This window comes from Curvibacter sp. GW821-FHT09D12 (assembly GCF_059416245.1).
The window spans coordinates 1-56,596 of record NZ_JBWKOU010000010.1; the positions used below are offsets into that span (position 1 = coordinate 1).

Genomic DNA, 56,596 nt, shown 5'->3' on the forward strand with positions numbered 1-56,596 from the left:
ATGTCCGCGCTGATTGGCGTGGACATGAATACCTTATGGCGAGGGCTCTGGATAGATGACTTGGCCGGTTGCTTACTGAAGATCGACCACATCGACCAGACCGGCGAAAGCGACCTGCACTTTTTGACCCGGCTGGCCACCCAGCATGACGCCGTGGCCACCGTGAAGAAAGAGCGCCTGGTGTTCTTGCCCATCAACGGCACGCGCAGCAGCTCAGGCCAGCCCCTGGCCAAGGTCACGATCACCCGGGAGGACGGTGACCAGCACCGCTTCCACATCAGCGACCGCGACAGCTACAGCGGTGTGCGCGCCTACTGGCACGACGCAGGCCGCGCCCGCCGGCGTGGGGTGCTGGTGGGCAAGCAAGGCCATGAAAAGCGGTTGAAGGATACCTACGGCAGCGAGGCCGACGCCCTGGCTGCGGCGCGGGCCGAGATGAATCGCATTGCGCGCGGCGCCGCCAACCTGGAGCTGAACCTGGCCGTGGGGCGGCCTGAGTTGATGCCTCAGACGCCTGTCACCGTGAAAGGGTTCAAGGGCGATATTGATGCGACGGATTGGCTGGTGGTGCGGCTTGCGCATCACCTGGGGGATGGGGGACTTTCCACACGGGTGGAATTAGAGACAGGAGCCAAATCTAACGACACTGTGGGACTGGAGGATGACGAGAGTTTCTGATGGTTCTAAACATCGGGCGTCCGTTCCTTTCGCAAAACTACTGTAACCTTCGACTCTGGAATGTCGAGAGGGAGAATTGAATATGAAGTTGGTGACAGAGGAATTCGAGGGATGGCTGATTTCCGAGCGATGCCTCGCGAAGATGAATTCGATGCAGAGCGACTTTGCAGTCAGAAAAGCAGCAGACTTGCGCCAACTTGAAATTGATCAGACCTTGAAAATCTGGCGCGAATTTATTGAGTGCAGCAACGCTTCAAATGCATTCTTAGAAGCTGCAGGCATGTCAAATCCTGATTCTTGAATCCATCATCTCGCTGAATCATCAACAGTGAGCCAATTTCTGGCTTGCAAGTCATAACCAGGCACTTCATGATCCATTCAATTAGAATCGCCAACATCCGCATCAGAATTAAAATTTATGAGAACAGAAGCGGTTTCGGCCCATTGCTTTAGCTTGATAAAGCATATCGTCTGCCTGCTTGATAAGGTCACGCTGAGATACATCTGTCTGGCCGCGGTAGACGGCAACCCCGACGCTGGTGGTGATCGCAATGGTATGTTGCTCCAGAATGAAGGGGTCGAGCATGGACTCGACTATCTTGTCTGCGATGGTGTTGGCGTCGCCGTCTCCTGCCAAGCTCTCTAGGATCACCAGAAACTCGTCTCCGCCCTGTCGAGCCACCACGTCAGCACTCCTGAGCGTGCGTGACAGCCGCCCTGCAAAGGCCCGCAACAACATGTCTCCGTTCAGGTGCCCATACTGGTCATTGACCTGCTTAAATCCGTCAACATCCAGGAAAAGAACTGCCATGGGCGTTTGAGTGGCTCGGCTGCGATCCATGGCCTCTTGGCAGCGTTGCTCGAATCCTGCGCGATTCAAAAGGCCCGTTAGAGGGTCAATCTGAGCCAATTCGATCAGGCGGCGCTCCTCCAACTTCTGGGCGGTTGTGTCGACCACGATGGACACGAAGCCAAGCACCTGTTTACCATCGTCAGCAAACTGTGGAACGTAGTTCGCTCGATAGCAGCGGTAGCCCTCACGAGTGGTGATTTCGCTCTCGAAGGTCTGGGTTTCGCCCTGTAGCGTGCGCCGTATGTACTGCGATGCCTGTTGATAGGCGCCATCCCCAAGCACCTCACGAACCGTCAAACCATATAAAAGTTCCCGCTGCCGACCAAAGCTCTGTTCATATGCGCGATTGACAAACCGGTAACGCTCATGCTCATCGATATAGGACACCCGCATAGGCAGGTGATCCGTGACGATACGCAGACGCTGCTCGCTGAGTCGCAGTTCTTTCTCCGCCTTTCGATAGTCGGTGATATCGCTTCCAACGGCATAAATTCCGACAATTTCGCCAGATAAACATCGTTTTGGCACCAGCGAGATATTTAGCCAACGAAAACCTGTAGGCGTGCTCACCTTTCGCTCATAGCTGGTTGGCAAGCCCCGGAGCGCGTCTTCCAGCTTTGGCCTGACCTTTTCAAATACCACTGCGCCGAAAACTTCGGAGACGCTACGTCCTAGCATTTCAGAAGGCTCAATTTCGAGCCACTGCTTGTATGTTCTATTGGCGAAGAGAAATCGCAGGTCTCTATCAAACTCGGCCATTAAGGTCGGTGCGTTATCAGTGATTGCGCGCAGACGTTCTTCGCTGGCAGCAAGTCGCGCCTGCGCATCACGACGCTCAGTCACGTCACGTAAGATGAGTTGTGTCGTCTCCCGCCCCCGAGCATCCACATGAAGCGCGTGCTGGACTTCGACGTCCAGGTAGACACCGCCAGCTTGATACAAGCGGACATACTCCGGAGAATCCTTTGGTGACTGAGTGCTGGCCCCGATATGCCAAACCTTCAGAAGCACGCCATTGTCATGCGGGAGGTTCTGAAGCGTGAGGTGTCCCAAGGCTTCCGGCTTCACGTCGAGCATGGATCTGGCCGAGGGGTTAATTGCCTGAATAGAACCGTCAGATTCCACTTCCAGAATACCCTCGTGGGCACGCCTGAAGGATGCAGTCTGCTGACGTCGACTGGCCAGCAATTCGGCAGTGAGCCCGCACAACAACACTGTGGTGCAAGCCTGGGCAGTTAAGTAACTCCACAGAGACAACAGCCCTGCATTGGTATCTTGCTCAGCAAAAGGGCCGACACCCCGTGCGGTACCCCATGCGGCCGTCATGGACAATAACAAAACAGATATCGACGCGGCCATGATGCCGGCCCGCAATGCCAGAAGTGCGATCACGAACAAAGGCAGCGCGATCAGCGGAAACATCAACGACGGAGAAGGTAAGCCCCAGGGAGAAAATCCGAGCACGCCACAGCCCGCGACGATCAACACCAGCACCAGGTTGACGATGCCTGCCTTGCCGCTGAATGCGGTCTTGTAGTTGATCCTGTTGAGACTCAGCAGAGGGATCCCCCCCAATAAGGCCCCTACAGCATCACCGATCCACCAAATTGCCCACACATTGGTCATATTGGTGCTACCGAGCTGCTTCCCCAGGGCTAACCAGACCGCTCCATTGGATGCCGTCACCGACATGCCCAAAGCAACCGCTGCCAAGTAGAGGCAGAGGTCATAACGCCGGGTGAACACGGGATCAAATTCGAAGCGTCGCAGCAGCCGCGCTGCCAGCCAGGGCCCCAGTGCGTTGCCGCAGGCAATGCCCAATGCCATCCAGATTGGACCCCCCAGGCTAGTGTTGACCATAAAGGCCGCCAGGAAGGTGGCCAGGGCCATACCCCCGCCCCAACGGTAGCAAGCCGCAATGGCGATCCCCGTGGGTAGCCAGACCAGGGACACATGCGAACCAACGTACGGAATTTGCAGGCCAAGCTTCGCAGCTAAGTAATAGAGAAAACCGACCCCTAAAAACTTGCCGAAGAAATCGGCGACGCGATGAATTCGGGGGCGTGTATCTGTTTTTATCACTTTGAAAATCAATCAAAAACTCGCAGAGTCGCTACGCAGGACTCGACCGACGGGCAACGTTGGAGAGAGGTGCGTGGCGGACCTCTGCGGCAATTGAGACACGTCAAATAGACCTATGTGATACCACGCCATCCTGACCACTACCCGACCAGATGACAAATCGGAGCCGAAAACCGGCATCTACCTAATGATCCCAAACGGGTACACCATCTACCAAACGGCACGACCGCGTCACTTCATCAACCATCTCGATGACACTACCCATTGAGTAGGCCTCGCCTTGGTAGTGACACAGCCAAGGATCCGCTCCGCTATCTCGCTCAGCCACCAGATGCCATCCAAAGCCGCCTACAGACAACAGCAATCCAACGCTCAGCGCGCCTAAAAAAAAGCATGCGCGGTGCCCTGGCCCGAGGACGACATTGGTATCACCAACTTTTGAATGTTGGTGACAGCATCCCCCGTCACCACCTGGCCGGCATCCCGGCGAATCTCAACGCTCCGACTCAAAATCATCTCCTGGCTCGAAGCGAGCGCCGTTGGCTCGCTGCATCGGGGGATCATCTGTTCATTTGCGTTTCTTTGCAGAGCCGAAACTGAAGCTCACGGGTGCGCTGAAGGTGGCGCCGCCTTCGATCTGTTGGTGCACGTCACCACCGACGTGAATCTTTGGAATTTCAGACTTCTCTGCATTAACAAGAGGCTGGCCGCCAGGCAAAGGCGGGGCAGTCGCACAGGCAAGACTTACCTCTCGAAGACTCGCCTGACGTAGGGGACTTGAGCGCCTATAGCTGTCGAGCAAATCTGCCTCGTCAGCAGTCAAGAGACTCTCTGGGGGCTTTGAGTGCTCGCCTGTCAACACATAAAGGACGTCAACCCCGTGCTGCGCCATGCGAGCAAGGAATTCGGCGTTCGGGACCAGCGAGCCCTTCTCCCAGTCGATCTGGGACCGCTTCGAAGCGCCACCCAAAGCAGCAAAGTCGGATTGGCTCAATCTGAGGCGATCGCGCTCAGTCTTGAGACGCTCGCCCAGCAAGGTGCGCAGTTCATCACTCATCGGTATTGACAGGTGCGATATATCGCACTACATTTCTCATCACAGTGCAATTTTGAGTTTCATAAACAGGATACCGCACACCATGACCTCCCAAGTCCAAGCAGCACGCCGCGCGCCGCGAGGCGTCGTCACCGAAAAGCCCATCCCCATCCGCCTGCTGCCCGCAGAGCGTGCTGAGGTTGAGGCCTTCGCCCAAAGTGAGTCGCGGTCGCTGGCCTCGTTCTCGCGCCTGATGTTGCTGCGCGGCCTGGCCGACTTTCGCAACAAGAACGCCGCAACCTCGAACTGACCAAAGGTTTCGCGTGCCCAACGACTGGTTCACCCTTAACTCTGCGCCGATGCTTTCGGTTGACTGGGTTTTACCTCTTGTGGAGATGGCCTCATGAGGATGCGTTGCCCCCATTGCAAAAGCACGGCGCACTCGCGCACCAGCGCGCAGGTGACCGACATCACCCGCCAGGGCATTTTTGTGTGCAGCAACTACGAGTGCGGGCACACGTTCTCGGTGATCTCTACCGTGGCTCACACGATCAGCCCCAGCGCCACGCCTGACCCTGCTGTGTCGCTGCCCATCAGCAGCCATGCGCGGCGCGCGCTGATCCAGCGCCAGTTGGAGCGCATGCCCCTGGCCGACTACACGCCCACCCTCACCCCGCCGACCACGCGCGACTTGTTCGAGCTGGATCCGAGCCCCGGCTAAGCCCTAGCCGCCCTCCCCCTTCCTGTTGTTTCACCCCTGCGGTGCCTGTTCGGAGGCCCTGCGGGACTTGCTCACCCTGAAGAAAGGAAAAGTCATGTCCATCGCCCCCATCGAGGCCCCATGCGCCTCGCCAGGCGCCCAGTCTTTTGGCCGCGCCGTGGCCCACGGGTCCGTCTTGCGCCCCCATGAGAAGCCCGCAGAGAAGAGCCTGCTGCAGGTGGCCGCGTTCAAGAGCAGCCTGCCCAATGTGCCGGCCAGCGTGCAGCTGAATGCCTGGGGTGGTGCGTTCTCGGCCATTTACGTGGTGACGGCCGAAGAGGCTGAAGAGATCGCCTCGCAATTGCGGGCCGCCGCCGGCCGGGTGCGCGGCATGAATGCCGGGCTGGGTGTGCGGAGGGCTGCATGAATACCTCTGCACAAGATCCGTTGGCGGCCCTCGATCGGCTGTGGGCAACAGCCCAGGGATTCCATGGGGGCGCGAAGGTGTGCGCGGCCCTGTTGCTGGGCCTGTACAACGGCCAGCGCTTCCGCTTCGATCTGACCGACCTGCGGCTGCTGGACGAGCGCCACCTGAATGACTGCCTGGCGGTGCTGCGCATGGACGCGTGCCCGAGGGCCGAGGTGCACGACCTGCTGAACCGCCTGCATGGCGTGAGCGACATGGGCGCCCGCTTTGAGCACCTGGCCTACGACTGGTGCATGAAGGGTGCCGTGAAGAAGGCGGACCTGCCCCCACTGGTGCGGAGGCCGTCATGACCTTTCGCGTGACCCACTTCGACATGCACCACCGTCGGCGGCGCCTGGTGGTGCGCGGTGCCGGCAACCGGCTGCAGGCCCTGGCCTGGGTGGAGCAGCTTTACGGTGACGCCTGGTATCTGGCGGCAGTTCGGGTGCTGGGGGCCGCCTGATGGGCACTGTGGCTTCATCCTCGGCGGAAAGCGCCGGCGCGACGCCGACGCCCAGGGCGCTGCCCCACCGCCGCCGCTTGAACGAACTGCGCGACGAGTTTGTGCGCCGGGCCAGCCAGCAGCGCTGGTCGGATGCCGAGTCGCGGGAGTGGGCTCGGCTGGAGCATGGCCTGCGCATGTCGCTGCTGTTGCTGGCCGGGGTGGATGGCGAGCTGGCCGACCTGTCGCACCGCGACTGGCGTGAGCTGCCCGAGGCCGAGCGCATGGCGATCAAGCGCGAAGCGCGGGCCGCCCGGCAGGGCTTTCAGGCGCTGCATGCGCTGACGGGGCTTTGGTAATGGCACGGCATGTGTATATGGACTGGTATGCCGTGGAGCAGCAGCAGGCTCGGCATCTGTCCGCACGCATCAAGGCCGAGGTGCCGGCCCAGTGGGGCCGCAGCATCGACGCGATGGCCATCCGCCCGGCGTCAGACCCGGTTTGGCAGCGCTACTCGGGCTGGCTGGATCGCCTGCAGAAGTTCCGCACCGATCACCGCGAGGTCATCACCTGGAACATGCCCGACGTGGAGGTGTGCCAGCGCGCCGAGACCGTGGCCAATGAAATCGGCGAGCTGCTGAGCCTGTGGCCCACGCCGCTGAGCATGCCCGAGCAGGCCCAGTTGGTGCGCCAGGTGTGCAAGGCGCTGGGCGTGGAGCCGCCTGCAGGCGACACAGCGGCCAGCCTGGTGGAGCGCGGTAAGTCGCTGTTCTGGTGGCGGCAGGTGTTGCGCAAGAAAGTGGCGCGGCTGCTGGAGCACGGCTTTATCAAGCAGGGCCTGGTCAACTTCCGCGACGGGGCCTATGTGTCGAACGAGGCGGTGGAGCGCCGGCTGCTGCAACTCAAGCGCAATGAGGCGCTGTTGGCCAAGTGCCTGGTGCGCAATGAGGCCGGCCAGGTGTACACGCTGAAAGAGCTGGCGGCCGTGTCGGTGGCCAACCCCGAGGTGCGGCGCGGCGAGCTGATGGCGCGCATCCGGGGCTGCGAAGAGTTTGCCGATGCAGCGAGCCACGTGGGCACGTTTGCCACGCTTACCTGCCCGAGCCGGTTTCACTCGGCGCTGTTCCCGGCCAAGGGCAGCCGTCAGCCGCCGCGGCGCAACCCGAAATACGAAGGGGCCAGCCCCCGGGATGCCCAGCTTTGGCTGCGCACAATGTGGGCACGGTCGCGGGCGGAGTTTCAGCGCGAGGGGCTGCAGGTGTATGGCTTCAGGGTGGCGGAGCCGCACCACGACGGGTGCCCGCACTGGCATGCCCTGCTGTGGACAGACAGCCCCCAAGCCATGGAGCGGGTGCAGTTCATCTTGCGCAAGCACTGGCTGAGCGAAGACGGCACCCAGCCAGGCGCCCGAAAGAACCGAGCCCACTTCAAGCCCATGACCAAAGGCGGCGCGGCCGGCTACATGGTCAAGTACGTGGCCAAGAACGTGGTGGGCGGCCAGCTTGGCGAAGACGGCCAGCACCTGGATGCCCCCGGCGGCGACCAGCTCGACATGTTCAACGTGGACTCTGGCGCCGTGACCGGTGCGCAGCGGGTGGAGGCCTGGGCCTCGCTGTGGCGCATTCGGCAGTTTCAGGCCATTGGCCAGCCCCCGGTGACGGTGTGGCGCGAGATGCGCCGGGTGACGAAGGACCAGGTGGAGCACGCCCGCATGACGGGTGAGCCGCTGGCCTGGCGCACCTGGGGCGCCGTGCACCGCCATGGCGAAGAACAGGCCAGTTGGAGCCGCTACATGCAGTGCATGGGTGGCGTGTGCCGAAAGCGCACCGAGTGGACCCTGCAGGTGGCCAAGCGCTGCACCGAGGCCGTCAACCAGTACGGCGAGACCGTGCCCAAGAAGGTGGCCGTGGGGGTTGAGATGCCCTCGGGCCGCTGGCTGGTGTCTCGCAGGCAGCTGTGGAAGCGCGTGGTGGAGGGGCGTCAAAACCCCGAAAGCCGCGCCAGCATGGCGCGGCCTTGGACTGGTTTCAATAACTGTACGGCCCGCCTCACGGGCGAACTGCGCCGGGCCTTTTTAGGCCGCGGGCGCCACGAAATCGAGGACTGGACCACCCCCGCGGTGCCGATCCAGCCCGCCACCGGCCTCGGCCGGGCCCCTTCCCTGAGTTTCTGAACGACGAATCCATCACAGGAGGTATGACCATGCCCACAAAACCGACCCTGCCCCGCCTGGGCATTGCCGACAAGGCCTTCCGGTACCGCCCCGCCGTGGCGACTGACATCCGCAAGACCTTTGCCCGCCTGAAGCGCGAAGCGGCCGAGGCCCAGCGCCTGGCCACGACGGGCCAGCAGGCCCTGGCGCTGGAGCTGCCCGACACGGTGGTGGCCCTGCCCGCACGCGCCGGCCGAGGTGCCGCATGAGCCGTGCCCCCCACATCCCCCGCCCCCTTTCAACCCAACGCTCTGTGGAGAAGAACATGAGCCCACAAACTGCGACGGCCACCAGGCCGCTGATCATTGCCCTGACGGGCCGCCCCGACGTGGGCAAAGACACGGTGGCCGATGTGCTGGCCCCGGCGCATGGCTTTGCTCGCATCGCCTTTGCCGACGCCCTGCGCCGCGAGGTGGCCGAGGCCTGGCGCATCGACGCCCGGCTGCTGACGCACCGCCCCACCAAAGAAACCCCGCTGCCCGCCCTGGCCGCCGGCATGTGCAGCGACCCTGCCTTCATGCGCTGGGTGGCCGATGGCGGCGACAGCCTGACCGAGCCACGCAGCCCCCGCTGGGTGATGCAACGCTGGGCCAGCTACAAGCGCCGGTTTGTGCCCTGCTACTACGCCACCATCGTGAAGCGCTGGATCGAGCGCCAGGTGGGCACAGGCTGGACCCGCATCGTGGTGACCGACCTGCGCGACGCGGTTGAGGAGCACATGCTGCGCAACCTGGGCGCCAAGGTGGTTCGTATGCACCGCCCGCAGGTGGCCACGCTGGCGGCCGACACGGCCAGCCATGTGAGCGAGCGGCACTACACCATTCCGGCGGATGCGGACATCGTGAACGATGGGTCGTTGCAGGCGCTGGCGGAGAGCGCGCTGGAGTTGGTCAAGACCCTGACCGAATTCAAAACACCCGCAGCTCAGGGGGAGTTCTGATGTGGCTCCATACCCCCTTCACTCAATCGAGCTCTGTGCAGGCGTCGGCATGCTCGGAGAAGGCGTCCGCGCCGCATTCGCTCATCTTGGGATCGAGCACCGAACCGTTTGCTACGTGGAGCGGGAAGCCCCTGCCGCCAGCCAGCTTGTCACGCTTATGGAAGCGGGAGCCCTTGATCCGGCGCCTGTCTGGTCTGACCTGCTCACCTTCGACGGCGCAGCTTGGCGCGACTGCGTGGATCTCGTCATTGCGGGCTTCCCGTGCCAGGACCTCTCCATTGCTGGCCGCCGGGCTGGCCTGGACGGGAAGCGCTCAGGGCTCTTCTTCCGGGTTCTCGACATCGCCGACGCTTGCGGTGCGCGGGGCCTCGTTCTGGAGAACGTCGCAGGCATCGCTACTGCCACCGCCTCCGTTGTGGACGAAGCCGAAGGGGCTCTCGAAGAACGCGCCGCCGCCCGCGTCCTGGGAGAACTGGCCGACCGCGGGTGGCATGCGGAATGGATCACTTTGTCAGCAGCCGATGTGGGTGCCAGCCATGGGCGGGCCCGGTGGTTCTGCTTTGCCTGGCGCATGGAGCACCCCTTGTGCGCACGATGGGCGCAGACCCGGGCCGGATCTGAGGTCCACCCAGGGTGCCAATCTGAACCGGGAGGCGTCGACCTGGATGACGCCCAGTGTTTCAAATTCTCAAGGGAACCAGTACACGCGAGACCAGGGGGCTGCAGGTGCCGAGCGGCTGACGCTGACGGGCCAGGCAATGAACTGGACCACGCCTTCAGCGTCGGACGGCGATCGAGGCGGCCGGATGACGCCGGCCATGACGGGCAGCTCGCTGACCCAGCAGGTGGGGTCATGGCCCACGCCAACGGCGCAGGACTGCGAGCAATCCGGCGGGGCGATGTGCACGGCAACCGGGAGACGGGGGCAGTCACTGTGGCACGCCGCGACCGCAGAATGGCCGACCCCGGCCAGCAGGGATTTCCGGACGCCAAACAGCCAGGAAAGCCAGGCGCGCCGCCAGCACTCCGGCGGCGAGCAGCTTCCGAACTTCGTGGAGCACCACTTTTCGCACCCGGTCCTATCGACCCTCGATGGCCGTCCATTGTCGCCAACAGGCCGGACCTTGCCCCGGCGGTTGAACCCGGCGTTCGCATGCTGGCTGATGGGATGGCCTATCTGGTGGACGAATCCCGCACTCACCAGCTCCGTCAGGTCGGAAATGGCGTTGTACCGCTGCAGGCTGCAGCAGCACTTGTGCAGCTTCTTCGGCGAGCCGGCCAGGCTTGAGGGTTTGAAATCCGCCACCTCGGTATCAAACAGCAAGGACAGCGCCGCAGCACCACTGCGGGCCCCAGAGCAACAGACAGGTGGTATCGCATGAGCACATCCATTTTTCTAACACCAGCAGAAATCGCTGAGCTGACAGGTATCCGCCAGGGAAGCGCTGGAAAGACCAAGACCCAGCGGCAGGCCATCGCGCTGAAAAGCATGGGCGTGCCCCACTACGTCAACGCAGCCGGGCTTCCAATTGTTGCAAGAGCAACTATTGAGGGGGTGGGCGCTGCGATGAACAAGACCGCAATCCAGGCGTTGGACACCTGGGAACCAGCAACCCATTGAGACAAACGAATGCCCAAACTCACAGCAACACCAGGCCTGCGAGCCCGCAAGCAACGCTCGGGCAAGGTCTATTACTACTTTGGCACGGCGGGGGAGAAAGAAATTCCTCTCGGCGCCGACTACCTCACAGCAGTACAGAAGTGGGCTGACATCACGAAGGCCAACGTCAAGATCGGCGCGACCTTCATTGATGTGATCGATCGCTACGAGCGCGAGGTACTGCCTACCCTGGCGAAAACCACCCAGGCCACCCAGAAGTACGACATTCGTCATCTGAGAGAGTTTTTCAGCAAACCGCGGCCTGCCCCGCTGGACGCGATCAAGCCGGCCCACATTGCCCGATTACTGGACTGGAAGAAATCACAGCCCCAGACCGCCAATCGGCTCAAGCGGCTGTTCAGCAGCATGTTCAATCGCGCCAGAGGCTGGGGATACACCGAGCGGCCAAACCCTGTCACCGGGATCAGGGGGCTTCCGGTGGGCAGAAGAGAGGTCTACGTGACCGACGCGGTCTTTCGCGCGATCTGGGAGCAAGCCAGCCCGCCCATCCGCGATGCCATGGATCTGGCCTACCTGACCGGGCAACGGCCTGCCGACACTCGCAACATGACTGACGAGGACATCGCCGACGGAACGATCCCCACCCGACAGGGAAAGACAGGGGCCATGGTTCGCGTACGGATCGAGGGCGAGCTGGCCGAGTTGGTCAAGCGCATTCAGGCGCGCAAGGAGGGCTACAAAATCTGGACGTCCTACCTGCTGGTGTCGGAGCGCGGCAGACCCATGTCCAAGCAGATGGTGCGCGACGGGTTCGACGCAGCTCGTGAAGCAGCCGCATTGGCCAACCCCGACTTGACCAACGCAATCCGGGAAGCTTGGCTGTACGACCTACGGGCAAAAGCCGCTGACGACACAGCGGACCTGCGCGGCGAGCAAGGTGCTGCAGACCTGCTGGGCCACGCCAGCGTGGCCACCACGAAGAGGCACTATCTGCGCCGGGGTAAGATCGTGCCCCCTACGAGGTGACAAATTGCGCCAGTTCGTGGGGCATAATCGCGCAGCCTCTCGCGGCTATTATGAAGCGCTTCAAAACGCGCTCACAAAAAGATAGCATCAAACGCAGTGTTCATGCGGCTGCCCGTAGCTCAGTTGGATAGAGCAACAGCCTTCTAAGCTGTGGGTCACAGGTTCGATTCCTGTCGGGCAGGCCAATCATCCAAAGACCAGGCCAACGGGTTCAGGCTTTGAGCCTCGACGCGGCGTGTACACCAGGCCAGTGCGAAGTCTCGCGGCGGCGGCCGCCTTACATTTCTTATCAAAGAGACACTTGAAGTTGGCGCCTGGCGGACCAGAATGACGCATGGACTCATCAGATGCTCAGTTGCGCCAATTGCGTCTGGCCGTGCACGATGCGCTCGCCGGGCTGGACGAATTGATCTTGCTGCTCAAGATTGCCCAACGCACGCCCGAAGCCCAGGAGGCCGAAGCCCTTACCCGCCAGGCACTCGCCCTGACTCTGTCTGACGGCCGTCAAAAAAATAATAAAACATAATCAATTCAGTATTGAATTAACAGCCTGCCCCTCTGCAACGGGCGGTCTTTACTGAACTTTCGCCTGCCTCAAAAATTTCTCAAAAAAACTGTCAACCAAGTCTGCGGGCCTTTCGTTGTAGCTCCATCCACGGAGATTTCAAATGAATTCCAGCTTCGCCAAACAACCTGTCAACGCCTGGCCCCACGACGATCGCGATCGCAAGCGCAGCCCTCAGCGTTGACCCCTGGCCAGGGGAGCCCTCTTCCCCCAATGGCCCAATCCCCACGACACCTCCCAAAAGCGCCTTGATAGGCGCTTTTTGTCGTTGATTCATTGACCTTGCTGCACTGCAACAGTGTCTTCCCGCAACCATCGCTCACCGGCATTCGCGATGGCTGCCGCCCCCAAGCGCGAGGGCTGGGGTGTCCCCGCTCCGTCACGCCCCTGATGTAGGAATTGCTACATTGACGCAAAATGCCGGGATGCAACTCAACTTCATCGCCAACGCATCGGTGCCCAGTTCTTCGGGCAAAACCCTGCCAGTGATCGATCCCTCGGACGGGCAGGTCTTTGATCATCTTCAGCGCAGCAACGCCCAGGACATCGACGACGCCGTCCGGGCCGCACGCCAGTGCTACGACACGGTCTGGGGCAAGCTGAGTGCCGCTGAGCGTGGCCGCCTGCTGATGCGCCTGTCGGTCAAGGTGGGAGAACATGCCGATGAACTGGCAGCCCTGGAACAACGCGATTGCGGCAAGCCCACCAAGCAGGCACGGGCCGATGCCCTGGCCCTGGTGCGCTATTTCGAGTTCTACGCCGGCGCAGCCGACAAGTTTCACGGCGAAACCATTCCCTACCAAGATGGTTACAGCGTGCTCACCTGGCGTGAGCCACACGGCGTGACCGGCCACGTGATTCCCTGGAACTACCCGATGCAGATCTTTGGCCGCAGCGTGGGCGGTGCTCTGGCGGCGGGCAATGTGTGCGTGGTCAAGCCGGCCGAAGACGCTTGTCTGTCGCTGATCCGGGTGGCCCAATTGGCCGCCGAGGTGGGGTTTCCGGCCGGCGCTCTGAACATCGTCACGGGCTACGGCCACGAGGTGGGTGACGCCCTGGCGCGCCACCCGGGTATCGACCACATCAGCTTCACAGGCAGTCCCAAGGTGGGCACGCTGATCCAGCAGGTGGCCGCCGAGCGCCATTGCCCGGTCACCCTGGAACTGGGCGGCAAGAGCCCTCAGATCATTTTTGAAGATGCCGACCTGGACGCCGCCGTGCCGGTGATCATCAATGCGATCGTTCAGAACGCGGGTCAGACCTGCTCGGCGGGCTCGCGCGTGCTGATCCAGGACAGCATCTACGAGCCCCTGCTGGAACGCCTGGGCCACGCCTTTGAGGCCCTGCGCGTGGGTCCGGCCCACCTGGATCTGGATGTCGGTCCCTTGATTCGCCAGACCCAGCAGCAGCGGGTCTGGGATTTTCTGTCCGATGCCCAGGTGGCCGGCATCTCGATGGTGGCCCAGGGCCGGGTGGTTGAAGAAGCACCTGAAACCGGCTACTACCAGGCCCCCACCCTGTTGCGTGATGTGCCGGTGGATCACCGCCTGGCCCAGGAAGAGGTCTTCGGCCCCGTGCTGGCCGCCATGCGCTTTCGCGATGAAGACCATGCCGTGGAACTGGCCAACGCCACCCACTTCGGGCTGGTGGCCGGGGTCTGGACACGCGATGGCGGGCGCCAGTTCCGCATGGCCAAGCGCCTGCGCTGTGGCCAGGTGTTCATCAACAACTATGGTGCCGGCGGAGGTGTCGAGCTGCCCTTCGGCGGGGTCAAGTCCTCGGGTTACGGCCGTGAAAAAGGCTTCGAGGCCCTCTATGGCTTCACCACCCTGAAGACCGTCGCCATTCGCCACGGTTAAGGCCCCTCAGTTCATTTCATCTCAGGTTTTCTTCGCCCAGCGGCGGTAGACCGGCCCATCCGGCCGATCCCGCCGCAGCAGACCCCTCTGGAGACTTTTCATGCGTGTGAATCAAAAATCGATCATCGTGACAGGCGCCGGCAACGGCATCGGTGAAGGCATTGCCAAGCGCCTGGCCGCTGAAGGCGCCCGAGTGCTGGTCAACGACGTCAACGAGGCCGGCGGCCAACGGGTGGTGGCCGAAATCACCGCTGCAGGCGGCACCGCCGCATTCTTCAAGGCGGACGTCACACGCTCGGACGAGGTCAAGGCCCTGGTGGACGAAGCAGTTCGCCTCTACGGCAAGCTGGACGCCATGGTGAACAACGCCGGCTGGACCCACCGCAATCGCCCCGCCCTGGAAGTGACTGAGGAAGAATTCGACCGCTGCTTCTCCATCAACGTGAAGAGCATCTACCTGGCCACCTTGCACGCCACGCCTGTGTTCCGCGCCCATGGGGGTGGCAGCTTCATCAACATCGCCTCGACCGCGGGTGTGCGTCCCCGCCCAGGGCTGACCTGGTACAACGGCTCCAAGGGTGCCGTCATCACCATCAGCAAGTCGCTCGCCGCGGAGTTGGGGCCGGACAACATCCGGGTGAACTGCATCAACCCCGTGTTCAACCCCGATACCGGGCTGGCCGCCGAATTCGCCGGTGGCCCGGTCGATGACGCCCGGCGCGCCAAATTTCTGGCCACCATCCCGCTGGGCCGGTTCTCGACGGCACTCGACGTCGCCAACGCCGCCCTGTACCTGGCCTCGGACGACGCTGCATTCATCTCCGGCGTCTGTATCGAAGTGGACGGCGCCCGCTGCGTCTGATCTGCCAGCCGGCCCAACCGGCCTCATGGATTTCCCCCATGAGGCCCGTCGGGGCTCTGCTTCTGGTGTACCGTTGCGCGCATGACCGGGGTGCTTGATCAAAGAGCACCCGACCGCTCCCCCTGCCCGCATGACAGAACGATCCCCCTCCCCGTCCGTACCTCGCATCATCCCTGTGGCCGACTGGCGCCAGCCAGGACCGCGGGGCGCCGAAACCCAGCCGCTGATCCCGGCGCAGGGTCAGCTTCATGATCGCCTGCACCGCCCCTTGCGGGATTTGCGCATCAGCGTGACCGATCGGTGCAACTTCCGTTGCAGCTACTGCATGCCCAAGGAAGTGTTCGACAAAAACTACCCCTACCTGCCCCATGCCTCCCTGCTGAGCTTCGAGGAGATCACGCGCGTGGCCGAGCAATTCCTGGCCCACGGCGTGCGCAAGATCCGGCTGACCGGCGGTGAGCCCCTGCTGCGCAAGAACCTCGAACACCTGATCGAGATGCTCGCCGCGCTGCGCACCCCCGATGGGCTGCCCCCCGACCTCACCCTGACCACCAATGGCTCGCTTCTGGCGCGCAAGGCCCAGGCGCTGCGCCAGGCCGGCCTGCAGCGTGTCACCGTCAGCCTCGATGGCCTGGACGACGCGGTGTTCCGCCGCATGAACGATGTGGATTTCCCGGTGGCCGATGTGCTGGCGGGCATTGAAGCCGCCCGTGATGCCGGCCTGGGTGTGCAAGGCGGATTGAAAGTGAACATGGTGGTCAAACGTGGCACCAACGAGCACGAGATCCTGCCCATGGCGCGCTACTTCCGTGGCCGAGGCGTGACCCTGCGCTTCATTGAGTACATGGACGTGGGTGCAACCAACGGCTGGTGCATGGACGAAGTGCTGCCCTCGGCCCAGGTGATCGACCTGCTGAAGACCGAGTTCCCTCTGGTGCCGCTCGAAGCAGCTGCCCCAGGCGAAACCGCCCAACGCTGGGGCCATGCCAACCCGGCGGGCGAGTGGGATCCCGCCCTGGGCGAGGTCGGCGTGATCAGCAGCGTCACCCAGGCCTTTTGCCACGACTGCAACCGAGCCCGCCTGTCCACCGAAGGCCAAATCTACCTGTGCCTGTTTGCCACCCAGGGTCACGATCTGCGGGGCCTGCTGCGCAACGGTGCCAGTGATGCCGAGCTGGCCTCAGCCATTGGCCACATCTGGCAAGGCCGCAGTGATCGCTACTCTGAACTGCGCGCCAGTCTGCCTGCCGAAGCCTCGGCACCGGCCAACGTCAGTCGCCGCGTCGAGATGAGTTACATCGGCGGTTGACGCCGCCCTGTCATGGCTTTCCATTCAAGCGACATTCAGGCCCCGATCGGGCCAGAGCAAATCACTGGACTGGTCCTGGCCGGGGGTCTGGGCCAGCGCATGGGCCAAGAAAAAGGCCTGGTGTCACTGCAAGGCCAGGCCCTGGCCTGGCATGCCCTGCAGCGCCTGCGCCCCCAGGTAGGCCCGTTGGCCCTCAACGCCAACCGCCAGTTGGCGCAATACCAGGCCCTGGGTGTTCCTGTCTGGGCCGATGCACCAGCCGATGAGCCGCAAGGCCCGCTGGCTGGCATGCTCTGCGGTCTGCGCCATTGCCAGACCGATTGGCTGCTGACAGTACCCTGCGATGTGCCCAATTTTCCGCACGATCTCGCTGATCGGCTGGTGCAGGCCCTGGGCTCACCGCCCAAAGCCTTGGCCACGGTGCGGGCCTTTACCCCTGATGAAGGCGCTGCCGGCACACCGCCAGCGACATCCCAGGGCCGCCCTGGCCCCTGGCGTCAGCCGGTGTTCTGTCTGCTGCATCGCAGTCTGGAAGGCGATCTGGCCCAGTGGTTGCATGAAGGCGGGCGCAAGGTGGGTGCCTGGCTGGGGCGACACACCCCAGGCGAGGCCGTGTTTGATCGGCCGCAGGATCAGCCGCGCGACTTCACCAACGTCAACACCCCGGCAGAGCTGGCCCGCCTGGCCTGAACCAGCCGGCCGCACGGTCAAGCCTGAGGCGTCTGACGGGCCAGGGCGGCCACCAGCGGCTTGTCAACACGCCCCAGCAATCCCTCATCACGCAAACCCGCGCGGTTGAGCAGCAGCACGCTCACCGCCTGCAAACGCGGGTACACGCGCCACTCGCCGTAATGCCCCACACCCCCGCCTGCGTGCCCACACCAGTGCTGCCCTTCCAGCCAGCCAGTGAAACCGCCCAGGCTTCGCGCCGGCCCCACCATGGGCACCGAATCAAACAAACCTGAGGGGCAGCCGCTGCTGGCCAGCGCTTGACGCCCCAGCAGACCTTGCAAGCTGGCCGCCACACCAGCGGCATTGCCGATCAAACCGCTGCAGGCTTGGGCATCGGCCTGATGGTGCTCCAATCGCACCCAGGCGCTGCTCACCCCTGCCACAAAACGGTCCCGGTCGAGCACCCAGGCCAACACGGGGTTCAACCACCCCCAGCGAGGCAAGGTGCCCCGGGCGTGGTGGGCAGGATCGGGGCGATCAAAGCTCAGATGGCCGCTCGCCAAGGCCTCGCCGCCCAGCAAGCCCTGCGCCTGCAGATAGCCCGGCAAGGTCTGCCGGCTGACCGCGCGAAGCACCTGCCCCAACCACAGATGGCCGATCGGCGAGTAACGGTACGCACCGCCCGGCGAACGCACCGGTCGCCCGTGCTCCAACAGCAAGGCTTCGGCCACCTTGGGCGGATCAAAACTGTCGCGGCCCAGGTGAATCCAGGCCAGGGGATTGGGGTTGGCAAACCCCGCCGTGTGCAACAAGGCCTGGCGAACGGTCGCGCCGCCCAACTCAACGTGCTCGGGCAGGTAGGCTTGCAAGGGTTCGTCCAGAGCCAGCAGCCCGGTCTGCACGCCACGCAACACCGCAGCGGCTGTCCACAGCTGGGTGGCCGAATGCAAGTTGAAGCGGTGGCTCGCCTGCAAGACCTCGCCCGTGCCGGGATCGGCCAGGCCCGCCTGAAAGGACAACAAGGCCTGGGGCCCCTGCATGAACAGGTACTGCACGCCCGGGCTGTTGCCCGCCGTCAACAGCGTCTGCAATGAATGGCGCGCGGCCTCAACCGCCGGCGCCTGCGGATCGACATCCATCTCCCTCACTCCCAAAGCATCGGGCCAGGCCCGTGGGCCACAGGATACGGCGCCTCATGGGCCGCTGGCCATACACCTCCGAGGGCGTTGCTGCCAGACGACGCCGTCAAACCACTGTCACCCGGCATGCAGGGCACTCAGCGCCGGCCCAGGGCCTTTTCGACCCCCATGTTGGCCAGTGCGTCGGCGCGCTCATTGCCCGGATCGCCGGCATGCCCTTTCACCCAACGCCACTCGATCTGGTGACCACCGGTGGACACCAGCGCGTCCAGACGCTGCCACAACTCTGCGTTCTTCACAGGCTGCTTGGCAGCGGTCTTCCAGCCCTTGGCTTTCCAGCCGTGGATCCATTCGGTGATGCCCTTGCGCACATATTCGCTGTCCAGGAACAAGGTGACCTGGCAGGGCCGCTTGAGCGCCGTCAGCGCCTCGATCACAGCCATCATCTCCATGCGGTTGTTGGTGGTGCCCAATTCACCACCGAACAATTCTTTTTCGAAGCTGCCCGATTTCAGCAACACGCCCCAGCCACCGGGGCCAGGGTTGCCCTTGCAGGCGCCATCGGTATAGATCACAACATGGTTCAAAACTCAAAATCCTTCTGATTCAAAACGAGACACCGACGGCTGGCCAGCCGCCTGGGTGGGTTGGTGATGCTGGCGGTTCACGGCGGGCACTGACACGCCCGCCGGGCGACGTGAGGTCTTCCAGGCTGGCCCCAGCAGGCGCATGCCCCGTACGCGTTTGACGGCCACCAAGCAATAGGCCGCGCCGAAAATCGGCCACCAGCGCGGGCCGGCTCGGTCCATCCATTCAAACCGACGCAGCCACTGGTCGCTGTCGACCGCAGGCCGGTAACAGCCGAAGTCGGCCTCTTCGACCTCAAAACTCAACAGCCGCAGCCAATCCCGCAGCCGAAGGTAGCCCAGAAAATCCCCCGCGCCTGGCAGGTACAACTGCCCGCAGCCAAAGCGTTGATACAGGTGCTCGCGCCGTTGCCGCGCCCCCCACAGGCTGGTCGGGTTGAAGCAGCAGATCACGACCCGCCCCTCCGGTACCAGCACCCGGGCCACCTCGCGCAAAGTGGTGTGCGGGTCGTGCGACACCTCCAGTGTGTGGGGCAATACCACCAGATCAAGACTGGCCTCCGGAAAAGGCAGCGCTGCAAAATCTGTCACCAGGGCTGCGCGCAGGCCACCCGGGGCGGCTTGTACCGCGGCGCTGTCAACGGCCAGCCACTGGTGCGGCATGCGGTTGCGCCGCAGGGCGTCCAGCTCGGGCAGACCCAGCTGCAAGCTGTGGTAGCCAAAAATATCAGCCACCGCCGCATCGATGCGCGCCTGCTCCCAGGCCATCAGGTAGCGCCCGGGCGGGGTCTGAAACCATTCGTGAAGCGACTGCATGAGCGGGCTGAAAATGCGAAACTCGGCGGCTTGGGCACGCGGGTCGGTGCCGTGAAACCCGGAACAGACGCACCGGGGACAAGCCCCAGAGCATAGCGCCTGCCATCCCCCTGCCAGCCCCTCAACTTTCTATAATCCGCCCGTCCATGACCACACATCTCATTCCCCTGCCGGCTTTTGCGGACAACTACATCTGGCTGCTGCACGACGGTCGGCGGGCACTGGTGGTCGATCCGGGCGATGCCCAGCCCGTGTTGGACGCCCTGGCTGGTCACCCCGGCCTCCAGCTGGAGGCCATTTTGCTGACCCACCACCATGCCGATCACACCGGCGGTGTGTCCGCCTTGCAGGCCCAGACCGGCGCCCGCGTGCTGGGCCCCGCAGGCGAAAAATTACCCGAGCCCGTCACCCGGCTGAACGCGGGTGACCGCCTGGAGGCCGCCGGCTATGATTTTCAGGTGATTGGCGTACCCGGCCACACGGCGGGGCACATTGCCTACTACCTGGAGCGCCCTGGCAGCGAACCGTCAGGCCCCCTGCTCTTTTGTGGCGACACCCTGTTCTCGGGCGGCTGCGGTCGCCTGTTTGAAGGCACCCCGGCCCAGATGCTGGCGTCGCTGGACCGTCTGAGCGCCCTGCCAGGCGACACCCGAGTGTGCTGCGCCCACGAGTACACCCTGTCGAACCTGCGTTTTGCGCTGGCCGTCGAACCCCACAACCAGGCCCTGGTCGATCACCAGGCCCAATGCATCGCACGGCGTGCTCGGCACGAACCCACCCTGCCGTCCACCATCGCTCTGGAGCAATCCATCAACCCCTTCCTGCGCTCGCGCCTGCCCTCGGTGATCGAGGCCGTGCAAGCTCAGGCCCCAGACACCTCCGGCGCCGACGACGCCGCCGTGTTCGCGCAACTGCGCGAATGGAAAAACGACTTCAAATGAAATTGCTCACCGCGGCCTGCCTGGCCGCCCTGTTGTGGCTGACCGGCTGTGCCAGCGCACCCAACCCCAACCCGGCCAGCCCGGAGGCAACCGCCTCCAGCACGACCAGCGCTGCCACCCGACCGTCCGCGCCCCGCTCCCCCATGACCATGACGCTGGGGGGAGCCAACCCCTTGCAACCGATTGCTGCGGCCGAAGCGTACTCGCGCCCCGTAGCCCAGCTGGCGGCACCATCCGACATCTGGGAGCGCATCCGGGCCGGCTTTGCCATGCCCGACCTCGAGACCGACCTCGTGCACGACCGGGAGCAGTGGTATACCGCACGGCCCGACTACCTCAACCGCATGACCGAGCGTTCGCGCAAGTACCTCTTCCACATCGTCGAAGAACTTGAGCGCCGTGGCATGCCCACCGAACTGGCCCTGCTGCCCTACATCGAAAGTGCCTTCAACCCGCAGGCAGTCTCATCGGCGAAGGCTGCCGGCATGTGGCAGTTCATGCCCGCCACCGGAACCACCTTCGACCTCAAGCAAAACGTTTTTCGCGATGACCGGCGCGACGTGCTGGCCTCCACCCGGGCTGCGCTCGATTACCTGCAAAAGCTCTACAACATGTTTGGCGACTGGCACCTCGCCCTGGCTGCCTACAACTGGGGCGAAGGCAGCGTGGCACGGGCCATCGCGCGCAACCAGAAGCAAGGCCTGGGCACCCGCTACGTCGACCTGAGCATGCCCAACGAAACCCGTTATTACGTGCCCAAGCTGCAGGCCGTGAAAAACATCGTGGCCAACCCGGAGCTGTTCCGCGCCGAACTGGCCCTGATCCCCAACCACCCTTATTTCGAAACGGTGGACATCCCGGGCGATATCGACGTCGCCCTGGCCGCCAAGCTGGCCGAGGTGCCGCTGGACGACTTCAAGGCGCTCAACCCTTCGGTGCACCGCCCTGTGATTCTCGCGGCTGGCACGCCGCAGATTCTGCTGCCCTGGGACAACGCCACCATCTTCAAGCGCAACCTTGAGACCTACCACGAGCGCCTGGCCACCTGGACAGCCTGGACGGCCCCCAGCACCATGTCGGTGGCTTCGGCCGCCCAACGCGTGGGCATGAGCGAGTACGACCTGCGCAACGTGAACAACATCCCGCCCCGCATGTTGATCAAGGCGGGTTCAGCGCTGATCGTGCCGCGGCTGGGCGCACTCGACAACGACGTGGGCAGCCTCGTTGCCGATGCCGGCCAACTGGCACTGGCGCCCGAAATCACCACCCGCCGCACGGTCGTCAAGGCCGGCCGCAAAGACACCGTGCTCAGCATCGCCCAGCGCTACAAGCTCACCGTCGGGCAAGTGGCCGATTGGAACGACACCAAGACCTCGGCGGCCTTCAAGGTGGGCCAGTCGGTGATCGTGTACCTGCCCTACCAGCCACGCACCACGAGCTTCGCCAGCCACAGTGGCTCGGCCAGCCATGCGAAGAGCCCGCCCTCGCGCGCCGCGGTGTCCAACACCAGCAGCCGACCCACACGCCAGCCAGCACGCAGTGCGGCGGCACCCAGCCGGGGCACGCCAGCAGCAGCCTCATCCCGCCACAAGCGCTGAGCCACTTGCCGCCTTCAGCACGGCGCCAACGGCGCCAGGCAGCCTGTTGCTTGAATGCCTTGGCGACCGCCTTCAGGCCTTGAGCAGGTCTTTGGCCCGCCGGGCAAATTCGTTGGTGTAGAGGCGTGTGAGTTCCGTGCGTTCAGGGCGGATCGAGGGATCCACCGCCGCCAGGGCTCGCAACGCGGTGCGAGGGCCGTCGTCCGGCACCAGCCCATCGGGCGAGATGGCCTCACGCATCTTGCCAAAAGCCGCGAGATACAGCGCCCGGTCGCCCAGCAGGTAGCTCTCGGGCACCGCTTGCAACAGGTCGGACGGGCCGGCCGTCTGCAACCACTTCAGCGCCCGGACCATCGCATAGGTCATGGCTTGCACCGTGCGCGGGTTCTTCTGGATGAAGGCCACAGGGGCAAACAGACACCCGGCCGGCATGGGGCCACCAAACACCTCGGCGCTGCCACGCAGGGTGCGGGTGTCGGCCACCACCTGCACCTCGTTCTTCTGGGTCAGCATCGTCATCACGGGGTCCACGCTGCTCAGCGCGTCAATGCTGCCCGAGCGCAAGGCGGCGAGCGCGCTGCTGCCCACCCCCACCGCCACCGTGTTGATGTCGGCCATGGGCAGGCCGGCACGGGCCAACAGCAGGCGGCAGACCGTGTCGGTGGACGAGCCAGGGGTGGACACCCCGATGCGACGCCCACGCAGATCCGCCAGGCCCTTGTAGCGCGGCAAGGTGCGGTGCGACACCCCCACCACCACCTGTGGGGCCCGCCCCTGCAGCACAAAGGCCTTGACGGGCAGGCCACGGCTTTGCAGGCGCAACGTGTGCTCGAAGGCGCCTGAGCAAATGTCGGCTCCGCCATCGACAAAGGCCTGCAAGGCCCGGGCACCGCCCTGGAAATCAAGAATCTGTACGTCCAGGCCTTCGGCCTTGAAATACCCCAGTTGCTCAGCGATGGTCAGCGGCAGGTAATAGAACGTGGCCTTGCCACCCACCGCAATCGACACCGTGCTGCGCTCCGGCGCGGCCTGGGCCCGCAACAGCGGGGTGGCCAAAGCCGTGGCCGCCAGCGTCAGAACGCCGCCGAACACACGGCGGTTCAGCCCCAGGGGCGGCCTCATCCTGAAATCTCCTCACGGGGCTGGTAACGCTTCAACATACGACGGAATGAAAAAAATACCCGCATCGGATTCACGCCGTGCGGGTTGGGACCACAGTGTGCCATCTGCCTGTGTCACGGCCATTTCAAGACCGTAGCAAGTGCTCTGTTCTGCCAGGGCATTCAGTGGTAACCGATGAAAAGAATCACCAGGTTCAACAACATCCCCACAGCCCAGGCCGCGCTGCGGGCACTGGAAAGACCACCGACATACATCGTGATGTAGAGGACGCGGGTCAGCACGTACAGAAAGGCCAGGATGTCGAGCAAGGTCTGTGCCGCGCCAAGCTGGTGCGCAATGATGACCGCCGCCATGAAAAACGGCAGGCCCTCGAAGCTGTTGGCCTGGGCTGCATTGGCCCGCGCCCGCCAGTCGGTCTGCCGGGCCATCCATTGACGAGGGTGGTCGTTGTCGTAACCGCCCTGGTTGCGAGGCTTGCCCAGCAAGCCCGACTTGGCAATGCCGGCACACACATAGGGAAGCAGCGCGGCCGCCAGCAGGCACCAGTAGGCGACCGTGAAACGGACGAAATGAAGAGTGTTCATGACAGAAATCTGATCTCGCGGGGCTGTCCCGTGGGCGCAAGGGCCTGCCATGGCCCAGGCATGGCGTGGCTCGGTAGAGCCTAACCCCTCATTACATCACGGGTCGACAGGTGCCGAAGGCAGAAAGGACGCACTGGCGACTCCGGGGACCCTCAACGACGATCCGCCAGCGCGTGGGCAATGGTGCCCAGGTCCACGTATTCCAACTCGCTGCCCACCGGCACCCCGCGGGCCAGGCGTGTCACCCGCAGTCCGCGGGTGCGCAGGCCCTCGCCCACCACATGGGCGGTGGCTTCACCTTCCGCAGTGAAATTGGTGGCCAGGATCACCTCTTGCACCACGCCATCACAGGCCCGCTGAAACAACAGATCGATCCCGATCTCATGGGGCCCGATGCCATCCAGCGGGCTGATGCGGCCCAACAGCACAAAGTACAGGCCCTTGTAGGCCCCGGTGCGCTCCAGCGCAGCCTGGTCTGCCGGCGACTCGACCACGCACAGGCGTGTGGCATCGCGTGCCGGATCGAGGCAAGTGGCACACACCGGCTGCTGGGTGAAGGTGTGACAGCGCTCGCAATGGCGCATGCTGGCACTGGCCTCAAGCAGGGCATGGGCCAGCATCTGAGCGCCCTCACGGTCGTTTTGCAACAGGTGATAGGCCATGCGTGAGGCCGACTTGACGCCCACCCCCGGCAAGCGTCGCAACGCCTGCACCAGCGCGTCCAGCGAGTGCGTGTCCGAACTCATGGCCTCAGTGCCGCAATGCGGCCCAGCAAAGACAAGGCGGTGGATCTCAGAACGGGAACTTCATGCCGCCTGGCAGGCCAGGCATGCCGGCCGTGAGCTTGGACATCTTCTGCTCCGAGGTTTCCTCGGCCTTGCGCACGGCCGCATTGAAAGCCGCCGCCACCAGGTCTTCAAGCATGTCCTTGTCATCGGCCAGCAGGCTGGGGTCGATGGTGACGCGCTTGACGTCGTGCTTGCAGGTCATCAGCACCTTCACCAGGCCCGCGCCCGACTCACCTTCGACTTCGATGTGGGCGAGTTCTTCCTGGGCCTTCTTGAGGTTGTCCTGCATGGCCTGGGCCTGCTTCATGAGGCCGGCGAGTTGTCCCTTGTTGAACATGATCGGAAGTCTTTCTAGGAAAGTGATTGAAGAAAAGAACAGAAAAATTCAAGGCCTCAGCAACTGTCGGCCCCATCAGGCCGACTTGATGCTGCCGGGCACGATTTTCGCGCCAAAGTCGCGCATGACCGATTGCACAAAAGGATCACCCAGGATGATCTCCTCGGCCAGCTTATGCCGCGCCGCCGCCGCCGCCGCATTGCGCCGCGCCGGGCTGTCGATCACCACCCCCAACTCGACCGTGATCTGACTGGCCAGGCCGGCTTGTTGCAAGGCCTGGCGCAGGCGCTCACGGCTGTTGGGTTGGTTGAGCGACTCGCGCTCGACCCGCAACATCCAGTGCTGGCCATCCCGCGCCACCAGTTGGGACTGCAGCGCCAGCTCACGCACCAGGGCGGTGATGGCCTCGGCCGCCGCCAGCTGCTGCACCGTGGTGTGCCAGAACTCGCCGTCTTCGGTCGGGGTGAAGGTGGGGGCCACCCTGGAAGCTGCATGCACGTCGTAACGGGCCTGCGTGCGCTCACCCGGCTCGGGTTGCACGCGCACCGGCACGGCCATCAGCTCGGGAGGCGGTAAACCGGCCCCTGCGCCGGACGGCGAATCGCCGGGTTCACGGACGGGCAAGGACACGCCGCGGGTCGGCACCGGGGTCACGGCCACCGAGCCATCGTCGGGCCACTCATCGGCCCACGGCGGCGGCCCGCCGGCATCGCCGTCGTCGGACGACTCGCTCCAACGGCCGTCCTGAGCCGTGGGCTCGGGGCTCGGCGCCGGCGCTGCGGCTTGCGCGGGCGGTGGCGACGGGGCCACTGGGGCTGCTGGGGCAATCGGGGCAATCGGGGCGCCAGGGGTTACAGACCTCACAGAGACCGGCGTCATGCTCACCGGGGCCGGCCTGGGCAAAGACGGTGCCTCAGCCGCGGCGGTGCGAACGACAGGCTCGGACGATGGGGCTGGCGTGCTGGCCTGCACGGGGGCTGGCGCGACCACCCGCGGAGCCACAGCAGCGGCAGCCGGTGGTGCCGAAACAGGCGCAGCGAAAGGCACGGAGTCGGGTGAAGAAGCAGGCTTGGAAGCCACCACTGCGGGCGTCTGAACCGCCGCTGCAGCAGGCTCAGGGGCTGCTGACGCCGGTTTCAGAGTTTTTTTTTCAGCCAAGCCGGTTTCGCTGCGTGGGTGGCCTGTCTTGAAGGCCAGCAAACGCAGCAACACCATGGTCAAGGCCGCGTATTCATCGGGGGCCAGCCCCAGCTCGGCGCGGCCATGCAGACACATGCTGTAAAGCAACTGGGTCTCGTCAGGGGGCAGCAGCTCGGCCAGACGCGCGATCTCGCCCGCCTCAGGGTCGGTCGGGTCCAAGGCGGCAGCCATCTGCGGCACCGCCTGAAACACCGCCATGCGTTGCAGCACAGCGCTCATCTCTTCCAGCGTGGAGGCTGCCGACAAGCCATTGAGGCGCAGGGCATCGGTGGTCTCGACAACGCTGCGGCCATCGCTGGCCGCCAGGGCTGCAATCACGCGAAACACATGGCTGCGGTCCACACTGCCCAGCATCTGCCGCACGCCGGTTTCCAGCAATTCGCCACTGCCAAAGGCGATGGCCTGGTCCGTCAAGGACAGCGCGTCACGCATCGAGCCCCGGGCGGCCCTGGCCAGCAATCGCAAGGCGCCTTCTTCGGCAGGCACCGACTCCAGGGCCAACACCCGGGTGAGGTGCTCCAGCACCGTCTCGGGCGCCATGGGCCGCAGATTGAACTGCAGGCAACGCGAAAGCACCGTGACCGGCACCTTCTGTGGATCGGTGGTGGCCAGCACGAACTTGAGATACTCGGGCGGCTCTTCAAGCGTCTTCAACATCGCGTTGAACGCGGTGTTGGTCAGCATGTGCACCTCGTCGATCATGAAGACCTTGAAGCGCCCCTGCACAGGTTTGTAGACCGCCTGCTCCAGCAGGGACTGAACCTCATCCACCCCCCGGTTGGAGGCCGCATCAAGCTCGGTGTAATCCACAAAGCGACCGCTGTCGATGTCGGTGCAAGCCTGACACACCCCGCAAGGCGTGTTGGTGATGCCCCCCTGCCCATCGGGGCCCACACAGTTGAGCGACTTGGCCAGGATGCGCGACACCGTGGTCTTGCCCACCCCACGGGTTCCCGTGAACAAGTAGGCATGGTGCAGGCGCTGGGTCTGCAAGGCGTTGCCCAGGGCTTGCACCACGTGCTCTTGCCCCACCATTTCCGTGAAATTGCGGGGGCGGTACTTTCGGGCGAGCACAAGATAGGACATGGGGTGAGATTCTATGTGCCCCGGCCAGCCCCTTGGCACCAGCCTCTTCACATTGGCTTCAGGCCTCTGGCTCAAAATAACCCTTTTTGAAGCGAGGGAGTTCCTCCATGCGTTCCTTGACACCCAAAAACAGATACGGCATGCCCAGCTTGGCACTGCATTGGTTCATGGCCTTCCTGCTGGTCGCCCTGGTGATCTGCGTCGAGCTGCACGAGCTGTTCCCCAAGGGTGATCCGCTCAGGGCAGGCCTGGTGGCCTGGCACTTCCGCCTCGGCCTGGCCGTGTTCGTGCTTGTTTGGTTGCGCCTGGTGCTGCGCTGGGTCGACCGCACCCCCGCCATCACCCCAGCACCGCCCCGCTGGCAAACCGGCCTGAGCCACGCCGTGCAGGGCCTGCTCTACCTGCTGATGATCGCCATGCCCCTGCTGGGCTGGGCCGTACTCAGCGCCAAGGGCCGCACCATCCCCTTCTTCTGGGGCATCGAATTGCCGCCCCTGGTGGCCCCGGACAAGGCATTGGCCCACACCCTGATGGAACTGCACGAAACCGGCGCCACCATCGGCTACCTGCTGGTCGGCCTGCACACCGCCGCTGCACTGCTGCATCACTATGTCGTGCGCGACAACACCTTGCTGCGCATGCTGCCCTGGCAACACACGACCAAACATTGACGCCAACCTGAGCGGCCATTGCCCGGAACACCCTTCGCCATCGCATATACTCGTCGCTGACGGGCCTCCCCGCATGGTGAAGCGGCCAACCGGGTCAGGTGGGGAACCAAGCAGCCCTAACTGTGGAGCCAGTGCCGGGGGTAAGGCTCGTCAACTTTCAACCAAAAAGTGTTTGCAGATCAATAACTTAAGGTCTGACAAGCACTTACAAGCCCCCTCCTGTATCACTTCGCTGTGTCACTTTCCCAACGTTTTGCCCCGGGAACTGACATGGCATAAGTCGAAGGACTCCACCTTCGGGAGTCTCGCTGGTACGTCCGCATCATCGTCCCCAAGGACCTCAAAGAGGCCTTCGGCAAGGACCGCCTTACCCTCGCCCTGAACACCTCGGACCGGAAAGAAGCCGTCCGCCTCGCCACCCTGAAGCGGGCCGAATGGGTCTCAGTGTTTGAGGCCAAGCGCCGGGAACTCTCCCCCAGCAAGCTGGACAGCATCTCCCCCGAGTTGGCCCAGCATCTGGCCGAACGGGTCTATGCACGGGTGCTCATGGAGGATGACACCATGCGCCAAGAGCCCGAGGTCTTGAACGAGATTGCCTACGTCCTGGGCATCGACAAGAGCGCCCCGCGCATCTTCGACCCGCCCGAGAAGCGCCCACCCAGAAACGCCCTGGATGGCCTCAATGACACGGAGTTCCAGGCCCTGGTCCGCCTCAGCGAAGGCTTCGCCCAAGGGGCCGCCGCAGCAGCCGCACGGCAACGCCTGAGCGTGATGATTCCCATGATGGAGAAGGAGGCCCGGGAACTGGGTCTGACCTACTCCCTGCATACCCCCGGAGTGAAGGAGGCGCTGGCGCTGTGCTTACAAGCCCGGCAAAAGGCCTGGGATGACATCCTCGAACGGAACAAGGGCAAAGCCATCCCCACCCCGACACCCTCGCCTGCCACCATCGTGACCCCGAGGCCAGCTCAGGACGCACCCAAGACCCTCAGAGCCGTTTTCGAGCGCTGGAAAGCATCGGGGGCTACCCCTCGCTCCGAGGACTCCATAGCGGCCTATGGGCGGGCTATGAGCCAGTTTGAGAGCCAGCACCCGAACAAGCCCCTGACGGAGTTCAATGGCGACCTGGGGGATCAGTACCGGGCATGGCTCCTGGAGAACTGCAACACCCCGAAGACCGCCCACGACCGCCTCACGGCCATCAAGTCCCTGCTGAAGTACGCCACCGAGACCCTGGAGTGGCTGCCCAAGCAACCGTGGCGAGGGCTGGACATCAAGGCCACCACCACGAACAAGCGCCGCCCGTGGTCTTCAGCGGAGCTTCAACTGTTCTTTGGCTCCCCCCTGTATCAGCAAGACACCCTGCCCGACCACAACTTCTCGGGCCGAGAGGCGGCCTACTGGGTGCCCCTGCTGGGGCTGTTCACGGGTGCCCGCCTGGGTGAGCTGTGTCAGTTGCGAACCGGGGACATCCAGTCCATGGAAGGCATCCCCATCCTGGTCTTGACCGACGAGGGCGAAGGCCAGAGCATCAAGAGCGAGGCAGGCCATCGCAGCGTCCCGATTCACAGCGAACTCATCCGCCTCGGGTTCCTGGACTATGTGGAGACTGTCCAGGCCTCGGGCAGTCACTCACTTTGGCCCGCGATGCGGATACGTGAAGGTAAACCCAGTGACTTCTTCGGACGGTGGTTCAAGGACCATCGGCACTCACTGGGTCTCACAGAGTCACGCCCCGACTTCCATTGCTTCAGGCATACAGTCCGCCCCCTGATGCGTCAGGCAGGGTTCTCGGAGGAGACCCAGGACAAGGTGACCGGGCACAAAGCGCGGGGAAGCGTGGGCACCGTGGTCTATGGTCACTGGACCCCGAAAGAGATTCAGGCCGCTGTGGAAGCGATCCAGTACCCGCACCTACAGCTTCCGAAACTGAGCTAAACCTCTGCGACTACAGGGTCTCTGTGGCCGTAATGCCCACGTAAACCTTGTGTGAAGAATTTGGGAAAATTGACACAAATGATGCACACTTTTCAGTAGCAAAACAAACTTCCCCGCCCAAAAATAGGAGCAATGCGATGGGTCTTCTTCGTCAATTCAAGATCGGAACTCGACTGTCTGCGGTCTTTGGTCTGTTGGTTGCTTTACTCATCGGCCTGGGGGCATTGGGGATCTACCAGGGTCAACAAGCCCACTTCTACACAAACGACCTCGCCACCAACTGGCTGCCCAGTGTCAAAGTTCTTGGCGAAATCCGGAATGAATTCACGGCAGTCCGTCGCTACTCGCTAAACCATGTTTTGGCCTCGACTCCACAGGAGAAGAAGGAGTATCACGACCAGATTCAGGAGATCATCGACAAGCACGTGCCTGCTCTGCTCAAAGAATACGAGCCGATGATCGCCACGCCGGAGGAGCGCAAAGCCTACGAAAAGGACATGGAACTCTGGGCCACCTACAAAGAGTTGCTTGCCAAGCAGTACGCACTTTCCGACGCAGGAGAGGGCTCATTGAACGAGGCTCGGCAGTTTGCCAATGGCCCCATCAAGAACGACTTCACCAATCTCATGACAGCAGTGAACCGCTCGATTGACATCAATCTTGAGGGAGCAGCCAACTCAACAAGGGAATCCGAGGTTTCGTTCACGCGCACTATTTGGATATCGGTCGGAGTCATCATTTTTGCCGTCGTCCTAGGGGTCTTGCTTTCCATCGTGACAACCCGCTCCATTGTTCAACCACTCGCCGAAAGCGTGGTCATCGCAGAGGCCGTGGCACATGGTGACCTGACCTCTGAAATTCATGTTGAAGGCAAGGACGAACCAGCGGAACTTCTGCTGTCGCTCAAGCACATGAACGACCGCTTGGTTGAGGTGGTGACCCAAGTTCGCAACAGTAGCGACAGCATCGCAACGGGCTCATCCGAGATTGCAACCGGGAACGCGGACTTGAGCCAGCGTACCGAGTCACAAGCCAGTAACCTCCAGCAAACAGCCGCCTCGATGGAGCAGTTGACCAGCACAGTGAAGACGAATGCGGACACCGCGCAGCAGGCCAACCGGCTGGCAACGGATGCATCCCATGCTGCTGAGAAGGGTGGCGAGGTCGTGGGTCAAGTCGTCAAGACGATGCAGGAAATCTCTGCGGCCTCCAACAAGATCAGCGACATCATCGGCACCATCGACGGAATCGCTTTCCAAACCAACATCCTGGCTCTGAATGCAGCCGTTGAAGCCGCCCGTGCAGGCGAACAGGGCCGGGGCTTCGCCGTGGTCGCGAGTGAGGTTCGCTCCTTGGCCCAGCGTTCAGCCGAAGCAGCCAAGGAAATCAAGACCCTCATTGGCGGCAGTGTCGAGAAGGTCGAAGCCGGAACCCAGTTGGTTGACGAAGCAGGCCACAGCATGATCGAGATCGTGGAGCAGGTGAAGCGGGTGGGTTTGTTGATCAACGAAATCTCGAACGCCTCCCATGAGCAATCGAGCGGCATCGCCCAAGTGGGTGACGCGGTGAATCAGCTCGATCAGGTCACCCAGCAGAACGCGGCCTTGGTCGAGGAGAGTGCTGCCGCAGCCGCCAGCTTGCGCAGTCAAGCAGCCGCTTTGGCTGAGGTCGTGGCAACCTTCAAGCTCGCCGGGCACCTGCCAACTCGTTCTCAAGGGGCTCTTGGCTACGCACGGGCATTGCCTGCCTGAGCGCCAGTGCGATCGTGGGGCAGGGTAGCGACCGCCTCATGCCCTCCCAGCGGGTTGAAGACCACTGGACGCATAGGTCACCCCCTACCTGAGGACCACGTACTGGACCCTGCTGAGGTGGTCTCAAGGTGGCACCAGTAGCCCATCTTCAGGCCCATCTCAGGGAGCCTCATTGATGAGGAGGAACTTAGATTCCCCCTCCCCCGGGTAGCACCTGAAGGCCATCTGCTGGCCCCCTCTCATGTGGTCTTACCGTGGCCCCAGCAGGCCACCTTCAGGCAGGCCTCAAGGTAGGTCTTGACAGGTCCAAAAACACTTGATCCACCTGATGCAGGTCTCCTAATACATGGGGAGACAAATTCCCCCTCACCCTGGATCAGACCAATCCCAGGTCCTAGACTTCACGGAGGTACGCCGAATCGGCAACCACAGCAACCTCCCACTCAGGGTGCCTGTCCAGAAGCCCAGCAATGGCCCTGGAAGCCACCCTCTCGAACCCCAGAACGGGTGCCGTTGCATCCCGCTGAACATGCAACCCGAAGCGGGGGAAGTTCAGGTAGAGGGAGCCCCAAGAGATTTCGATGGTGCGGGTAGCGGTGGTCAGTGTCATGTGAATTGATCCGGTTGAGGTTGATGACTGCGCCAAGCGGCGCGGGCCGGATCATCTGGGTGAAGGAGGTCTGAAGCGCTCAAGCCCCCATGCTCAACTCAGCGTGGTTGACACTCCCGGATGCGGGAATAATGGAGCTTCGCAGTGACCCCGAGGTGTATCACTTGAGGGAAAATAATATCACCTAAGTTGTTGATTTAATTGAAATATTCTGAATTTTTGGCAGCGGTAAGGCTCGTCAACTTCTTCTCACAAATCGTTGGCTTTCAAGCACTTGGTCCGGGCCACCGGCGCAAGATGACGATTTGCAGCACTCTTGCCTGGCATCAAACCCTGAACCTCAGGGTGGCTCATGGGACCCAGCATGCAGCAGATGCCAAGCCATTGAAACCCGCCTGAGCACCTCACACGCTGGGCAATCTGGTTTTGGCTCTCCGGCTGGTTCAAGGTCTCATCGACAAGCCTGCGCACAGGCAGTGTCACGACTTGCGCGATCCAACACTGCCTGAGCCCTGCCGACGAACGCGAAAACCCCATGCGCCGAGCAGCGCCAGACAACAGGCTGTCCCCATCAAACCGAGGGGGGACATTGCCGGTATGGAGGTTGACGGAGGGATCACCGGAACAACCGGATCAGCGATCAGGCCTAAAGTCGGATCGCTGTCGCCAACGCCGTTGTCAGTGACGCTGAAACTGACACTTTGGCCGTTGTTGCTGAACACCACCCCGGGCACCTGGAACCAGGTCGAACTGGACGCCCCGGCCGTGGCAGGGCCATATTTGTATAAAACGGTACCCGAGGGCAGTGCCTGCGCGAAATTGAGCGTGATGGTGATGGTGGCCCCAGATCCACAGTTGTTGGTGGTGAACTGAAAACCCGCCCCAGCCACCTGAACCCCTGCCGGTGGACCACTGCCCCCCACACTGGATGGGATGACGAATTGCTGAGTATTGAAGGCGCAACCACCATTGCCACCGCTGAGCGAGGCACCTGTGCCACTGACATAGGTCGCTACATTGGAGTTCTGTTGGTTGTTTTGATTGAATGAGTTGAAGGACAGAACACCGCCCTGCGCATTGTTGGAGGCCACGCCCGCCGTGCTGTTGAAGAATATGCTGGTTTGCCCCAGATTCAGCAGGGCAGCGGCTTGGTTGGCAACGCCTACCGCGCAATTTGAAAAGGTTGAATCCGAGACATCAACCAGGGCCCCCGCTGCGCCGGCCTCCACGAGCAAGCAATTTTGGGCGTAGCCGAACACATCGACATGTTCCAGCACCAGGTTGGTGGCTGATTTCAGTCGAATGCCATTGTTGCCTGTACCTCCATAGCCGTTGAAGCTGAGATTGCGCAGAATCACCGCGCCTGCCGCCGGGTTGCTCAGGTTGATGACCAGTGAGTCGGCCGCGGCGATGCCGCCCAGGGCAGCCACTTGACCACCACCACCATCAATGGTGACGGGCTGCGTGATGGTGACTGTGGCCGGTGTCGCGGCGCTGCCGCCGATTTGGCTCCCATCAAAAACCCCGGGGTCCAGAAAATCAACCTCGCCACCGCTTGCTGTTTTCAAAAGGGCGCCCGCAAGTGTTGCGCATGGGGCAGTTCTGCTGCAGGGGTTGACATCATCGCCAACTCCCGAAACCCAGGTTCGGCTTGCCTGAGCCCACGCAGGACTGCCAAAAAACATGCAACACACGCCAAGCACAATCGCCTGGCACCACAACAACTGCCGCAGCTTGTTCATGATGCTGCCCTTCTTTATGAGCCATCAGTTGTTGGACACGGTGCCTGAGAAGCTACCGTTGCTTGTATTTCCTTGAACCTGGTTGTTCCCGAAGCTGTTGATGACACCGCCGCCGCTGGGGTTGATACCCACAGGATTGCCGAAAACCACGGAGTTCGATAGTTGCACCGAGGCACCCGAGCCAGCAGCCAACACCCCATTGCCGCAAGGTGTCACAGGATTGCAAGTGGTCAGGCTCATGATGAACCTGGAGCGCTCCACAGAAACCGTGGCCGTTCCTCCAGTCACGTTTACCGCCAAACCATTGCCAGAGTTACTCACGGTGGTGTCCAGAATTTCAACCAATGGCGCCCCGCTTGAGACGCTGATGGAAATCCCATTCGAGCCGAAGCGGTCGACCTGGACGTTTTGAATGCGCAGGCTGGCACCGCTCGTGAACAAAATGCCCGACAAGCCCGGCGATCCAGTCCCGGCCAGGCCGTTGAAGCGAAGGTTTCGCAGAATCACAGCGTCATTGACACCCGCAGCAACAACGATCCCGTTGGTTCCCGCCACCAGTACGCTAGCCACCTGTCCGCCACCGCCATCCAATGTGATGGCCTTGGTGATGGTCAGCGCACCAAAGCCGGCAGGGTCGAGCGCATCAATTTCGCCACCTGCTGCCGTCTTGGAAATGGCACCAGCCCAGGTTTTGCACGGCGCCGTCCGCGAGCAGGGGTTGGCATCGTCCCCAACGCCCGAAACCCAGGTTCGAGTGGCCTGCGCATGGCCCAGCAGCGGAAACGCCAGTACCAACGCAGCCACCCAGAGGCTCCCGCGGACCAAACCTCTGAACCAAAAAACTCGAATCACAGGTGTAAACATGTCAGATCCGTTTCGTTGAAGGGGGCCACCGGCGTCAAGCCGTAGAACCGGCGTCGATCAGAGTACCCTCATAACTGGGTAATCCGACGCAACCTTGATGCTCAAGCATCATGATCAATGTTGTTACGAATTTTTGCAATAAGGTTGGTTTGAATGGTTCCGCAACGTGGCCCCACCGTTCTCGCCGTCTTTGCGTCTTTGATCAACTCAAGCGACTGAAAGCACGGGTGCCCAAGCAGCGCCTTCAGCCCACATCCCGGCCCGCCGCCCTGAACAGCATCCGTTGAAACGCATCAAATGCCTTTTGCATCACCGCCGACTTGTAAGGGAAGAGGCCGGCAGGGTCGGTGTCGTGAATCCAGCTCTGGTTGTCCGCTTCGAACAGAAGCAGTTGACCGTCTTGGGTTTCAGTGCAGTCCAGCACGAGGTAGTCCAGTCCCATGCGCCGGGCGATTTCGGTCAGGGCGCCGGCGTGCCGACGCCCGAAGCCCGCCTCGAAACCTTGCATGAAATCAGCTTCTTCGACGCGAAGTGCGGCTTGTTGAGTCATCGGTGCCGAGTAGTAATGCACCATCCAATGGGACGAGATCGCCATGTGGCAGGCATAGGCCTGCCCCTCGATGAGCGCGATGCGGCATTTGCGATAGAGGCCGTCCGGGCCCGAACTGTCGATGAACTGCGACACGTAGAACTCGGCTTCGGCGTGTTGGGCGAGGTAGTGCTGCAGGTCGCTGAGATACCCGATCCGGGCCAGCCCCTGGCCGCCCTGGGTGCCCAGCGGCCGGACGGTGCAAGGCAGTTCCGTCCATCGCAGCAGATCGGCACGAGAAAGCCGCCGCGTCCGCGGCAGCAGCAGCCCAGGAATGCCGCCGAGCAGACGGCCTAGCTGGTCGCGCAAGCAGTTTCGAAGGTGCTCGGGCCGATTCAAGACCGGACGAGGCCAATGCAGAAGCAACTGCTCGATGCGGTGCAGGCTTGCGTCGTTGCGGCCCGACGAGGCCAGCGCCACAAAGGCCACATCGTGCTCAGGCAGGGCATCAGGCCATGGGGCCTCGGGCAGGACATACAGCAGGGTCAACTCGATGTCGCTGTCCTCCAGAAGGAAGTCAACTGGCGTGTTGTCCATCATGCCTCCGGGCCCCATCAGCACCAACAAACGCAAGCGCGGCTCTGCGCAGCCTTCGATGCGAAAGACCGTGCGGTTCTGCAAGGCCTGTTGCTGCATTTCCATCGCCAATTCGGTGTCGCCAAGGCCCAACATCTGATAGTGCAGGCGCATGTAGAAATTGGCCAGATCAGGCTCGGCACCGGTCTGCTGAAGCAGTTGGGGCCATTGCTGCGCTGTGCAGCGGCTCAGGCCCAACGCCCCCGGGATGGCGGGGAGGTTCATGGGCACCAAACGAGGCATGTGCATACCGTTCGTGCCTTCACCTGTTCGATTCAGGCGGGCTGGCTGAAACGCCGTTCCAGCGCCTCGCGCCCCTGGGGGCTCGTCATCAGCACCAGGGTATTGCCCGGCTGCAGCCAATGGCTTTCATCGGGATTGAAAATCCAAGCCCCGCCTTCGTGGGCGGCCAGCACCACATAGTCGCGCGAGCGAGGCACGGCCTCGCTCAGCGCGCAAGGCACAAAGCCCGCTGGCAGCACCAGTTCCTCCACCCGCATGGCCTCGTCGCTGTGCAACATCTGATCCATGAAATTGACCACATGCGGCCTCACCATGGCCGAGGCGATGCGCATGCCGCCGGTGAAGTCGGGTGACACGATCTCGTCCGCGCCCGCCCGACGGGCTTTTTTCTCGTTGCGGATGTCGTGCAGCCGCACCACCACCCGCACCGCCGGGTTGATCAGCTTGACCGACAGCGACACCATCAGGTTGTGACTGTCGTCGCCCGTGACGGCAAACACCCCGGCCGCACGGCTGAGGCCGGCGCGCAGCAGGGCTTCATCGTCTGCCGCGTCCTCGTGCAGGTACAGCGCGTCGGGGTGGTGCTCCAGCCACGAATCCAGCACCTGGCGATCGGTTTCAACCACCACGTAGCGGCGCCGGGTCAGGTCCAGTTCGTCGGCCACATTGGAGCCCACCCGCCCGATGCCGCACACAATGTAATGACCGCTGAGGCGGTCCAGTTCCTTTTGCATCCGCCGTCTCCTGATGGCCGCATTGAGGTCGTAGTCCACCAGCAAGGCCACCATGGTGGAAAACAGGTAACTCATGGTGCCGATGCCCACCACCGCAATCAGCACGGTGAACAAGCGCCCCATGGGGTGAGTGGACAGGTCAACCGTCTCTCCATAGCCAATCGTGGCGATGGTGATGAAGGTCATGTAGAAGCTGTCAATCCAGGTGGCCGTGGGTCTTCCGATGTAGTGGTAGCCCAGCGTGCCGGCGATCTGAATCAGCAGCAACAGCACCAAACCTCGGGCCAAGCCTGAGAAATGTCTGCCGGGAAAGCGTTTGGACAAAGGTGCACCACCGAATTGAATCGGCCGGATTGTGCCACTCACCCGGCCAATCAAGCCGCTTGGACTGACTTCGACCCGTTCAACGGAGACGATGCAGGATCCCAAATCGGTTTAGAGTGGTTTGCCATCATCCTTGATGGTCTGCTTTTTGCTCCGCTTCAACATGTCAACCCTCCTGCTCGACAGACCGGCCCTGAAGTTCAAGCTCAGACAATGGGCGCATGAGCACGATCAAGTAGCCTCCCAGGCCGGTGAGATCAACCTGGCCCGCATGCGGATGCTGACGCCGCTGCTGGCAGGGCTGAGTGCGCTCTCAACCCTGATCTTTGCCTTTCGGCTGGTGTTGCTGGAGAGCGCCGGCACCTCGCGCGACTGGCTGTTCGGATTGCTCTGGGCCCACCTGACCATGACGCTGCTGATGCTCGCCTTCATGGGGCTGAACCACCACCTGAGACACGGAGCCCGGCGCCTCGCGGGGCAGGTGTTGCCACTGGCCTGGCTGATCACCGTGTTGGCCTATGCCACCGTGCTCACGTGCATCGATCAGTGGGTCACCCCAAACATCACCCCTTTTGTGTTGGGCAGCATGCTGGCGGGCCTGCTGCTGCACCTGAGGCCGCGCGAATCGGCCGCCTTGTTTGCCCTGGCGGCGTTGGGCTTTCTGGCGGGCCTGGGCCTGACGCAGGCCCAGCCCGAAAGCCTGCTCTCCAACCGCCTCAACGGCATGTGCGCCTGCCTGCTGGGGCTCACGCTGTCGGTGTTGCTGTGGCGCAAATTTGCCATGATCACCTTGCAGCAGCGCGCCCTTGAAAAAGCCAACCAGGCGCTGCAGACCAAACAGCGCGAGCTGGAGCGCCTGACCCGGGTCGATGGCCTGACAGCCCTGCTCAACCGGACCACCTTCGTCGAGCTGACGCGCAACGAACTGGCCCGGGCCCGGCGTCAGGGCACGCCCACCACCTTGCTGCTGCTGGACCTGGACCACTTCAAACGGGTCAACGACACCTGGGGCCACCCTGCCGGCGACGAGGTGCTGCGCCATGTCGCCACCTTGTGTGCCGGCACGGTGCGCAGCACCGATCTGGTCGGTCGCCTGGGGGGTGAAGAGTTCATCGTGCTGCTGCCCGCCACACGCCCCGAAGCCGGGCGCATCCTGGCCGAAAAGCTGCGCCTGCGCGTCCAGAACACCCCCGCCGGGGTCCAGGGTCGTCCTCTGACCATCTGCGTCAGCATCGGCCTGGCCAGCACGGCGCCTGATGCCGATGCCAGCTTCGACACCCTCTACGCAGCGGCAGACCATGCCCTCTACCAAGCCAAGCAATGGGGTCGCAACCGGGTCGTGTAAAGCCTCGGTAACAGGGTCAACCTCGCCATTCGTTGGGCGTTATCGGTATCAGAATGCTGACAAAAGGTCTTACATGCTCAACACGCCCCCCACCCGCTCACTGATCGCCTTGGCCGCACTGGCCATCGGCGCCAGCCTCACTGGCTGTGTCGTGGCCCCCATGCCCGCACGCCCTGTGGTGGTGAACCCTGGGCCGGTCTACGTCGCGCCCGCCCCGGTGTATGTGGCGCCCACCTATGCCAGTCCGGGCGTGGGCTGGGTCTGGGTCCAGCACCCCCGCTATGGCTGGGGCTGGCATCACCCCGACCACGGCTGGCACCGCGGCTGGCGCTAAGCCACCGGCGATGGCAAGGCCCGCTTGCCCGGGTCAGGCGGTGATCTGCGTGGCCAACCAGCGCAACACTCCCTGGCCAGCCTGACGCCCGGTGGCCGCACAGGCGGTCAACAGGTAGCCACCCGTAGGGGCCTCCCAGTCGAGCATCTCACCGGCACAGAACACGCCCGGGCAGGAGCGCACCATCAGGTCGGTATCCAGGCCCTCGAAAGCCACGCCACCCGCGGTGCTGATGGCCTCGTCCAGCGGCCGGGTTGCCAACACGGTGACGGGTAGTGCCTTGATGGCCGCCGCCAGTTGGACAGGATCGTTCATCTGCTCCCGGCTCAGCAATTCGTTGAGCAAGCCCATCTTGATGCCTTCCAGCCCCAGCCGCCCTTTCAGATGGCTGGACAGCGAACGCGAGCCGCGGGGGTGGCGTACCTCGGCCAGGACCCGTTCTGCCGAGTGGTCGGGTAGCAGATCCAACTCGAAAGTGGCGCTGCCGTGCCGTTCAATGCCACGCCGCAAGGCCGGTGACACCGCGTAGATCAGGCTGCCCTCCACCCCGCTGGCGGTGGCCACAAACTCGCCGCGGCGCTCGAACAACTGGCCCTGCTCGTCCACATGGCGCAGAGCCACCGACTTGAAGGGCTGCCCCGCAAAACGCTCGGCAAAGAAGGGGGTCCAGCCGGTCTTGGGCGTGGCTTCGTGGCCCAGCAATTCGCCCATGAATTCGCGCCGTGATTCGCCCCGCCCATTGGCGGTGGCAGCCACTTCAAAGCCGCAATTCGAGGGCCGCAACGGTGCCACGGCCACGCCACGTGCCTGCAGCCAGGGCACCCAGGCCCCGTCCGAGCCCAGACGCGCCCAACTGGCGCCGCCCAGGGCCAGCACCACAGCCCGCGCCACCACCGCCACCGGCCCTTGCGGGCCCTGCAGCAGCAGCGCCCCCGAGGTGTCCCAGCCCAGCCAGCGGTGGCGCATGTGGAACTGCACGCCCATGCCGCGCAGACGATGCAGCCAGGCCCGCAGCAGCGGCGCGGCCTTCATGTCGGTCGGAAAAACCCGCCCGGAACTGCCCACAAAGGTCTCGATGCCCAAACCCGCCGCCCAGGCCCGCAACTCGGGCCCACCCCAATCCTGCATCGCAGGCTCCAGCGCAGCCCTGGCCTCGGCATAGCGGCTCATGAAGGGGTCATGCGGCTCGGAATGGGTCAGGTTCAACCCCCCCTTGCCCGCCAGCAGAAACTTGCGCCCCACCGAAGGCATGGCGTCGTACAGGTGTACCGGCACCCCGGCGCTGGCCAGCACCTCGGCCGCCATCAGGCCGGCCGGGCCTCCTCCGATCACCACCACAGGGGCCGCGTCAGGATGCGCAGGAGCCAAAGCCGAAGAGGCCACGGAAGAAGTCGAAGAAGCAACAGAAGTCATGAAGGCAGGCAAATCAGAAAAAAGGCGTGGTGAACACCACTCAGCGGCGTCACCCGGGTTGCAAGTATGCGTGACACGCCCCGGGCTTTCCCCGACGGCCGTCCGCACAACACCTGCCTGATGGCTTTTGCCTATGTCACCCATAGGCGCCCGATGCCCCATCAAAGGACTTGGTTTCTGTCACAATGCCGCCAACTCCAGCGCATCTATCCTTTTCTTACGCTTCATCCCAAGGAAACGACACCATGGCCAGCGACCTGATCAAACACATCTCCGACGCCTCCTTCGAAGCCGACGTTCTGCAAGCCGACAAGCCCGTGCTGGTCGACTACTGGGCCGAATGGTGCGGCCCCTGCAAGATGATCGCCCCCATCCTGGACGAAGTGGCCACCGGCTACGAAGGCAAGCTGCAAATCGCCAAGATGAACGTCGACGAAAACCGCGACATCCCGGCCAAGTTCGGCATCCGCGGCATCCCCACCCTGATGCTGTTCAAGAACGGCCAGTTGGCCGCCACCAAGGTGGGCGCCCTGAACAAGGCTGCGCTCACGGCTTTCATCGACCAGCAACTGGCCTGATGCCCGAGCGGCCCGCCCTGTGCGGGCCGTGTTTTGCAGGCGCCCGCTGCGCTGAAACGGGCGGCCTGATTTTCCTGTCATAATCAGCGCAATTCATCGGACGGCAGACCAACCTTCCGAATCGAATGTCCGGTTTGCGAGGCCTCTCTCGCCTCCCCCCAAACCTCCCCCGAATCAGTCAGCCCGCAAGGGATTTTTTGGCGACCCCTGTCCGGGTCAGTCCACGCAGGACCCTCCATGCATTTGAACGAACTCAAGGCACTCCATGTGTCTGAAGTGTTGAAGCAAGCCGAAGAGCTTGAGATCGAAAACACGGGCCGCATGCGCAAACAGGAGCTGATGTTTGCGATCATCAAGAAGCGCGCCAAGGCCGGCGAGCAGGTGTTCGCCGACGGCGTCCTGGAAATCCTGCCGGATGGTTTCGGGTTTCTGCGCAGCCCGGACAGCAGCTACACCGCCAGCACCGACGACATCTACATCTCCCCGAGCCAGGTGCGCCGCTTCAACCTGCACACCGGCGACATGATCGAAGGTGAAGTGCGCACCCCCAAGGACGGGGAGCGTTACTTTGCTTTGACCAAGCTCGATGCCGTCAACGGCGGCCCGCCCGAGCAGAACAAGCACAAGGTGATGTTCGAAAACCTCACGCCGCTGTTCCCCAAGGAACAGATGCGGCTTGAGCGCGAAATCAAGAGCGAAGAAAACATCACCGGCCGCATCATCGACATCATCTCGCCCATCGGCCGCGGCCAGCGCGCGCTGATCGTGGCGCCGCCCAAGAGCGGCAAGACGGTGATGATGCAGCACATCGCCCACGCCATCACGGCCAACAACCCCGACGTGCACCTGATGGTGCTGCTGGTGGACGAGCGCCCTGAAGAAGTGACCGAAATGCAGCGCTCGGTGAAGGGCGAAATCATCGCCTCCACCTTCGACGAGCCAGCGGCCCGCCACGTGCACGTGGCCGAGATGGTGATCGAACGCGCCAAGCGCCTGGTCGAACTCAAGAAGGATGTGGTCATTCTGCTCGACTCCATCACCCGTCTGGCCCGTGCCTACAACAACGTGGTGCCCTCGTCGGGCAAGGTGCTGTCGGGCGGTGTCGATTCCAACGCCCTGCAGCGCCCCAAGCGTTTCTTTGGCGCGGCCCGCAAGGTCGAGGAAGGCGGCTCGCTGACCATCATCGCCACCGCGTTGGTCGACACCGGCAGCCGCATGGACGAAGTGATCTTTGAAGAATTCAAGGGCACCGGCAACTGCGAAATCCACCTGAGCCGCCGCCTGTACGAAAAGCGCGTGTTCCCGGCCATCGAGCTCAACAAGAGCGGCACCCGCCGCGAAGAATTGCTGCTGGCCCCCGAGATCCTGCAGAAGACCCGCATCCTGCGTCAGTTCATGTACAACATGGACGAGATCGAGTCGATGGAGCTCATGATCAAGAACATGAAGGCCACCAAGACCAACGTCGACTTCTTCGACATGATGCGCCGCGGCGGCTGATCCGCCCCGGCCCCGGCGCCCCGATCAGGGGCGCACCCGAATCCCGCACGCCTTGCCGCCTGCGGGATTTTTTTTGCCCGCGAGCGCCTCAAGCGGGTGCAAAACGGCACCAAAGTCACCCATGCGACAGCCCGGCACAGGGTTTTCAACCGGTTTCAACCTGGCCCGGAACCTGCTAAGTTGATAACTGTCGACAGTCTTCTGTCGAAGATCAACCCAAACAGGGGCGTCTTGCGCTAATGCAAGGCCCCGGCCAACTGGAAGGAAGCGTGCATGTCGACCTTGTCCAAACCCACCGCCGCAGCGGGCCAGAGCGAGCAACAGGTTCGCGAAGACCTGGCCGCGGCTTACCGCCTGATGGCCCACTTCGGGCTGGATGACAGCATCTATACCCATATTTCGGCCCGCGTTCCAGGCACCGAGGACCAGTTCCTGATCAACCCCTTCGGCCTGCTGTTCCGCGACATCACCGCCTCATCGCTGGTGAAGATCGACCTGGAGGGGCGAGTCATCGAGCCCTCGCCCTACGACGTCAACCCAGCCGGCTTCACCATCCACAGCGCGGTGCACTCGGTCCGCCACGATGCTCAATGCGTGCTGCACACCCACACGGTGGCTGGCGTGGCGGTGTCTTCTCTGAAGGACGGGCTGCAGCCGTGCAACCAGTGGGCGCTGCAGTTCTACAACCGGGTCGTCTACCACGAGTTCGAGGGCATCGCGCTCGATCTGGATGAGCGCGAGCGCCTGATCGCCGACCTGGGCCCCACGGCCCGCGCCATGATCCTGCGCAACCACGGCCTCATGACCCTGGGGCGCACCGTCTCCGAGGCCGTGATCCTGATGCTCAACCTGGACCGCGCCTGCCGGGTGCAACTGGCCATCCAGGGCAGCGGCCAGGCTGTCCGGCCCGTTTCCCCCGAGGTCTGCGAGCGCACGGCCCGACAGTACGAAAGCGGCGACAGCAACCGCCTGCCCGGCCAGGCCGACCCCAACCAGCGCGAATGGCTGGGCCTGCTCAAGCACCTGGAGCGCCCCGCGCCCAGCAGCTTCCGCGATTGAAACCCGACTCAACCCCACCACCCCACCCCTCCCTCATCCCTCCCTACCCACAAAGGACTCCTGCCATGAAGCGTCGTGACGTGTTTCAAATCGCTGCCAGCGGACTCGGCCTGTCTCTTGCCGGCATCCCCCTGAGCGTGCTCGCCCAGGACCGCAAAGGCGGTGTGCTCAACGTTCTGGTGCAGCCCGAGCCGCCGGGGCTGATGCTGGGCATGGTGCAGAACGGGCCCACCCAGCTGATTGCGGGCAACATCTACGAGGGCCTGCTGCGCTACGACGAAAAGCTCAACCCGCAGCCCCTGCTGGCCACCAGCTGGACCATGAGCAAGGATGGGCTGGTCTACACCTTCAAGCTCAAGCCCGGCGTGAAGTGGCACGACGGCAAGCCCTTCAGCTCGGCCGATGTGGTGTTCTCGGTCGACGTGTTCCTGCGCAAGACCCACGCCCGCCTGCGCGGCAATCTGGAGTGCCTGGACACGGTCAAGGCCATCGACCCGCTGACGGTCGAGTTCAAGCTCAAGTACCCCTTCGGCCCCTTTTTGGGCTTGTTCGAGACCGGCACCATGCCCATGGTGCCCAAGCATGTCTACGAAGGCACCGACTTTGCCAACAACCCGGCCAACGCCACGCCGATGGGCACGGGCCCCTTCAAGTTCAAGGAATGGGTGAAGGGCTCTTACATCCAGCTGGTGGCCAACGAGGCCTACCATGCCCCCGGCCAGCCCCTGCTGGAAAGCCTGTACTTCCACGTGATCCCTGACGCGGCCTCGCGGGCTGCCGCCTTCGAATCCGGCAAGGTGGATGTGGTGCCTGGCGGCGCGGTCGAGTTCTTCGACGTGGTGCGCCTGTCCAAGCTGCCCGGGGTCACACTGACCACCAAGGGCTGGGAGTTCTTCTCGCCCCATTCGTGGTTGTGGCTGAACCACCGCAAGGCCCCGATGAACAACGTCAAGTTCCGCCAGGCCGTGATGTTCGCCATCGACCGCGAAGCCATGGCCAAGATCGCCTGGCAGGGCTTTGCCAAGCCCGCCACCGGCCCCTTCAACAGCCACATCAAGTACTACAGCGACGACGTGGCCAAGTACCCGCGCAACCTCGAGAAGGCCAAGCAGCTGCTGGCCGAATCGGGCTACAAGGGTGAGCCGCTGAAACTGCTGCCCCTGCCCTACGGCGAATCCTGGCAGCGCCAGGCCGAGATCGTGCGGCAAAACCTCACCCAGGCCGGCATCAAGATCGAACTCACGGGCACCGACGTGGCGGGCTGGAACCAGCGCCTCAACGAGTGGGACTACGACATCGCCTTCACCTACGTCTACCAGTACGGTGACCCCGCCCTCGGCGTGGCCCGCAACTACACCAGCAGCAACATCGCCAAGGGCTCGCCCTTCAACAACGTCGAGGGCTACAGCAACAGCCGCGTCGACGCCCTGTTCGCAGCGGGCGCCCGCGCCACCGACCCCGAATCGCGCGCCAAGGCCTACCTGGAAGTACAGAAGCTGCTGCTCGAAGAAGTGCCCGTGGCCTGGCTGCACGAAATCAACTTCCCCACGCTTTACCGCAGCAAGGTCAAGAACCCGATCAGCTCGGGCATCGGCCTGAACGACAGCCTGAGCCGCGCCTCACTGACCTGACCTCAACCCTGAGCCCCCCACCCTGAGCCCCCCACTTGCCGGATCTGCCCATGAAACGTCTGCAGTACATGCTCACCCGCATCGTGCAGGGCCTGCTGGCCCTGATGCTGATCGCCACCGTGAACTTCCTGCTCATCCGAGCCGCCCCGGGGGACCCGGTCTCGGTGCTGGCCGGCGAAGCCGGGGCCTCCGATGCCCAGTTCGTGGCCCAGCTGCGCAAGGAATTCGGGCTGGACCAGCCCCTGTCCACCCAGCTCGGCAGCTACCTGGGACACGTGGCCACGCTGGACCTGGGCTGGTCGTACCGCCAGCAGCAGCCCGTGCTCAAGTTGATCGCCGACCGCCTGCCCGCCACCTTGCTGCTGACCGGCAGCGCCTTTGCCCTGTCGCTGCTGTTCGGCGTGGCCCTGGGCGCCATGGCGAGCCGCAGGGTGGGCAGTTGGCAGGACAGTGTCATCACGGTGGTGGCGCTGATCTTCTTTGCCACACCGCTGTACTGGCTGGCCATGATGGCGGTGCTGATCTTCACCGTGCAGCTGGACTGGCTGCCGGGCTTCGGCTTCTTCACCGTGGGCACCCAGCTCAGCGGTCTGGATCAGGTGCTGGACATCGGCAAGCACCTGATCCTGCCAGCGCTGACACTGGCCCTGTTCTACATGGCCGTCTATGCCCGAATGACCCGTGCCTCGATGCTTGAGGTGGCACAGATGGACTTCGTCAAGACGGCCCGCGCCAAGGGGGTGCGCCCTGGCCGCATCCAGCGCAACCACATTCTGCGCAACGCCCTGCTGCCCGTGGTCACCCTGGCCGGCATCCAGGCCGGCGGGATGATCGGTGGCGCCGTGCTGACCGAGACCGTGTTTGCCTGGCCCGGCATCGGCCGGCTGATGTTCGACGCCCTGCTGCAGCGCGACTACAACCTGCTGCTGGGCTGCTTTCTGGTCACCGCTGCGGTGGCCGTGCTGTTCAACCTGCTCACCGACCTGGTCTACACCCTGGTCGATCCGCGCATCGAAATGGCCTGAGGTCCTCCATGAGCTCCCCCTCCAAGAACTCTTTCTGGCGCCGTTTCCGGCGCAACCGCGGCGCCCTGTTCGGCCTCATCGTGCTGATGCTGGTGGCGCTGGTGGTGGCCTTCGGGCCGCTGCTGGCGGCCCACGACCCCTGGGACATGGTCGAACAGCCCTTTCTGCAGCCCGGACAGCAAAGCGGCTTCGCGCTGGGCACCGACACCCTGGGCCGCGACATCCTGTCAGGGGTGGTCCTGGGGGCACGGGTCTCGCTGCTGATCGGCATTGTCTCCACCCTGGTGTCGCTGCTGATCGGCGTCAGCGTCGGTGCCGTGGCCGGCTACTTCGGGCGCTGGGTGGACGCCACGCTGATGCGCTTCACCGAGCTGTTCCAGGCCATCCCCAGCTTTGCGCTGGCCATCGTGCTGGTGGCCATCTTCGAGCCCTCGGTCAAGTCCATCGTGGCGGCCATCGCCATCGTCTCGTGGCCGCCCGTGGCACGCCTGGTGCGCGGTGAATTCCTCACGCTGCGCCAGCGCGACTTTGTGGCCGCAGCCCAGCTGTCCGGCCAAAGCACGCCGCGCATCATCCTCACGCAGATCCTGCCGAATGCGGCCTCGCCCATCGTGGTGATGGCGTCGCTGATGGTGGCCACCGCGATCCTGCTGGAGTCCAGCCTGAGCTTTCTGGGCCTGGGCGACCCCAACCAGATGAGCTGGGGCTACATGGTGGGCTCGGCCCGCACCGTGCTGCGCCAGGCCTGGTGGATGGCAGTGTTTCCAGGCGCTGCCATCGTGCTCACCGTGCTCGCCCTCAACCTGGTCGGCGAAGGGCTCAACGATGGCCTGAACGCCCGACTCGATGGGAGACGCTGATGAACGCCGTGATGCAAGACACCCCCAAGCCCAACGCGCTGCCTCACGATCTACCCAACGATCTGCCCACCCCCCAGCCCCGTGCCGAGGCCCTGACCGGAAGCCACCCCATGCCTGCCAACGATCCCCTGCCCGACACCCCTGTGCTGGAAGTGCGCGGCCTTGACATCAAGCTGCCCTCGGGCGGCGACCGTCGCCTGGCAGTGCAAGGCGCCTCCTTCACGCTCCAAGCCGGCCAGACACTTTGCGTGGTCGGCGAGTCGGGCTCGGGCAAATCGATGATTGCCAATGCCATCATGGGCCTGCTGCCACGCCCCCATGTCGAGCCGGTGGCTGGGCAGATCCTGTTTGACGGGCAAGACCTGCTGCAACTCAGCGAAGCCCAGATGCGCGAGCTGCGCGGGCACCGCATCGGCATGGTGTTCCAGGAGCCCATGACCGCCCTCAACCCGGTGATGCGCATTGGCGAGCAACTGGCCGAGGTGTTTGACGCCCACTTGAAGCTCGGTGCCGCCGAGAAACGCAGCCGCATCCTGGCCGCCCTGGCCGATGTGGGCCTGCCCGACCCGGCCCTGCTGATCGACAGCTACCCCTTCCGCCTCTCCGGTGGGCAGCGCCAGCGGGTGATGATCGCCTGCGCCATGCTGCTGGAGCCCCGGCTGCTGATCGCCGACGAACCCACCACCGCACTCGACGTCACCACGCAAGCGCAGATCCTCAAGCTGATGCGCGAGCTGCAACAGCGCCGCGGCATGGCCCTGCTGTTCATCACCCACGACTTCGGCGTCGTCTCCGAGATCGCCGACCACGTGGTGGTGATGCAGACCGGCCAGGTCGTCGAGGCCGGCCCGGCCCGCCAGGTGCTCAGCCAGCCCAGCCACCCCTACACCCGCAAGCTGATTGCCGCCATTCCCCAGGGTGCGCCGCTGGTGCGCGAAGGCGAGCCCGACCTGATGCACGTGCTGCAGGTGCAGGACCTTTGCAAGACCTACACCTCGGGCGGCGGTCTGTTCCGCAAAGGGCGGCAGGTCAGCGCGGCCAAAAACGTCAATTTCGAACTGCGCCGCGGCCAGACGCTGGGCCTGGTGGGGGAGTCGGGCTCGGGCAAATCGAGCGTGGGCCGCTGCATCGTCGGCCTGGCCCCCTTCGAATCGGGCCGCATCCTGTTCAAGGGACGCAACCTGATGTCGGGCGCAGCGCTGCGCCAGCAGGCCAAGGGCAAGATCCAGATGGTCTTTCAAGACCCCTACGCCTCGCTCAATCCACGCCACCGCATCGGCCCCACCCTGGCCGCCGGGCCCATCGCCCAGGGCGTGCCCCGCGATGTGGCCATGGCCCGGGCCCTGGAGCTGTTGCAACTGGTGGGCCTGGGCCCCGAAGCCGCCGACCGCTTTCCGCACGAGTTTTCAGGCGGCCAGCGCCAGCGCATCGGCATTGCCCGGGCCCTCGCCATGGAACCCGAACTGCTGGTGGCCGACGAGCCCGTGTCGGCCCTGGACGTGTCGGTGCAGGCCCAGGTGCTCAAGCTGTTTGCCGAAGTGCGTGAGCGCTTCCAGCTGGCCATGGTGTTCATCACCCACGACCTGCGCGTGGCCGGCGAGATGTGCGACCACATCGCCGTGATGCAACGCGGCCAGGTGGTCGAGTACGGCCCCAGTGCCGAGGTGCTGGGCAACCCACAGCACGACTACACGCGCCGGCTGATCGATGCCATTCCGCGCCTGAATGCCCACCAAGCCTGAGCCCGACCCAGCCATGTCCGCCCCCCTGACCATCGCCTTTCTCAGCAGCAACCTCGACTTCAGCTACCTGCTGCCCGCCTTCCGAGCCCAATTCCCCCAGGCGCGGCTGCGCCTGGGCACCGAGCTGGGCCCCCTGGAGGAGATCGATGCCGCCGTCTGCTGGTACCCGCCCGAGGGCCTGCTGGCCCGACTGCCCCGGCTGCGCCTGATCCAGTCGGTGGGTGCCGGCATCGACCACATCACGGCCGACCCGGCCCTGCCCGCTTTGCCGGTGTGCCGCATCATCGACCCCGACATGGGCCAGGGCATGACCGCCTACGTCACCTGGGCCGTGATCCAGCACCAGCGTCACATGGGGGCCTACCTGCACAGTGCCGCCGCGCGCCGCTGGGAAGAGCAGCCGGTGCAGCCACCGCGCCAGCACCGGGTCGGCATCGCCGGCCTGGGCACCCTGGGCCTGGCCTGCGCCGAGGCGCTGTTGAGCATCGGCTACAGCGTGCGCGGCTGGAGTCGCTCGCCTAAAAACGGGCTGCCCGCCGGCCTGCAGGCCTTCCATGGCGAAGCCGGGCAGGCCGAGTTCCTGGCCGGTTGCGACACCCTGGTGTGCCTGCTCCCCCTCACCGAAGACACCCGCGGCATCCTGTGCCAGCCCTTGTTCAATCAGCTGCCTCGAGGCGCCCACCTGATCAATGTCGGGCGCGGAGCCCACCTGGTCGAGGCCGACCTGCTGGCCGCCCTGGCCAGTGGCCAGCTCGCCGCCGCCACCCTGGACGCCCTGACCCAGGAGCCCCTGCCGCCCGAACACCCGTTCTGGGCCGACCCACGCATCCTCATCACCCCGCACATCGCCACGCGCACCGACCCCTCGGTCATCGCGCGCCAGACCGCCGACAACCTGGCCCGGATCGACGCTGGCCACGCTGCCGAGGTCGCGGTGGACCTGCGCCGCGGCTACTGAGCCCCCACACCTTCCCGCCCCCAAGAAAGCCCCAACATGAACACCCCCAGCGAGCTGGCCGCCAAAGACATTGCGGCCCACCTGCACCCCTTCACCAACCTGGCCACCCATGCCGACGTCGGCCCGTTGGTGATCACCCGTGGCGACGGCATCCATGTCATCGACGAACAGGGCCGCCGCTACATCGAGGGCATGTCGGGCCTGTGGTGCAGCTCGCTGGGCTTCAGCCACCCGCGTCTGATCGCGGCTGGCACCCAGGCCCTGCAGACCCTGCCGTACTACCACACCTTCAACCACCGATCCAACCCAGCCGTGGCGCAACTGGCCGAGAAGCTGCTGGCCCTGGCCCCGGTGCCCATGGCCCGGGTGTTCTTTGCCAACTCGGGTTCCGAGGCCAATGACAGCGCAGTCAAGATGGTCTGGTACTACCACAACGCCATCGGCCAACCGGCCAAGAAGAAGATCCTGGCACGCCAGCGTGCCTACCACGGGGTGACCGTGGCGGCCGCCAGCCTCAGCGGCCTGCCGGCCAACCACCAGGACTTCGACCTGCCGATAGACCGCATCAGCCATGTCGAGTGCCCGCACCACTACCGCTACGGCCTGCCCGGTGAAAGCGAGGCCGACTTTGCCACCCGCCTGGCCGATTCGCTGGAGCAGCGCATCCTGCAGGAAGGCCCCGACACCGTGGCCGCCTTCTTTGCCGAGCCGGTGATGGGCGCGGGCGGCGTGATCGTGCCGCCCGAAACCTACTTCGAGAAAGTGCAGGCGGTGCTGCGCAAGTACCAGGTGCTGCTGGTGGCCGATGAGGTGATCTGCGGCTTTGGCCGCACCGGCAACATGTTCGGCTCCACCACCTTCGGCCTGCAGCCCGACATCCTGACCTGTGCCAAGGCCTTGTCCTCGGGCTACGTGCCGATCTCGGCCGTGATGGTGTCGCCCGCCATCCACGATGCCCTGGCCGCCAACAGCGGGCGCATCGGCACCTTCGGTCACGGCTATACCTACTCGGGCCACCCGGTGGCCTCGGCCATCGCGCTTGAAACCCTGAAGGTGTACGAGGACGACCACATCCTGGAGCGGGTGCGCGAACTCGCGCCCGGCTTCCAGGCCCGCCTGCGCCAGTTCGGCCAGCGCCGCTGTGTGGGCGAAGCCCGCGGCGTGGGCCTGATCGGCGCCCTGGAGCTGGTGGCCGACAAAGCCAGCCGCCAGCCCTTTGCCCCCGCCCTCAAGGCCGGCCCGCGCCTGGCCCAACTGGCCCAGGAGCAGGGCCTGATCGTGCGTGCCATGGGCGACACCGTGGCCCTGTGCCCGCCCTTGATCATCAGCGCCGCCGAACTCGACACCCTGTTCGCTCGCCTGGACCAGGCCTTCGACCTGTTCGAAGCCAGCCTGCCCGCCTGAATCGCAAGAACCGCCAGAACCGCCCCAAGCCACCGGAGCGCCCCATGCAAGCCTTCTTCTCGCCCGACCAGATGCTGCACACGCCGCAGCAGTTCATGCGCCTGGGCCGCCTGATGCCCGCCGCCGACCTGCCCAGCCGGGCCAGCGCCCTGCAGGCCACGCTGCAGGCCTGCGGCGTGCCGGTGCACGAGCCCCCTGAGCTGGGCCGCGAGCCCCTGGCCGCGGTGCATGCCCCGCACTACCTGGACTACCTGGAAACCGCCTGGGACCGCTGGCAAGCCCTGCGCCGCCCCGGCGTCGAGCCCGGCATCGAGGTGCTGCCCAACCTGGCGCCGTACCCGGCACCGCAAACCGGCCTGCGCCGCAGGCCCTGCCCCTCGCCCTCGCTGGTAGCCCAGACCGGCTACTACCTGGGCGACCTGTCCTGCCCCATGGGCGCGCCCAGTTGGCGCGCCATCCTGCGCTCGGCCCACAGCGCAGTGGCCGCCGCCGACGCAGTGATCGCCGGGGCCCCCGCCGCCTACGCCCTGTGCCGCCCCTCAGGCCACCACGCCCACAACGACCGGGCCAGTGGCTTTTGCTTTGTCAACAACAACGCCTGCGCAGCGGCACGCCTGCAGGCACACTTCGGCCGCGTGGCCGTGCTTGATGTAGACGCACACCACGGCGACGGCACCCAGAACATCTTCTACGACCGCGCCGAGGTGATGACGGTCTCCACCCACGCCGATCCGGCCCAGTACTTTCCGTTCTACACCGGCTACGCCGAAGAACGCGGCACCGGGCCCGGTGCCGGTTGCAACCTGAACCTGCCGCTGCCGCACGGCAGCGGCAACGCAGAGTTCGCGCAGGCACTGGACGCGGCGCAAGCCGCGCTGCAAGCCTTCGCGCCCCAGGCCCTGGTGCTGGCGCTGGGCTTTGACACCTACAAGGACGACCCGATCAGCGTGCTGCGGCTCGACTTTGACGCCTACCGCGACGTCGGCCGCCGGGTGCGCCAGCTGGGCCTGCCCACCGTGGTGGTGCAGGAGGGCGGCTACATGGTCGAGGCCATCGGCCCCGGCCTGAAGGCGTTCCTGGAAGGCTTGCATGGCTGACACCCTCGCCCCAAGGGCTCAGGCGGCAGCGCCCCAGGCCGCTGCCGCGGCGCAACAGCGCCAGGGCATGCTGCTGTTCCTCGCCGCCCTGCTGGCCTTTGCCTGCTACGACGCCTTTGCCAAACACATGCTGGCCCATTACCCGGCCACGCTGATGAACCTGACCCGCTACGTGGCCGTGGGCAGCATGGCCGCGGTCCTGCTGTGGCGGCATGGCGACTGGCGGCTGTGGCGCCAACCGCATCAGAAGCTGCTGTTCCTGCGCAGCCTCATGCTGGCCATCGTGGCAACCAGCTTCATGACCGCGTTGGCCAGCATGCCGCTGGCCGAGGCCACCGCGATCTACTTCACCGCCCCGCTGATCATGGTGGCCCTGTCGCCCTGGGTGCTGGGCGAGCAGGTCGGGCGCGTGCAGTGGGTGGCTGTGCTGGTCGGCTTTGCCGGCATGCTGCTGATCGTGCGCCCAGGCAGTGCCCTGCCCCTGGCCGGCACGCTGCTGATGGCGCTGGCCGCCGTGTGCTACGCCCTGTTCCAGGTACTCACGCGGCGCCTGTCAGGCCTGGTGCCGGCCCCTGCGCAATACGCCTACATGGCCGCCATGTGCCTGGTGGTGACCAACCTGCCCGCCCTGTTCACCGGCCCCATGGCCTGGCCGGGCTGGCTTGAACTGGCGGCGCTGGTGGCCGGCGGCTTCGTCAGCGGAGCGGCCCAGTTGCTGCTGTTGGCCGCCTTTCGACGCGTGTCGGCCTCGGTGCTGGCCCCGATGAACTACCTGCAACTGCTGTTGGCGGTGTTGATCAGCACCTTCTGGTTCCAGCGCCCGCCCGACGCCCTGGCCCTGGGGGGCATGGCCCTGATCGGCGCGGCCGGGGTCTATCTGGCCTTGCCCAGGCGCTTAAAGTAACGGCCCTGACAAAGACCCCGTCGAGACAACGCCGCGCCACACCATGAACCCCATCGCCGCCCCTCAACCCGAAACCCGCGCTGTCCCCTCTGCTGCCCCCGGCTTTTCGTCCATCGATCTGCCCGATCTGGTGGCCGTGGTCGAGGCGCAGTTGCAGCAGGCCATCGTCGAAGGCCGTCTGCCCCCCGGGGCCCGCATCGTCGAGGCCGAACTGGCGCGCCAGATGGGTGTCAGCCGTGCCCCGGTGCGTGAAGCCGCCCGACGCCTGGAAAGCCAGGGCCTGTTGGTGGCGCGCCCGCGCTATGGCTTCACGGTGCGCACCCTGGACCTGCAGCAGATCAACGACCTGTTCCAGGTGCGCATCGGGCTGGAGGTCCTGGCCACCGGCCTGGCCTGCCGCCAGGCCAGCGACGAACAACTGGCGCAACTGCAGGCCCGCGTCGACCACATGGTGGCCCAGGCCCCGCACCTGGGTCAGGCCGAGCGCGTGGCCCTGGACCTGGGCATCCACGCCTGCATCTGTGAGATCTCAGGCAACGCCTACCTGCACCGGCTGTTCAGCAACATGCAGACCGAGATCCGCATGATCCTGGCCCTGACCGAGGGCAGCTACCGCGACCCGAACCTGATCGCCGAGTCGCACCGCCCGGTGATCGACGCCATGCGCCGACGCGATGCCGCCGCCGCCGAACACGCCCTGCGTCACCACCTGATCGAGGGGCAGGAACACGTGCAAGCCCTGTTCCTGCACGCCCAGCACAGGGCCACCACGGCGCCCCCCACCCCACCCTGACCTCCACCCTGCTCCAACGCCATGAAGATCGTCCACTCCGACCAGCACCAGGGCCACGACCCGCAACAGTTCATCGTGCGCGGCCGCATGAAGCGCAGCAACGAGCAACCCGAACGCGCCACCCGGCTGCTGGCCGCAGCCCAGGGGGCCGGCCACACGGTGCTGACCCCGGACGACCATGGCCCCGGCCCGCGCGCCGCCATCCATACACCGCAGTACCTGCACTTTCTCGAAACCGCCTGGGAGCGCTGGCAGCAGCTCGAGAACGCCTCCGACGAGGTGATGCCCAACGTCTACCCCTTTCCGGGCCAGCCCTTCACCTACCCCGATCACCTGGTGGGCCAGGCCGGCTACCACATGGGCGACAACGCCTGCAGCATCGGCCGCCACACCTGGCAGGCGGCCACCGCGGCAGCCCACAGCGCCACCCACGCCGCCGAACTGGTGCTGGCCGGTGAACGCGCCGTGTACGCGCTGTGCCGCCCTCCGGGGCACCACGCCTACACCGACCGGGCGAACGGCTTTTGCTACCTCAACAACAGCGCCATCGCGGCCCAGCACTTGCGCCAGCGCCATGCCCGGGTGGCCGTGCTGGACATCGACGTGCACCACGGCAACGGGACCCAGGGCATTTTCTGGCGCCGCAAGGATGTGCTGACCGTCTCGCTGCATGCCGACCCCCACGTGTGCACACCCTACTTCACAGGGCATGCCCATGAGCACGGCGAGGGCGAGGGCCTGGGCTACAACATCAACCTGCCCTTGCCGCGTGGCACGGGCGATGAAGGCTACCTGCAAACCCTTCAGAAGGCCCTGAACAGCCTGCGTGCCTACGCCCCCGGCGCCCTGGTGGTGGCGCTGGGACTGGACGCCCACGAAAACGACCCCTACCGCATGCTGGCGGTCAGCACCCCGGGCTTTGCCCGCATCACGGCCGAGATCGCCCGCCTGGGCCTGCCCACCGTGCTGGTGCAGGAGGGCGGCTACCTGGGCGATGACCTGGGGCCCAACCTGGTGAGCGCCCTGCGCGGCTTTGAGTCGGTGGCTTGAGATGAGCACGCTCGCACCCGCTGCCCCCCTGAAACACCCGGCACACGACAGCGCGGCCCTGCTGCCCGGCGCCGCCCTGCTGAGCGCGCCCCCCGCCCCGGTCTCCCTGGACGAGGCCCGTGGGCTGCTGCGCCAGCACTATGGCCTGCACGAGCTTGAATTGCAGGCCCTCAGCGGCGAACGCGACGCCAACTTCCTGGTCCGGCCCCGGCAGGGAGCCGCCTGCATGCTGAAGATCTCGCACCCCCAGGAAAGCGCGCTGGTGGCCGATTTTCAGACCCAGGTGCTGCTGCACCTGGCGAGCCGGGCCCCCGAGCTGCCGGTGCAGCGCCTGCTGCCCACGGTCAACGGCCAGCCCAGCCTGACCCTGGACTGGCCCGACGGAGGCCATCGCGTGGTGCGCCTGTTCAGCTACCTGGAAGGGCTGCCCATGCCCCAGGCCCCACGCTCCGAGGCCCAGCGCCTGAACGTGGCCCGCCTGCTGGCCCGCCTGGACCATGCCCTGGCCGACGTCAGTCACCCGGCCGGCGAGCAGGCCCTGCCCTGGGACATCCAGCGTGCCGACCTGGTGCGAGGCCTGCTGGTGCATGTGAACGACCCGGCCCGTCAGGCCCTGGCCCACCGGGCCCTTGACGGCTTTGTCGAGCGCGTGCTGCCCCGGCTGGGCCACCTGCCACGTCAGGCCATCCACAACGACTTCAATCTCTACAACCTGCTGGTCAATGCACAGCACACCGATCAGGTCAGTGGCATCCTTGACTTTGGCGATGTGGTGATGGGCCCCCGCGTGAACGACCTGGCCGTGGCCGCTTCGTACCAGCTGGATGCGCGCGGTGAGGGAGGTGCCCCCCAGGCGCTGGCGGCCATCGCGGGCTTTGCCGCGGCCTACCACGCTGAATGGCCGCTGCAGCCGCTGGAGCTGGAACTGCTGACCGATCTGGTGCGGGCCCGCCTGGTGATGGTGGTGGCCATCAGCGGCTGGCGCGCCGCCCGCCAACCCGACAACGCGCCTTACCTGCTGCGCAACAACGCCATTTCCTGGGCCCGCCTGCAAGCCCTGGATTCCGCCACCCCGACCCAGGCCGAGGCCGCACTTCGGCAAGCCTGCGGCTGAAAGTCATCCCCATGCACCACCCCACCGCATCGTCCGACACCGCCGCCCTGCTGGAACGCCGCGCCCGCCTGCTGGGCCCCGCCTACCGCCTTTTCTACGAAGAACCTCTGCACCTGGTGCGCGGTGAAGGGGTTTGGCTGTACGACGCCCAGGGACGCCGCTACCTGGATGCCTACAACAACGTGGCCAGCGTGGGCCACGCCCACCCCCAGGTGGTGCAAGCCCT

The 56,596-nt window shown here is 64.3% G+C and carries 55 protein-coding genes, 1 tRNA gene, 1 other RNA gene and 2 pseudogenes (1 of these 59 cut by a window edge); 43 read left to right on the top strand and 16 right to left on the bottom strand.

The features are described 5' to 3' along the window. Both AC07PT_RS16905 and AC07PT_RS16910 read left to right on the top strand, forming a co-directional pair. Positions 1-678, top strand: a 678-nt coding sequence (locus AC07PT_RS16905; protein WP_494657438.1) for a contractile injection system protein, VgrG/Pvc8 family, incomplete at its 5' end; no start/stop codon positions are given. 82 nt (positions 679-760) lie between these two features. Beyond that, complete coding sequence (locus AC07PT_RS16910) at positions 761-979, top strand: hypothetical protein (protein ID WP_494657439.1); 219 nt, start codon at positions 761-763, stop codon at positions 977-979. 108 nt (positions 980-1,087) lie between these two features. On the opposite strand, the gene AC07PT_RS16915 is transcribed toward AC07PT_RS16910, so the two are convergent. Next, the gene (locus tag AC07PT_RS16915; protein WP_494657440.1) at positions 1,088-3,625 is read right to left on the bottom strand and encodes a sensor domain-containing diguanylate cyclase; all 2,538 of its coding nucleotides are present in this window, start codon (positions 3,623-3,625) and stop codon (positions 1,088-1,090) included. A gap of 556 nt (positions 3,626-4,181) precedes the next feature. Next, positions 4,182-4,670, bottom strand: a complete 489-nt coding sequence (locus tag AC07PT_RS16920; protein ID WP_494657441.1) for a helix-turn-helix domain-containing protein — start codon at positions 4,668-4,670, stop codon at positions 4,182-4,184. Positions 4,671-4,752: 82 nt separating this feature from the next. Between AC07PT_RS16920 and AC07PT_RS16925 the strand changes: the two genes are divergently transcribed. From AC07PT_RS16925 to AC07PT_RS16970, 10 genes and pseudogenes are all read left to right on the top strand, one after another. Beyond that, positions 4,753-4,959, top strand: a complete 207-nt coding sequence (locus AC07PT_RS16925) for a hypothetical protein (RefSeq protein ID WP_494657442.1) — start codon at positions 4,753-4,755, stop codon at positions 4,957-4,959. A gap of 93 nt (positions 4,960-5,052) precedes the next feature. Continuing rightward, positions 5,053-5,370, top strand: coding sequence for an Ogr/Delta-like zinc finger protein (locus tag AC07PT_RS16930; protein WP_494657443.1), 318 nt, complete (start codon positions 5,053-5,055; stop codon positions 5,368-5,370). Positions 5,371-5,464: 94 nt separating this feature from the next. Further along, a complete protein-coding gene (locus tag AC07PT_RS16935) occupies positions 5,465-5,776 on the top strand; it encodes a hypothetical protein (protein ID WP_494657444.1) in 312 nt (103 codons plus the stop codon). After that, positions 5,773-6,126, top strand: coding sequence for a DUF7673 family protein (locus AC07PT_RS16940; protein ID WP_494657445.1), 354 nt, complete (start codon positions 5,773-5,775; stop codon positions 6,124-6,126). The genes AC07PT_RS16935 and AC07PT_RS16940 overlap by 4 nt, the downstream gene beginning before the upstream one ends. Beyond that, entirely contained in the window at positions 6,123-6,278 is a 156-nt protein-coding gene (locus tag AC07PT_RS16945; RefSeq protein ID WP_494657446.1) for a hypothetical protein, read from the top strand. The genes AC07PT_RS16940 and AC07PT_RS16945 overlap by 4 nt, the downstream gene beginning before the upstream one ends. An 8-nt stretch (positions 6,279-6,286) precedes the next feature. Then, entirely contained in the window at positions 6,287-6,616 is a 330-nt protein-coding gene (locus AC07PT_RS16950; protein ID WP_494657447.1) for a hypothetical protein, read from the top strand. A 17-nt stretch (positions 6,617-6,633) separates the two neighbouring features. Beyond that, a complete protein-coding gene (locus AC07PT_RS16955) occupies positions 6,634-8,430 on the top strand; it encodes a replication endonuclease (protein ID WP_494657448.1) in 1,797 nt (598 codons plus the stop codon). 29 nt (positions 8,431-8,459) lie between these two features. Then, positions 8,460-8,678 (top strand): hypothetical protein, encoded by a 219-nt coding sequence (locus AC07PT_RS16960; RefSeq protein ID WP_494657449.1) that lies wholly within the window; start codon positions 8,460-8,462, stop codon positions 8,676-8,678. 56 nt (positions 8,679-8,734) lie between these two features. After that, positions 8,735-9,409, top strand: coding sequence for a deoxynucleotide monophosphate kinase family protein (locus AC07PT_RS16965; protein WP_494657450.1), 675 nt, complete (start codon positions 8,735-8,737; stop codon positions 9,407-9,409). Positions 9,410-9,458: 49 nt separating this feature from the next. Continuing rightward, positions 9,459-9,932, top strand: a pseudogene (locus AC07PT_RS16970) (DNA cytosine methyltransferase); the annotation flags it as partial. A gap of 165 nt (positions 9,933-10,097) precedes the next feature. On the opposite strand, the gene AC07PT_RS16975 reads toward AC07PT_RS16970, so the two are convergent. Further along, complete coding sequence (locus AC07PT_RS16975; RefSeq protein WP_494657558.1) at positions 10,098-10,733, bottom strand: hypothetical protein; 636 nt, start codon at positions 10,731-10,733, stop codon at positions 10,098-10,100. Positions 10,734-10,787: 54 nt separating this feature from the next. Here AC07PT_RS16975 and AC07PT_RS16980 point away from each other — a divergent pair, with 54 nt between their 5' ends. The 8 genes from AC07PT_RS16980 (at position 10,788) to mobA (ending at position 17,341) form a co-directional block, all read left to right on the top strand. Continuing rightward, complete coding sequence (locus AC07PT_RS16980) at positions 10,788-11,030, top strand: DUF4224 domain-containing protein (protein ID WP_494657451.1); 243 nt, start codon at positions 10,788-10,790, stop codon at positions 11,028-11,030. Between the two features lie 9 nt (positions 11,031-11,039). Next, positions 11,040-12,056, top strand: a complete 1,017-nt coding sequence (locus AC07PT_RS16985; RefSeq protein ID WP_494657452.1) for a tyrosine-type recombinase/integrase — start codon at positions 11,040-11,042, stop codon at positions 12,054-12,056. Positions 12,057-12,164: 108 nt separating this feature from the next. Then, positions 12,165-12,241 (top strand) — tRNA-Arg (locus tag AC07PT_RS16990). Between the two features lie 149 nt (positions 12,242-12,390). Next, the gene (locus tag AC07PT_RS16995) at positions 12,391-12,582 is read left to right on the top strand and encodes a hypothetical protein (protein ID WP_494657453.1); all 192 of its coding nucleotides are present in this window, start codon (positions 12,391-12,393) and stop codon (positions 12,580-12,582) included. Between the two features lie 464 nt (positions 12,583-13,046). After that, the gene (locus tag AC07PT_RS17000; protein ID WP_492346386.1) at positions 13,047-14,480 is read left to right on the top strand and encodes an aldehyde dehydrogenase family protein; all 1,434 of its coding nucleotides are present in this window, start codon (positions 13,047-13,049) and stop codon (positions 14,478-14,480) included. Positions 14,481-14,580: 100 nt separating this feature from the next. Then, entirely contained in the window at positions 14,581-15,342 is a 762-nt protein-coding gene (locus tag AC07PT_RS17005; RefSeq protein ID WP_494657454.1) for an SDR family oxidoreductase, read from the top strand. Positions 15,343-15,472: 130 nt separating this feature from the next. Beyond that, positions 15,473-16,651 carry a GTP 3',8-cyclase MoaA gene (gene moaA / locus AC07PT_RS17010; RefSeq protein ID WP_492346384.1) on the top strand — a complete coding sequence of 393 codons (1,179 nt, stop codon included), beginning with the start codon at positions 15,473-15,475 and terminating at the stop codon, positions 16,649-16,651. 12 nt (positions 16,652-16,663) lie between these two features. Continuing rightward, positions 16,664-17,341, top strand: coding sequence for a molybdenum cofactor guanylyltransferase MobA (gene mobA, locus AC07PT_RS17015; RefSeq protein ID WP_494657455.1), 678 nt, complete (start codon positions 16,664-16,666; stop codon positions 17,339-17,341). 17 nt (positions 17,342-17,358) lie between these two features. Here mobA and AC07PT_RS17020 read toward each other — a convergent pair whose 3' ends face one another. The 3 genes from AC07PT_RS17020 to AC07PT_RS17030 form a co-directional block, all read right to left on the bottom strand. Continuing rightward, complete coding sequence (locus AC07PT_RS17020; RefSeq protein ID WP_494657456.1) at positions 17,359-18,462, bottom strand: serine hydrolase domain-containing protein; 1,104 nt, start codon at positions 18,460-18,462, stop codon at positions 17,359-17,361. Between the two features lie 137 nt (positions 18,463-18,599). Beyond that, positions 18,600-19,049, bottom strand: coding sequence for a ribonuclease HI (rnhA, locus tag AC07PT_RS17025; protein ID WP_027478648.1), 450 nt, complete (start codon positions 19,047-19,049; stop codon positions 18,600-18,602). 3 nt (positions 19,050-19,052) lie between these two features. Beyond that, on the bottom strand, positions 19,053-19,865 hold the full coding sequence (locus AC07PT_RS17030) for a class I SAM-dependent methyltransferase (protein WP_492346381.1): 813 nt from the start codon (positions 19,863-19,865) through the stop codon (positions 19,053-19,055). A 146-nt stretch (positions 19,866-20,011) separates the two neighbouring features. Here AC07PT_RS17030 and gloB point away from each other — a divergent pair, with 146 nt between their 5' ends. Together gloB and AC07PT_RS17040 are read left to right on the top strand one after the other, a co-directional pair. Further along, positions 20,012-20,806, top strand: coding sequence for a hydroxyacylglutathione hydrolase (gene gloB / locus AC07PT_RS17035; protein ID WP_494657457.1), 795 nt, complete (start codon positions 20,012-20,014; stop codon positions 20,804-20,806). Next, positions 20,803-22,404 (top strand): transglycosylase SLT domain-containing protein, encoded by a 1,602-nt coding sequence (locus AC07PT_RS17040; protein WP_494657458.1) that lies wholly within the window; start codon positions 20,803-20,805, stop codon positions 22,402-22,404. The genes gloB and AC07PT_RS17040 overlap by 4 nt, the downstream gene beginning before the upstream one ends. A gap of 72 nt (positions 22,405-22,476) precedes the next feature. Here AC07PT_RS17040 and AC07PT_RS17045 read toward each other — a convergent pair whose 3' ends face one another. The 5 genes from AC07PT_RS17045 to dnaX form a co-directional block, all read right to left on the bottom strand. Next, a complete protein-coding gene (locus AC07PT_RS17045; protein WP_494657459.1) occupies positions 22,477-23,526 on the bottom strand; it encodes an ABC transporter substrate-binding protein in 1,050 nt (349 codons plus the stop codon). A gap of 161 nt (positions 23,527-23,687) precedes the next feature. Further along, positions 23,688-24,110: an MAPEG family protein gene (locus AC07PT_RS17050; protein WP_019573283.1), complete on the bottom strand. Its 423-nt coding sequence runs from the start codon at positions 24,108-24,110 to the stop codon at positions 23,688-23,690. 152 nt (positions 24,111-24,262) lie between these two features. Then, a complete protein-coding gene (gene recR / locus AC07PT_RS17055; RefSeq protein WP_492346376.1) occupies positions 24,263-24,856 on the bottom strand; it encodes a recombination mediator RecR in 594 nt (197 codons plus the stop codon). 46 nt (positions 24,857-24,902) lie between these two features. Beyond that, on the bottom strand, positions 24,903-25,235 hold the full coding sequence (locus tag AC07PT_RS17060; protein ID WP_027478655.1) for a YbaB/EbfC family nucleoid-associated protein: 333 nt from the start codon (positions 25,233-25,235) through the stop codon (positions 24,903-24,905). Positions 25,236-25,310: 75 nt separating this feature from the next. Continuing rightward, positions 25,311-27,521: a DNA polymerase III subunit gamma/tau gene (dnaX, locus tag AC07PT_RS17065; RefSeq protein WP_494657460.1), complete on the bottom strand. Its 2,211-nt coding sequence runs from the start codon at positions 27,519-27,521 to the stop codon at positions 25,311-25,313. A gap of 140 nt (positions 27,522-27,661) precedes the next feature. On the opposite strand from dnaX, the gene AC07PT_RS17070 reads away from it, so the two are divergent. The 4 genes and pseudogenes from AC07PT_RS17070 to AC07PT_RS17085 all read left to right on the top strand — a co-directional run bounded on the left by AC07PT_RS17070 (position 27,662) and on the right by AC07PT_RS17085 (position 31,881). Continuing rightward, on the top strand, positions 27,662-28,192 hold the full coding sequence (locus AC07PT_RS17070; protein WP_492346374.1) for a cytochrome b: 531 nt from the start codon (positions 27,662-27,664) through the stop codon (positions 28,190-28,192). Positions 28,193-28,250: 58 nt separating this feature from the next. After that, positions 28,251-28,347, top strand: an RNA gene (ffs, locus tag AC07PT_RS17075) — signal recognition particle sRNA small type. Positions 28,348-28,492: 145 nt separating this feature from the next. Beyond that, positions 28,493-30,130, top strand: a pseudogene (locus AC07PT_RS17080) (DUF6538 domain-containing protein); the annotation flags it as partial. A 137-nt stretch (positions 30,131-30,267) separates the two neighbouring features. Continuing rightward, positions 30,268-31,881, top strand: a complete 1,614-nt coding sequence (locus tag AC07PT_RS17085; protein ID WP_494657461.1) for a methyl-accepting chemotaxis protein — start codon at positions 30,268-30,270, stop codon at positions 31,879-31,881. Between the two features lie 1,089 nt (positions 31,882-32,970). On the opposite strand, the gene AC07PT_RS17090 is transcribed toward AC07PT_RS17085, so the two are convergent. From AC07PT_RS17090 to AC07PT_RS17105, 4 genes are all read right to left on the bottom strand, one after another. Then, positions 32,971-34,233, bottom strand: a complete 1,263-nt coding sequence (locus tag AC07PT_RS17090; protein WP_494657462.1) for a choice-of-anchor U domain-containing protein — start codon at positions 34,231-34,233, stop codon at positions 32,971-32,973. A gap of 24 nt (positions 34,234-34,257) precedes the next feature. After that, on the bottom strand, positions 34,258-35,097 hold the full coding sequence (locus tag AC07PT_RS17095; protein ID WP_494657463.1) for a hypothetical protein: 840 nt from the start codon (positions 35,095-35,097) through the stop codon (positions 34,258-34,260). Between the two features lie 244 nt (positions 35,098-35,341). Beyond that, positions 35,342-36,487: an ATP-grasp domain-containing protein gene (locus AC07PT_RS17100; RefSeq protein WP_494657464.1), complete on the bottom strand. Its 1,146-nt coding sequence runs from the start codon at positions 36,485-36,487 to the stop codon at positions 35,342-35,344. 50 nt (positions 36,488-36,537) lie between these two features. Next, positions 36,538-37,527, bottom strand: a complete 990-nt coding sequence (locus tag AC07PT_RS17105) for a potassium channel family protein (RefSeq protein WP_494657465.1) — start codon at positions 37,525-37,527, stop codon at positions 36,538-36,540. Positions 37,528-37,726: 199 nt separating this feature from the next. Between AC07PT_RS17105 and AC07PT_RS17110 the strand changes: the two genes are divergently transcribed. Next, on the top strand, positions 37,727-38,908 hold the full coding sequence (locus AC07PT_RS17110) for a GGDEF domain-containing protein (protein WP_494657466.1): 1,182 nt from the start codon (positions 37,727-37,729) through the stop codon (positions 38,906-38,908). A 73-nt stretch (positions 38,909-38,981) separates the two neighbouring features. Next, complete coding sequence (locus AC07PT_RS17115) at positions 38,982-39,242, top strand: hypothetical protein (RefSeq protein WP_492346368.1); 261 nt, start codon at positions 38,982-38,984, stop codon at positions 39,240-39,242. A gap of 33 nt (positions 39,243-39,275) precedes the next feature. On the opposite strand, the gene AC07PT_RS17120 is transcribed toward AC07PT_RS17115, so the two are convergent. Next, the gene (locus tag AC07PT_RS17120; RefSeq protein ID WP_494657467.1) at positions 39,276-40,655 is read right to left on the bottom strand and encodes a TIGR03862 family flavoprotein; all 1,380 of its coding nucleotides are present in this window, start codon (positions 40,653-40,655) and stop codon (positions 39,276-39,278) included. 245 nt (positions 40,656-40,900) lie between these two features. On the opposite strand from AC07PT_RS17120, the gene trxA reads away from it, so the two are divergent. The 15 genes from trxA to AC07PT_RS17195 all read left to right on the top strand — a co-directional run. Then, a complete protein-coding gene (gene trxA / locus AC07PT_RS17125) occupies positions 40,901-41,233 on the top strand; it encodes a thioredoxin TrxA (RefSeq protein WP_492346366.1) in 333 nt (110 codons plus the stop codon). A 237-nt stretch (positions 41,234-41,470) separates the two neighbouring features. Then, positions 41,471-42,733 carry a transcription termination factor Rho gene (gene rho / locus AC07PT_RS17130; RefSeq protein ID WP_019573269.1) on the top strand — a complete coding sequence of 421 codons (1,263 nt, stop codon included), beginning with the start codon at positions 41,471-41,473 and terminating at the stop codon, positions 42,731-42,733. 273 nt (positions 42,734-43,006) lie between these two features. Beyond that, positions 43,007-43,792, top strand: a complete 786-nt coding sequence (locus tag AC07PT_RS17135; RefSeq protein ID WP_492346365.1) for a class II aldolase/adducin family protein — start codon at positions 43,007-43,009, stop codon at positions 43,790-43,792. Between the two features lie 65 nt (positions 43,793-43,857). Beyond that, positions 43,858-45,423, top strand: a complete 1,566-nt coding sequence (locus AC07PT_RS17140) for an ABC transporter substrate-binding protein (protein WP_492346364.1) — start codon at positions 43,858-43,860, stop codon at positions 45,421-45,423. A gap of 50 nt (positions 45,424-45,473) precedes the next feature. Beyond that, positions 45,474-46,448, top strand: a complete 975-nt coding sequence (locus AC07PT_RS17145) for an ABC transporter permease (RefSeq protein ID WP_492346363.1) — start codon at positions 45,474-45,476, stop codon at positions 46,446-46,448. A gap of 8 nt (positions 46,449-46,456) precedes the next feature. Further along, the gene (locus AC07PT_RS17150) at positions 46,457-47,308 is read left to right on the top strand and encodes an ABC transporter permease (protein ID WP_492346362.1); all 852 of its coding nucleotides are present in this window, start codon (positions 46,457-46,459) and stop codon (positions 47,306-47,308) included. 110 nt (positions 47,309-47,418) lie between these two features. Beyond that, on the top strand, positions 47,419-49,050 hold the full coding sequence (locus tag AC07PT_RS17155; protein ID WP_492346666.1) for an ABC transporter ATP-binding protein: 1,632 nt from the start codon (positions 47,419-47,421) through the stop codon (positions 49,048-49,050). 13 nt (positions 49,051-49,063) lie between these two features. Next, a complete protein-coding gene (locus AC07PT_RS17160) occupies positions 49,064-50,008 on the top strand; it encodes a 2-hydroxyacid dehydrogenase (RefSeq protein ID WP_492346361.1) in 945 nt (314 codons plus the stop codon). Between the two features lie 36 nt (positions 50,009-50,044). After that, positions 50,045-51,412, top strand: coding sequence for an aspartate aminotransferase family protein (locus AC07PT_RS17165; RefSeq protein WP_494657468.1), 1,368 nt, complete (start codon positions 50,045-50,047; stop codon positions 51,410-51,412). A gap of 44 nt (positions 51,413-51,456) precedes the next feature. Further along, the gene (locus tag AC07PT_RS17170; RefSeq protein ID WP_494657469.1) at positions 51,457-52,509 is read left to right on the top strand and encodes a histone deacetylase family protein; all 1,053 of its coding nucleotides are present in this window, start codon (positions 51,457-51,459) and stop codon (positions 52,507-52,509) included. Further along, the gene (locus AC07PT_RS17175) at positions 52,502-53,413 is read left to right on the top strand and encodes a DMT family transporter (protein WP_494657470.1); all 912 of its coding nucleotides are present in this window, start codon (positions 52,502-52,504) and stop codon (positions 53,411-53,413) included. Before AC07PT_RS17170 ends, AC07PT_RS17175 begins: the two co-directional genes overlap by 8 nt. 43 nt (positions 53,414-53,456) lie before the next feature. Then, positions 53,457-54,206, top strand: a complete 750-nt coding sequence (locus tag AC07PT_RS17180; protein WP_494657471.1) for a GntR family transcriptional regulator — start codon at positions 53,457-53,459, stop codon at positions 54,204-54,206. 21 nt (positions 54,207-54,227) lie between these two features. Next, complete coding sequence (locus tag AC07PT_RS17185; protein WP_494657472.1) at positions 54,228-55,256, top strand: histone deacetylase family protein; 1,029 nt, start codon at positions 54,228-54,230, stop codon at positions 55,254-55,256. 1 nt (position 55,257) lies between these two features. Then, on the top strand, positions 55,258-56,370 hold the full coding sequence (locus tag AC07PT_RS17190; protein ID WP_492346355.1) for a phosphotransferase: 1,113 nt from the start codon (positions 55,258-55,260) through the stop codon (positions 56,368-56,370). A gap of 11 nt (positions 56,371-56,381) precedes the next feature. Continuing rightward, on the top strand, positions 56,382-56,596 hold the 5' portion of the coding sequence (locus tag AC07PT_RS17195; protein ID WP_492346354.1) for an aspartate aminotransferase family protein. Its footprint extends 1,078 nt past the window's final position; 215 of the gene's 1,293 nt are visible here — the first part of the coding sequence; it begins with the start codon at positions 56,382-56,384; the stop codon falls past the right edge of the window.

Coding starts and splice junctions, on each gene's coding strand:
- AC07PT_RS16910 (WP_494657439.1), top strand. CDS start 761: ATGAAGTTGGTGACAGAGGAATTCGAGGGATGGCTGATTTCCGAGCGA.
- AC07PT_RS16920 (WP_494657441.1), bottom strand. CDS start 4,670: ATGAGTGATGAACTGCGCACCTTGCTGGGCGAGCGTCTCAAGACTGAG.
- AC07PT_RS16925 (WP_494657442.1), top strand. CDS start 4,753: ATGACCTCCCAAGTCCAAGCAGCACGCCGCGCGCCGCGAGGCGTCGTC.
- AC07PT_RS16930 (WP_494657443.1), top strand. CDS start 5,053: ATGAGGATGCGTTGCCCCCATTGCAAAAGCACGGCGCACTCGCGCACC.
- AC07PT_RS16935 (WP_494657444.1), top strand. CDS start 5,465: ATGTCCATCGCCCCCATCGAGGCCCCATGCGCCTCGCCAGGCGCCCAG.
- AC07PT_RS16940 (WP_494657445.1), top strand. CDS start 5,773: ATGAATACCTCTGCACAAGATCCGTTGGCGGCCCTCGATCGGCTGTGG.
- AC07PT_RS16945 (WP_494657446.1), top strand. CDS start 6,123: ATGACCTTTCGCGTGACCCACTTCGACATGCACCACCGTCGGCGGCGC.
- AC07PT_RS16955 (WP_494657448.1), top strand. CDS start 6,634: ATGGACTGGTATGCCGTGGAGCAGCAGCAGGCTCGGCATCTGTCCGCA.
- AC07PT_RS16960 (WP_494657449.1), top strand. CDS start 8,460: ATGCCCACAAAACCGACCCTGCCCCGCCTGGGCATTGCCGACAAGGCC.
- AC07PT_RS16965 (WP_494657450.1), top strand. CDS start 8,735: ATGAGCCCACAAACTGCGACGGCCACCAGGCCGCTGATCATTGCCCTG.
- AC07PT_RS16980 (WP_494657451.1), top strand. CDS start 10,788: ATGAGCACATCCATTTTTCTAACACCAGCAGAAATCGCTGAGCTGACA.
- AC07PT_RS16985 (WP_494657452.1), top strand. CDS start 11,040: ATGCCCAAACTCACAGCAACACCAGGCCTGCGAGCCCGCAAGCAACGC.
- AC07PT_RS16995 (WP_494657453.1), top strand. CDS start 12,391: ATGGACTCATCAGATGCTCAGTTGCGCCAATTGCGTCTGGCCGTGCAC.
- AC07PT_RS17000 (WP_492346386.1), top strand. CDS start 13,047: ATGCAACTCAACTTCATCGCCAACGCATCGGTGCCCAGTTCTTCGGGC.
- AC07PT_RS17005 (WP_494657454.1), top strand. CDS start 14,581: ATGCGTGTGAATCAAAAATCGATCATCGTGACAGGCGCCGGCAACGGC.
- moaA (WP_492346384.1), top strand. CDS start 15,473: ATGACAGAACGATCCCCCTCCCCGTCCGTACCTCGCATCATCCCTGTG.
- mobA (WP_494657455.1), top strand. CDS start 16,664: ATGGCTTTCCATTCAAGCGACATTCAGGCCCCGATCGGGCCAGAGCAA.
- AC07PT_RS17020 (WP_494657456.1), bottom strand. CDS start 18,462: ATGGATGTCGATCCGCAGGCGCCGGCGGTTGAGGCCGCGCGCCATTCA.
- AC07PT_RS17030 (WP_492346381.1), bottom strand. CDS start 19,865: ATGCAGTCGCTTCACGAATGGTTTCAGACCCCGCCCGGGCGCTACCTG.
- gloB (WP_494657457.1), top strand. CDS start 20,012: ATGACCACACATCTCATTCCCCTGCCGGCTTTTGCGGACAACTACATC.
- AC07PT_RS17040 (WP_494657458.1), top strand. CDS start 20,803: ATGAAATTGCTCACCGCGGCCTGCCTGGCCGCCCTGTTGTGGCTGACC.
- AC07PT_RS17045 (WP_494657459.1), bottom strand. CDS start 23,526: ATGAGGCCGCCCCTGGGGCTGAACCGCCGTGTGTTCGGCGGCGTTCTG.
- AC07PT_RS17050 (WP_019573283.1), bottom strand. CDS start 24,110: ATGAACACTCTTCATTTCGTCCGTTTCACGGTCGCCTACTGGTGCCTG.
- recR (WP_492346376.1), bottom strand. CDS start 24,856: ATGAGTTCGGACACGCACTCGCTGGACGCGCTGGTGCAGGCGTTGCGA.
- AC07PT_RS17060 (WP_027478655.1), bottom strand. CDS start 25,235: ATGTTCAACAAGGGACAACTCGCCGGCCTCATGAAGCAGGCCCAGGCC.
- dnaX (WP_494657460.1), bottom strand. CDS start 27,521: ATGTCCTATCTTGTGCTCGCCCGAAAGTACCGCCCCCGCAATTTCACG.
- AC07PT_RS17070 (WP_492346374.1), top strand. CDS start 27,662: ATGCCCAGCTTGGCACTGCATTGGTTCATGGCCTTCCTGCTGGTCGCC.
- AC07PT_RS17085 (WP_494657461.1), top strand. CDS start 30,268: ATGGGTCTTCTTCGTCAATTCAAGATCGGAACTCGACTGTCTGCGGTC.
- AC07PT_RS17090 (WP_494657462.1), bottom strand. CDS start 34,233: ATGAACAAGCTGCGGCAGTTGTTGTGGTGCCAGGCGATTGTGCTTGGC.
- AC07PT_RS17095 (WP_494657463.1), bottom strand. CDS start 35,097: ATGTTTACACCTGTGATTCGAGTTTTTTGGTTCAGAGGTTTGGTCCGC.
- AC07PT_RS17100 (WP_494657464.1), bottom strand. CDS start 36,487: ATGAACCTCCCCGCCATCCCGGGGGCGTTGGGCCTGAGCCGCTGCACA.
- AC07PT_RS17110 (WP_494657466.1), top strand. CDS start 37,727: ATGTCAACCCTCCTGCTCGACAGACCGGCCCTGAAGTTCAAGCTCAGA.
- AC07PT_RS17115 (WP_492346368.1), top strand. CDS start 38,982: ATGCTCAACACGCCCCCCACCCGCTCACTGATCGCCTTGGCCGCACTG.
- AC07PT_RS17120 (WP_494657467.1), bottom strand. CDS start 40,655: ATGACTTCTGTTGCTTCTTCGACTTCTTCCGTGGCCTCTTCGGCTTTG.
- trxA (WP_492346366.1), top strand. CDS start 40,901: ATGGCCAGCGACCTGATCAAACACATCTCCGACGCCTCCTTCGAAGCC.
- rho (WP_019573269.1), top strand. CDS start 41,471: ATGCATTTGAACGAACTCAAGGCACTCCATGTGTCTGAAGTGTTGAAG.
- AC07PT_RS17135 (WP_492346365.1), top strand. CDS start 43,007: ATGTCGACCTTGTCCAAACCCACCGCCGCAGCGGGCCAGAGCGAGCAA.
- AC07PT_RS17140 (WP_492346364.1), top strand. CDS start 43,858: ATGAAGCGTCGTGACGTGTTTCAAATCGCTGCCAGCGGACTCGGCCTG.
- AC07PT_RS17145 (WP_492346363.1), top strand. CDS start 45,474: ATGAAACGTCTGCAGTACATGCTCACCCGCATCGTGCAGGGCCTGCTG.
- AC07PT_RS17150 (WP_492346362.1), top strand. CDS start 46,457: ATGAGCTCCCCCTCCAAGAACTCTTTCTGGCGCCGTTTCCGGCGCAAC.
- AC07PT_RS17155 (WP_492346666.1), top strand. CDS start 47,419: ATGCCTGCCAACGATCCCCTGCCCGACACCCCTGTGCTGGAAGTGCGC.
- AC07PT_RS17160 (WP_492346361.1), top strand. CDS start 49,064: ATGTCCGCCCCCCTGACCATCGCCTTTCTCAGCAGCAACCTCGACTTC.
- AC07PT_RS17165 (WP_494657468.1), top strand. CDS start 50,045: ATGAACACCCCCAGCGAGCTGGCCGCCAAAGACATTGCGGCCCACCTG.
- AC07PT_RS17170 (WP_494657469.1), top strand. CDS start 51,457: ATGCAAGCCTTCTTCTCGCCCGACCAGATGCTGCACACGCCGCAGCAG.
- AC07PT_RS17175 (WP_494657470.1), top strand. CDS start 52,502: ATGGCTGACACCCTCGCCCCAAGGGCTCAGGCGGCAGCGCCCCAGGCC.
- AC07PT_RS17180 (WP_494657471.1), top strand. CDS start 53,457: ATGAACCCCATCGCCGCCCCTCAACCCGAAACCCGCGCTGTCCCCTCT.
- AC07PT_RS17185 (WP_494657472.1), top strand. CDS start 54,228: ATGAAGATCGTCCACTCCGACCAGCACCAGGGCCACGACCCGCAACAG.
- AC07PT_RS17190 (WP_492346355.1), top strand. CDS start 55,258: ATGAGCACGCTCGCACCCGCTGCCCCCCTGAAACACCCGGCACACGAC.